This is a genomic window from Psychrobacillus soli, from assembly GCF_006861775.1.
In the GTDB taxonomy this organism is placed as follows: Bacteria; Bacillota; Bacilli; order Bacillales_A; family Planococcaceae; genus Psychrobacillus; species Psychrobacillus soli.
Window position 1 is genome coordinate 1 of the sequence record NZ_VDGG01000025.1, and the last position, 57,671, is coordinate 57,671.

At 37.3% G+C, this 57,671-nt stretch carries 55 protein-coding genes and 2 pseudogenes (1 of these 57 running past the window's edge); 48 read left to right on the plus strand and 9 right to left on the minus strand.

Annotation, left to right across the window (positions count from 1 at the left end; all coding sequences use genetic code 11):
* Window positions 1-515: 515 nt before the first annotated feature.
* The 4 genes from FG383_RS12610 to FG383_RS12625 all read right to left on the minus strand — a co-directional run bounded on the left by FG383_RS12610 (window position 516) and on the right by FG383_RS12625 (window position 4,242).
* Window positions 516-1,100 carry a DNA-3-methyladenine glycosylase gene (locus FG383_RS12610; protein WP_142607749.1) on the minus strand — a complete coding sequence of 195 codons (585 nt, stop codon included), beginning with the start codon at window positions 1,098-1,100 and terminating at the stop codon, window positions 516-518.
* Between the two features lies 1 nt (window position 1,101).
* A complete protein-coding gene (locus tag FG383_RS12615; protein ID WP_142607750.1) occupies window positions 1,102-2,373 on the minus strand; it encodes an acetyl-CoA hydrolase/transferase family protein in 1,272 nt (423 codons plus the stop codon).
* Between the two features lie 40 nt (window positions 2,374-2,413).
* Window positions 2,414-2,932 carry a DNA topology modulation protein gene (locus tag FG383_RS12620; RefSeq protein WP_142607751.1) on the minus strand — a complete coding sequence of 173 codons (519 nt, stop codon included), beginning with the start codon at window positions 2,930-2,932 and terminating at the stop codon, window positions 2,414-2,416.
* Between the two features lie 98 nt (window positions 2,933-3,030).
* Window positions 3,031-4,242 carry an MFS transporter gene (locus FG383_RS12625; protein WP_142607752.1) on the minus strand — a complete coding sequence of 404 codons (1,212 nt, stop codon included), beginning with the start codon at window positions 4,240-4,242 and terminating at the stop codon, window positions 3,031-3,033.
* A gap of 376 nt (window positions 4,243-4,618) precedes the next feature.
* Between FG383_RS12625 and thrC the strand changes: the two genes are divergently transcribed.
* Window positions 4,619-5,674 carry a threonine synthase gene (gene thrC, locus FG383_RS12630; RefSeq protein WP_142607753.1) on the plus strand — a complete coding sequence of 352 codons (1,056 nt, stop codon included), beginning with the start codon at window positions 4,619-4,621 and terminating at the stop codon, window positions 5,672-5,674.
* Complete coding sequence (thrB, locus tag FG383_RS12635; protein ID WP_142607754.1) at window positions 5,671-6,594, plus strand: homoserine kinase; 924 nt, start codon at window positions 5,671-5,673, stop codon at window positions 6,592-6,594. Before thrC ends, thrB begins: the two co-directional genes overlap by 4 nt.
* A gap of 18 nt (window positions 6,595-6,612) precedes the next feature.
* Here thrB and zupT read toward each other — a convergent pair whose 3' ends face one another.
* From zupT to FG383_RS12650, 3 genes are all read right to left on the minus strand, one after another.
* Entirely contained in the window at window positions 6,613-7,422 is an 810-nt protein-coding gene (gene zupT / locus FG383_RS12640; protein ID WP_142607755.1) for a zinc transporter ZupT, read from the minus strand.
* A 74-nt stretch (window positions 7,423-7,496) separates the two neighbouring features.
* Window positions 7,497-8,150, minus strand: coding sequence for a uracil-DNA glycosylase (locus FG383_RS12645; protein ID WP_142607756.1), 654 nt, complete (start codon window positions 8,148-8,150; stop codon window positions 7,497-7,499).
* A gap of 49 nt (window positions 8,151-8,199) precedes the next feature.
* Window positions 8,200-8,811: a phosphatase PAP2 family protein gene (locus tag FG383_RS12650; RefSeq protein ID WP_142607757.1), complete on the minus strand. Its 612-nt coding sequence runs from the start codon at window positions 8,809-8,811 to the stop codon at window positions 8,200-8,202.
* Between the two features lie 926 nt (window positions 8,812-9,737).
* Between FG383_RS12650 and FG383_RS12655 the strand changes: the two genes are divergently transcribed.
* The 40 genes and pseudogenes from FG383_RS12655 (at window position 9,738) to FG383_RS12845 (ending at window position 51,551) form a co-directional block, all read left to right on the plus strand.
* Entirely contained in the window at window positions 9,738-10,010 is a 273-nt protein-coding gene (locus FG383_RS12655) for a YlmC/YmxH family sporulation protein (protein ID WP_142607758.1), read from the plus strand.
* On the plus strand, window positions 10,007-10,825 hold the full coding sequence (locus tag FG383_RS12660) for an NAD(P)-dependent oxidoreductase (RefSeq protein WP_142607759.1): 819 nt from the start codon (window positions 10,007-10,009) through the stop codon (window positions 10,823-10,825). Before FG383_RS12655 ends, FG383_RS12660 begins: the two co-directional genes overlap by 4 nt.
* Window positions 10,809-11,396, plus strand: coding sequence for a dipicolinate synthase subunit B (locus FG383_RS12665; RefSeq protein ID WP_142607760.1), 588 nt, complete (start codon window positions 10,809-10,811; stop codon window positions 11,394-11,396). The genes FG383_RS12660 and FG383_RS12665 overlap by 17 nt, the downstream gene beginning before the upstream one ends.
* A 78-nt stretch (window positions 11,397-11,474) precedes the next feature.
* On the plus strand, window positions 11,475-12,521 hold the full coding sequence (locus tag FG383_RS12670) for an aspartate-semialdehyde dehydrogenase (protein ID WP_142607761.1): 1,047 nt from the start codon (window positions 11,475-11,477) through the stop codon (window positions 12,519-12,521).
* 4 nt (window positions 12,522-12,525) lie between these two features.
* On the plus strand, window positions 12,526-13,407 hold the full coding sequence (gene dapA / locus FG383_RS12675; protein ID WP_142607762.1) for a 4-hydroxy-tetrahydrodipicolinate synthase: 882 nt from the start codon (window positions 12,526-12,528) through the stop codon (window positions 13,405-13,407).
* Window positions 13,408-13,838: 431 nt separating this feature from the next.
* Complete coding sequence (locus FG383_RS12680; RefSeq protein WP_142607763.1) at window positions 13,839-15,506, plus strand: ribonuclease J; 1,668 nt, start codon at window positions 13,839-13,841, stop codon at window positions 15,504-15,506.
* A gap of 127 nt (window positions 15,507-15,633) precedes the next feature.
* On the plus strand, window positions 15,634-17,877 hold the full coding sequence (locus FG383_RS12685) for a DNA translocase FtsK (RefSeq protein ID WP_142607807.1): 2,244 nt from the start codon (window positions 15,634-15,636) through the stop codon (window positions 17,875-17,877).
* A 154-nt stretch (window positions 17,878-18,031) separates the two neighbouring features.
* A pseudogene (locus tag FG383_RS12690) lies at window positions 18,032-18,669 on the plus strand (GntR family transcriptional regulator).
* Window positions 18,670-18,716: 47 nt separating this feature from the next.
* On the plus strand, window positions 18,717-19,799 hold the full coding sequence (locus tag FG383_RS12695; RefSeq protein ID WP_142607764.1) for a BMP family lipoprotein: 1,083 nt from the start codon (window positions 18,717-18,719) through the stop codon (window positions 19,797-19,799).
* Between the two features lie 186 nt (window positions 19,800-19,985).
* A complete protein-coding gene (locus FG383_RS21535) occupies window positions 19,986-20,144 on the plus strand; it encodes a hypothetical protein (RefSeq protein ID WP_185907934.1) in 159 nt (52 codons plus the stop codon).
* Window positions 20,145-20,453: 309 nt separating this feature from the next.
* Window positions 20,454-21,181 (plus strand): annotated as a pseudogene (locus FG383_RS12700) (GntR family transcriptional regulator).
* A 47-nt stretch (window positions 21,182-21,228) separates the two neighbouring features.
* A complete protein-coding gene (locus FG383_RS12705) occupies window positions 21,229-22,308 on the plus strand; it encodes a BMP family lipoprotein (protein ID WP_142607765.1) in 1,080 nt (359 codons plus the stop codon).
* A gap of 132 nt (window positions 22,309-22,440) precedes the next feature.
* Window positions 22,441-23,991: an ABC transporter ATP-binding protein gene (locus FG383_RS12710; RefSeq protein WP_142607766.1), complete on the plus strand. Its 1,551-nt coding sequence runs from the start codon at window positions 22,441-22,443 to the stop codon at window positions 23,989-23,991.
* Entirely contained in the window at window positions 23,981-25,027 is a 1,047-nt protein-coding gene (locus FG383_RS12715; RefSeq protein ID WP_142607767.1) for an ABC transporter permease, read from the plus strand. Before FG383_RS12710 ends, FG383_RS12715 begins: the two co-directional genes overlap by 11 nt.
* A 1-nt stretch (window position 25,028) precedes the next feature.
* Window positions 25,029-25,988, plus strand: coding sequence for an ABC transporter permease (locus tag FG383_RS12720; RefSeq protein WP_142607768.1), 960 nt, complete (start codon window positions 25,029-25,031; stop codon window positions 25,986-25,988).
* Between the two features lie 554 nt (window positions 25,989-26,542).
* On the plus strand, window positions 26,543-27,820 hold the full coding sequence (yfmF, locus tag FG383_RS12725; protein WP_142607769.1) for an EF-P 5-aminopentanol modification-associated protein YfmF: 1,278 nt from the start codon (window positions 26,543-26,545) through the stop codon (window positions 27,818-27,820).
* Window positions 27,813-29,117: an EF-P 5-aminopentanol modification-associated protein YfmH gene (gene yfmH, locus FG383_RS12730; protein WP_142607770.1), complete on the plus strand. Its 1,305-nt coding sequence runs from the start codon at window positions 27,813-27,815 to the stop codon at window positions 29,115-29,117. The genes yfmF and yfmH overlap by 8 nt, the downstream gene beginning before the upstream one ends.
* Complete coding sequence (gene ymfI / locus FG383_RS12735; protein ID WP_246096993.1) at window positions 29,059-29,841, plus strand: elongation factor P 5-aminopentanone reductase; 783 nt, start codon at window positions 29,059-29,061, stop codon at window positions 29,839-29,841. Before yfmH ends, ymfI begins: the two co-directional genes overlap by 59 nt.
* A 126-nt stretch (window positions 29,842-29,967) precedes the next feature.
* The gene (locus FG383_RS12740; protein ID WP_142607771.1) at window positions 29,968-30,774 is read left to right on the plus strand and encodes a DUF3388 domain-containing protein; all 807 of its coding nucleotides are present in this window, start codon (window positions 29,968-29,970) and stop codon (window positions 30,772-30,774) included.
* Window positions 30,775-30,790: 16 nt separating this feature from the next.
* The gene (locus tag FG383_RS12745; RefSeq protein WP_142607772.1) at window positions 30,791-31,645 is read left to right on the plus strand and encodes a helix-turn-helix domain-containing protein; all 855 of its coding nucleotides are present in this window, start codon (window positions 30,791-30,793) and stop codon (window positions 31,643-31,645) included.
* Between the two features lie 50 nt (window positions 31,646-31,695).
* Window positions 31,696-32,274 carry a CDP-diacylglycerol--glycerol-3-phosphate 3-phosphatidyltransferase gene (gene pgsA / locus FG383_RS12750; protein WP_142607773.1) on the plus strand — a complete coding sequence of 193 codons (579 nt, stop codon included), beginning with the start codon at window positions 31,696-31,698 and terminating at the stop codon, window positions 32,272-32,274.
* Window positions 32,275-32,289: 15 nt separating this feature from the next.
* Window positions 32,290-33,537, plus strand: coding sequence for a competence/damage-inducible protein A (locus FG383_RS12755; RefSeq protein ID WP_142607774.1), 1,248 nt, complete (start codon window positions 32,290-32,292; stop codon window positions 33,535-33,537).
* Between the two features lie 213 nt (window positions 33,538-33,750).
* Entirely contained in the window at window positions 33,751-34,785 is a 1,035-nt protein-coding gene (gene recA, locus FG383_RS12760; protein WP_142607809.1) for a recombinase RecA, read from the plus strand.
* Between the two features lie 638 nt (window positions 34,786-35,423).
* Complete coding sequence (gene rny / locus FG383_RS12765; RefSeq protein ID WP_142607775.1) at window positions 35,424-36,983, plus strand: ribonuclease Y; 1,560 nt, start codon at window positions 35,424-35,426, stop codon at window positions 36,981-36,983.
* Between the two features lie 51 nt (window positions 36,984-37,034).
* Window positions 37,035-37,832, plus strand: coding sequence for a TIGR00282 family metallophosphoesterase (locus FG383_RS12770; protein WP_142607776.1), 798 nt, complete (start codon window positions 37,035-37,037; stop codon window positions 37,830-37,832).
* A gap of 85 nt (window positions 37,833-37,917) precedes the next feature.
* On the plus strand, window positions 37,918-38,184 hold the full coding sequence (locus FG383_RS12775) for a stage V sporulation protein S (RefSeq protein WP_142607777.1): 267 nt from the start codon (window positions 37,918-37,920) through the stop codon (window positions 38,182-38,184).
* Between the two features lie 328 nt (window positions 38,185-38,512).
* On the plus strand, window positions 38,513-40,255 hold the full coding sequence (locus FG383_RS12780) for a 2-oxoacid:acceptor oxidoreductase subunit alpha (RefSeq protein WP_142607778.1): 1,743 nt from the start codon (window positions 38,513-38,515) through the stop codon (window positions 40,253-40,255).
* Window positions 40,255-41,121 carry a 2-oxoacid:ferredoxin oxidoreductase subunit beta gene (locus FG383_RS12785; RefSeq protein WP_142607779.1) on the plus strand — a complete coding sequence of 289 codons (867 nt, stop codon included), beginning with the start codon at window positions 40,255-40,257 and terminating at the stop codon, window positions 41,119-41,121. The genes FG383_RS12780 and FG383_RS12785 overlap by 1 nt, the downstream gene beginning before the upstream one ends.
* Window positions 41,122-41,739: 618 nt before the next feature.
* Window positions 41,740-43,287: a tRNA (N6-isopentenyl adenosine(37)-C2)-methylthiotransferase MiaB gene (miaB, locus tag FG383_RS12790; protein WP_142607780.1), complete on the plus strand. Its 1,548-nt coding sequence runs from the start codon at window positions 41,740-41,742 to the stop codon at window positions 43,285-43,287.
* On the plus strand, window positions 43,287-43,721 hold the full coding sequence (locus FG383_RS12795; protein ID WP_142607781.1) for a YlbF/YmcA family competence regulator: 435 nt from the start codon (window positions 43,287-43,289) through the stop codon (window positions 43,719-43,721). The genes miaB and FG383_RS12795 overlap by 1 nt, the downstream gene beginning before the upstream one ends.
* A 153-nt stretch (window positions 43,722-43,874) precedes the next feature.
* Entirely contained in the window at window positions 43,875-44,858 is a 984-nt protein-coding gene (locus FG383_RS12800; protein ID WP_142607782.1) for a TAXI family TRAP transporter solute-binding subunit, read from the plus strand.
* A gap of 85 nt (window positions 44,859-44,943) precedes the next feature.
* Window positions 44,944-45,483, plus strand: coding sequence for a DUF1850 domain-containing protein (locus tag FG383_RS12805; protein ID WP_142607783.1), 540 nt, complete (start codon window positions 44,944-44,946; stop codon window positions 45,481-45,483).
* Window positions 45,452-47,473 (plus strand): TRAP transporter permease, encoded by a 2,022-nt coding sequence (locus FG383_RS12810; RefSeq protein WP_142607784.1) that lies wholly within the window; start codon window positions 45,452-45,454, stop codon window positions 47,471-47,473. Before FG383_RS12805 ends, FG383_RS12810 begins: the two co-directional genes overlap by 32 nt.
* Window positions 47,474-48,003: 530 nt before the next feature.
* Window positions 48,004-48,183 (plus strand): hypothetical protein, encoded by a 180-nt coding sequence (locus FG383_RS12815; protein ID WP_142607785.1) that lies wholly within the window; start codon window positions 48,004-48,006, stop codon window positions 48,181-48,183.
* Window positions 48,184-48,185: 2 nt separating this feature from the next.
* Entirely contained in the window at window positions 48,186-48,497 is a 312-nt protein-coding gene (locus FG383_RS12820; RefSeq protein WP_142607786.1) for an MFS transporter, read from the plus strand.
* Between the two features lie 213 nt (window positions 48,498-48,710).
* On the plus strand, window positions 48,711-49,538 hold the full coding sequence (locus FG383_RS12825) for an alpha/beta fold hydrolase (RefSeq protein ID WP_142607787.1): 828 nt from the start codon (window positions 48,711-48,713) through the stop codon (window positions 49,536-49,538).
* A 324-nt stretch (window positions 49,539-49,862) separates the two neighbouring features.
* Entirely contained in the window at window positions 49,863-50,360 is a 498-nt protein-coding gene (locus tag FG383_RS12830) for a kinase (protein WP_142607788.1), read from the plus strand.
* Window positions 50,361-50,412: 52 nt separating this feature from the next.
* Window positions 50,413-50,781, plus strand: coding sequence for a DnaD domain protein (locus FG383_RS12835; RefSeq protein WP_185907935.1), 369 nt, complete (start codon window positions 50,413-50,415; stop codon window positions 50,779-50,781).
* Window positions 50,762-51,046, plus strand: coding sequence for a hypothetical protein (locus FG383_RS12840; protein ID WP_142607790.1), 285 nt, complete (start codon window positions 50,762-50,764; stop codon window positions 51,044-51,046). The genes FG383_RS12835 and FG383_RS12840 overlap by 20 nt, the downstream gene beginning before the upstream one ends.
* A 112-nt stretch (window positions 51,047-51,158) precedes the next feature.
* Window positions 51,159-51,551, plus strand: coding sequence for a hypothetical protein (locus tag FG383_RS12845; RefSeq protein WP_142607791.1), 393 nt, complete (start codon window positions 51,159-51,161; stop codon window positions 51,549-51,551).
* Window positions 51,552-51,598: 47 nt separating this feature from the next.
* On the opposite strand, the gene FG383_RS21355 is transcribed toward FG383_RS12845, so the two are convergent.
* Window positions 51,599-52,522, minus strand: coding sequence for a hypothetical protein (locus FG383_RS21355; protein WP_246096994.1), 924 nt, complete (start codon window positions 52,520-52,522; stop codon window positions 51,599-51,601).
* 218 nt (window positions 52,523-52,740) lie between these two features.
* Here FG383_RS21355 and FG383_RS12855 point away from each other — a divergent pair, with 218 nt between their 5' ends.
* From FG383_RS12855 to FG383_RS12875, 5 genes are all read left to right on the plus strand, one after another.
* Window positions 52,741-53,358: a trimeric intracellular cation channel family protein gene (locus FG383_RS12855; protein ID WP_142607792.1), complete on the plus strand. Its 618-nt coding sequence runs from the start codon at window positions 52,741-52,743 to the stop codon at window positions 53,356-53,358.
* A 362-nt stretch (window positions 53,359-53,720) separates the two neighbouring features.
* The gene (locus FG383_RS12860; RefSeq protein WP_142607793.1) at window positions 53,721-54,173 is read left to right on the plus strand and encodes a MarR family winged helix-turn-helix transcriptional regulator; all 453 of its coding nucleotides are present in this window, start codon (window positions 53,721-53,723) and stop codon (window positions 54,171-54,173) included.
* A 25-nt stretch (window positions 54,174-54,198) separates the two neighbouring features.
* Window positions 54,199-54,717: a spermidine/spermine N(1)-acetyltransferase gene (gene paiA, locus FG383_RS12865; protein ID WP_142607794.1), complete on the plus strand. Its 519-nt coding sequence runs from the start codon at window positions 54,199-54,201 to the stop codon at window positions 54,715-54,717.
* A gap of 296 nt (window positions 54,718-55,013) precedes the next feature.
* A complete protein-coding gene (locus FG383_RS12870; protein WP_142607795.1) occupies window positions 55,014-55,982 on the plus strand; it encodes an MBL fold metallo-hydrolase in 969 nt (322 codons plus the stop codon).
* A 28-nt stretch (window positions 55,983-56,010) separates the two neighbouring features.
* Complete coding sequence (locus FG383_RS12875) at window positions 56,011-56,394, plus strand: FAS1-like dehydratase domain-containing protein (RefSeq protein WP_142607796.1); 384 nt, start codon at window positions 56,011-56,013, stop codon at window positions 56,392-56,394.
* 301 nt (window positions 56,395-56,695) lie between these two features.
* Here FG383_RS12875 and FG383_RS12880 read toward each other — a convergent pair whose 3' ends face one another.
* Entirely contained in the window at window positions 56,696-57,184 is a 489-nt protein-coding gene (locus FG383_RS12880; protein WP_142607797.1) for an Lrp/AsnC family transcriptional regulator, read from the minus strand.
* A 235-nt stretch (window positions 57,185-57,419) separates the two neighbouring features.
* Between FG383_RS12880 and FG383_RS12885 the strand changes: the two genes are divergently transcribed.
* Window positions 57,420-57,671, plus strand: partial view of a DMT family transporter gene (locus tag FG383_RS12885; RefSeq protein ID WP_142607798.1) — the 5' end (the start) only. Its footprint extends 666 nt past the window's final position; 252 of the gene's 918 nt are visible here — the first part of the coding sequence; its start codon is at window positions 57,420-57,422; its stop codon lies beyond the right edge, outside the window.

Below are 57,671 nucleotides of genomic sequence, written 5' to 3' on the forward strand. Positions count from 1 at the left end.
TCATTGAAAGCAATCAAATCAAGCACGAGAGCAACCAAATTGCCAGTGAAAGCAACCAATCCTCCAAATAGCAAGTTTACTTGTAGTGAGACGATGATGTTTTTTACATATTATAGGAATAATATATCTTAAAGCTTGCCGAACTCGTAAGTCTAGTATTTGTTAGACCGGTTTGTCGCGTTCAACCAATTATTTTTAATGTTAGATTCTGATAAGTTAGTCTTTACCATAGATTTTCGCTACAGGCGGCGACTCCTGCCGGATGAGTGGGCTAATGAGACATCCCAACGTCCGCCTAAGCGGCGGGGATGGCTCATCGCTCACCCGGCGGAAAGCGTCCGCCTGCAGCGAAAATCTCAGCGAACACTTTATTCAACTCATTACGTCGCAGTATCTCTATATCACGTACAATTAAAAAATGCCATACCTTATGTTATTTAGAAAAATTTATTAATTCATCCAAGTCCATATATTTATCTAAGCAAAAAAGCACAGGGAAATAAATCTTCCCCATGCTATCGCATTTTGGATACAAATGGATTATCTGTTTCCCAAAACCTATATGGATAATGCACGGCATCCCCGCTGTTTTCAATACCGATTCTTGGACCTATAGAAACGGAAGTTACTTTCTCCCCTTCCGCCAAGTATAGCGGTTTTTCGGTCCAATGCTTACCATAGTATTCCATTGTAATACCTAATGCTTTCGTCAACTTACCAGGTCCATTCGTCCATTGTTTCATTGGTTGGTTTTTTCGAAATTCCTGCATTTGCTCTAAACCTTCGATTGGTTCTACGGCACGTATTAATATCGCATTCGGGGTATCAACGGGAGCTGCGACTACATTGATCAGTGTATGCGTGTGCATTTGATACGTATAAATTAGTCCGGGTTCTCCGAACATTACCTCGGTTCGCTTTGTTCTTCTGTTACCAAAGCTATGCGCGGCTTTATCGTCTGCTCCCATATACGCTTCTGTTTCCACGATTTTGCCTATGAGTAATCCACTGCTATGCTCATGTACAATGTATTTACCTAATAAGTCTTTTGCTAATTCTAATGTCGGTTGATAAAAGAATTCCCGTTCCACTATCTTCAATTTAAATAAACCCCATTTTCTTCGCTTCAAAAGTTAATTCTTCTCTGAATTTCGGGTGTGCTATCGAAATAAGCTGTTTTGCTCGCTCCGAAATAGGTTTTCCATACATTCTTGCAATGCCATATTCTGTTACGATGGCATCTACGTCATTTTTAGAAGTTGTTACAACAGATCCTGGTGCAAGGCTAAGCTTAATACGGGAAATTTCATCATTTTTTGCAGTAGATGTCATACATACAAATCCTTTTCCTTCTTTAGCAAAGCGAACTCCTCGAGCAAAGTCAGCTTGCCCTCCAGTAGAGGAATAATACTTACCAGCAACCGTTTCAGATGCGCATTGTCCGTATAAATCCACTTCCGTCGTCGCATTAATCGAAACGATGCGTTCTTCTTTGGCAATTTCTCGTGGATCGTTAACAATACTCACAGGTAAGAATTGCACGGCAGGATTGTTGTGTAAAAAGTGGTAGAGTTTATTGGACCCATGAGCGAATGTTGCAATGATTTTTCCTTTATTCGTAAATTTTTGTGTACCATCAATTGCACCAGCTTCTACTAAATCGACAATTCCATCCACGAACATTTCCGTGTGGATGCCTAAATGTCGATGCCCCTTTAATAAACTTACAACGGCGTTTGGAATAGAACCTATCCCGATTTGCAAAGTGTCTCCATTATTGATGTTTTCTGCAACAAAAGAGGCAATCTGCATATCTTTTTCCCCAATGGGAGGTGCAACATCTTCAAATAGAGGGCGATCATTTTCTATAAAGCCTGCAATTTGACTAATGTGAATTTGGTTTTCACCGAAAGTACGAGGCATATGCTTATTCACCTCTAATATAAACGGAACCGTCCCGATAAATTCACTAACAATATCTGCTTGCGTGCCTAAAGAAAAATAGCCGAATTCGTCCATTGGCGAAGCAACTGCCATAATCATCGACATATTTGTAGATTGTCTTAATATTCTTGGCATCTCATGAAAATGGTTCGGAACGAGATCCACCATTCCTTGGTGGAACATTTTTCTAGTCGCTCCACTTAAGAAATAAGATACATGCTTGAGCTTTCCTGGAAACGCCCCTTCCATATAAGGTCGTGACTTCAGTGAAAGTAGTTGGTGTATTTTTACGTTCGTTAGTTCATTTGCATTTGCTTCTAAAATATCGAGTAATTTATGTGGTTCTCCATTTGTTAACGGAAAAATAATATCTGCATCTTTTTCAATTAAATCGATTACTTGCCTATCTGTTAATTGTTTAGTTTTCATTTCATTTTCTCCTACTATCATCAGATTCAATTTGGCGTGTTTATGGTGCGCTTTCTAAAAAACCTGTTACTTCCTTTGGACTTCGTAATATGCATATATCTACATTCTTTACTTCTCTCAATACATTTATTATCCCAGGTCTTGCGTCTCTCGGAAAACGCCAAACCCATTTCGCAAATTTTATATCTATTTTTTCGGGACAACCTGGTCCCATGTCAGGTCGAGTTTTTCCTCGGTATATCCATGCTCTTTTTAAAACTCTATACGTACAAAGTGTTTTTGGAAAGTCTAAGAAGATTATTAAGTCCGCATATTTTGCTCTAAATGCTAAAGTAGAGTCAAAATTGCCATCCATAATCCATTCCTTTTCTTCTAATTTCTCTTGAACTTTTTCCCTAAATTCTAACTTTGGAGTAGGAACCCATCCTTCGTTCCAAAATAAGCTGTCTAAATGGATAAGAGGTAAATTCCACTTTTTCGCTAGTTCTCTCGATAACGTCGATTTCCCAGCACCACTTGAGCCGATAATGAGTATCCGCTTATACCGAAATTTCTCCAAAGTACTACACCCCCTAGCATTGCTCTTTTTCATTTTACTATGTTTCATCAAGCAAACAAAATAAAACCTGCTTCCTCTAAAGGAAACAGGTTTTCAGACTATTCGAGTTCCGTTTGTTTAGTTTCTGTGCCAAGAAATAGAACTGATAAAACCCCAACTACAATTGCGATACAGAAGATACCGAAAATATAACCGATCTCATATCCTGCAGTTACAAGCGTACCAACTAAAAGCGGTCCAAGAATCCCTCCGATACGTCCTGCAGAAGCGGCCATTCCCGACCCAGTTGCACGTATAACGGTTGGGTATTGCTCTGGTGAATATGCATATAAAGCTCCCCAAGCACCTAAGTTAAAGAAGGAAAGTAGCATACCAGAAACGATTAATAACGTCGTCGTTTCTGCAGAACCAAATACAAATGCACTAGCTGCAGTCCCAAGTAAGTACGTAACTAACACAAACTTACGACCAGCTTTCTCGATTAACCACGCTGCTGAGAAATATCCTGGTAATTGCGCAAGAGTCATGATTAGCACATATTCAAAACTCTTAATAAGTGTAAATCCTTTCATCACCATTACGCTTGGTAACCATAGGAACATTCCATAGTAAGAAAATACGACCATAAACCAGACAATCCAAAGCATAAGCGTCCGCTTTGCATATTTTTTTGACCAAACTTCCTTCATATTTTGCATAATCGATCTAGATTCTGTTTTATGCGCTGTATATTGTGGTGAATCTGGTAATTTAATTCTTAGATAAATAGCGTAAAATGCTGGTAGCGCAGTTATTAATAACGCAATTCTCCAACCATAATTAGGAATGATAAAATATGCAATGAGCGCTGAGACAATCCAACCTGCAGCCCAAAAGCTTTCGAGTAATACAACAACTCGTCCTCTTTCTTTTGCTTCCACACTTTCTGAAACTAGCGTAGAGGCAACCGGTAGTTCCCCACCAAGACCCATTCCTACTAGAAATCGGAAAAACATAAATATAGCTAGCCCTGTAGCTAGCGCAGATAATCCACTTGCAACAGAAAACAGTAATAGCGTTAGCATGAATATTTTTTTTCGTCCTACTTTATCTGCAAATACCCCAAATACGAGCGCTCCTACTGCCATCCCTATCGAGTTAATACTACCGATCCATCCCATTTCTCCTGGGGTAAGATTCCATTCAACCGCAAGTGCTGCAATAATAAAAGATAGAATACCTACATCCATTGCATCAAACATCCAAGCAAGTCCTGCTATGCCTAGTAATTTATTTTTAGATAGTGGTTTTTGTTGTTTTTTTGACTTCATATTTTACTCCTGTCTTTACACATGTAATGTTTTTAGTTTACATGATTAGTATACTTATTGGATCCGAAACTTGCAATAGAAAATTTGGCGATTTACAAAGGTTGATTTCATTTATCTATTCCACATATCCTCCATCATGTTGCGAGAAGTTCGTTCTATATTGCGAGTATGCTCTATAACGTTGTAAGAAATGCGCGAAATGTTGCAAACAAAGTATTTTATATTACACATAATTTCCAAAAGGAAATAGTTCGATGGATTAATACATGTTATATATAGATAAAATTAATCTTGTTTTTTATGCTTTATTAAGGTAAAATGTCCATTATAGAAATACATATGTTTATTCAAGAAGAACAGAGAGGCGGATTACATCATGGCTTGGCAAGGACTAATCGAACAATACAAAGAATTTTTACCAGTAACGGAGAAAACACCTAAACTATCATTACTGGAGGGAAATACACCTCTTATTCCACTAAATAATTTATCTAAAGAATTAGGCATTGAACTATTTGCAAAAGTAGAAGGAGCAAATCCAACCGGATCATTTAAAGATAGAGGGATGGTATTTGCTGTAGCGAAAGCAATTGAAGAAGGAAGCGAGTGTGTTATTTGTGCTTCTACTGGAAATACATCCGCTGCTGCTGCTGCTTACGCTGCTCGCGCAGGGATAAAATCGATTGTTGTAATTCCAAAAGGGAAAGTAGCCCTTGGGAAATTAGCACAAGCATGTATGTATGGTGCAAAAATTATTGAAATTGACGGAAATTTTGATGATGCATTACATATTGTTCGCCAAATTAGTGAAACTTCACCCGTTGCACTCGTTAACTCTGTTAATCCATATCGTTTAGAAGGGCAAAAAACAGCTGCCTTTGAAATTGTGGACGTTCTAGGCTCTGCTCCAGATTATTTATGCATCCCAGTTGGAAATGCCGGGAATATTAGTGCGTATTGGAAAGGATTCAAGGAGTATAACGAAGTAAAGCAATCCGGTTTACCGAAAATTTTTGGTTTTGAAGCAGAAGGCTCTGCTGCCATTGTACAAGGTGCTCCGATCCCTAACCCAGAAACGGTTGCAACGGCTATTCGTATCGGCAATCCAGCAAGCTGGGCTTTAGCAGAAGCTGCTCGTGACGAATCCGGTGGAATTATTGACTCTGTTACAGATGAAGAAATTTTACAAGCCTATCAATTGATTGCTAGTCGCGAAGGTATATTTGTCGAGCCTGGTTCTGCTGCTTCTTTAGCAGGAGTTATTAAATCAGTAAAAAGTGGAAAAGTTCCAGCAGGAAGCAAAGTTGTCACTGTCTTTACTGGTAATGGATTGAAAGATCCGGATACTGCAATGGACGTGTCAACGGTTGACTTAGTGTCTTTAAAAAATGATGAAGAAGAAATTCGCGGGTATATTGAGGGAGTGCTATGAGTAAAAAATGGGCTATTTCCATTCCAGCAAGTACAGCGAACTTAGGACCTGGTTTTGATTCGATTGGCATTGCTCTAGATAAATACTTAGAGTTAGAAGTAGAATTAGCTTCTGTTTGGAAAATTGATAACTTATCGGAGAATTTACCGGACGTTCCAAATCCGCAAGATCATTTAATCGTCCAAGCTGCCGAGAAAACAGCGAGATTACACGGATTAACCCTGCCTCCCTGCCATTTATCTGTGAGAAGTGAAATCCCACTCGCTCGCGGTATGGGAAGCAGTGCATCTGCCATTGTTGCGGGAGTAGAACTTGCCAACCAAGTGCTAGAACTTGGGCTAACTGCGCAGGACAAGTTAAAAGTGGCAACCTTGATGGAGGGCCACCCTGATAATGCGGCGGCTTCTATATTTGGCGGATTCACTATTTCATCGAGTGCAGATAACGGGGAAATTCATGTTTTTCATGCGTACCATATTGATGCTTCTTTTGTTTTATTCATTCCTAATTTTGAACTTAAAACGGAAGCGGCAAGAAATGTGTTACCTGATAGTTATACACGCCAAGTTTCCGCACAAGCAAGCGCAACTGCTAGTTTACTTACTGCTGCCTTTCTTTCTCAATCATTTGAACAAGCAGGTGTTTACATGGAGCAGGATCTGTTTCACGAGCCGTATCGACTTGATCTGATCCCTGAAAGTAGAGAGATTAAAATAGCGGCAAAAAAAGCAGGAGCATTTGGTACTTGTATAAGTGGTGCTGGTCCTACCCTTCTTTCGCTTGTACAAAAAGGCACGGAGCGGGAGTTCATTTCTAAGCTTGCTGGGATTTTCCCTAACTTCCAACTTGTACCTGTGGAGATGAACCGAACAGGGATTGTCGTAAAAACTAAAAATGGCAGTGCGGTTTTCTCTAATTGAGAACTGCACTGCCCTTTTCTATGCCATTAATACTAAACTTAGTGCCATCACTAACATCCCAGCTACTACACCGTACATAGAAGAATGTGTTTCATCGTACTTTTTAGCTGCAGGCAGTAGTTCATCTAAGGAAATGAAGACCATAATACCTGCAACCGCTGCAAACACAACTCCGAATACAACTCCATTCAAGAATGGCATTAATATTAAATAAGCAACAAGCGCTCCAAGCGGTTCTGCAAGACCTGAAAGAAAGGATAATTTAAATGCCTTTTTCCGATTACCCGTTGCATAATAAATCGGGACTGCAACAGCGATACCTTCTGGAATATTGTGAATAGCAACCGCAATCGCAATCGCAATTCCTAAATTAGGATCTTGTAATGCGGATGCAAATGTAGCAATACCTTCTGGAAAATTGTGAATCCCTATAGCGAGCGCAGTAAAAACACCCATTTTCATCAACTTCGTATATTCTGCATTGGTTGGTTCAGCGTCCATATCCTCTACGCTTTTTACCTCATGTGGATTTCCCAACTTTGGTAATATCCGATCGACCAGCGCGATAAAGATCATCCCACCAAAAAATCCAACAATCGTCATCCAATATCCATTTGTAGTACCAAGCTCCGCAGTTAATGAATCTTTTGCTTTCACAAATATTTCAACTAACGATATATAAATCATTACCCCTGCAGAAAATCCCAATGCGACAGATAAAAACTTCGTATTTGTGCGTTTAGTTAACAACGATAGTAAACTCCCTATCCCTGTTGCTAGACCTGCAAATAACGTAAGTAAAAGTGCAAAAGCAACATTTCCATCCATTGAATCAACTTCTTTCTAATTATCGATTTTCATTTATTATACGCAATGAGTTTCCTTCGCACAACATTATTCGTTTAACGAAAGTTAGAAGTAGCAATATAATCCCCAATTTTCAACCAATCCTCTTCCAGAATGGTGCGGTTAGAAGGACGATAAAAAACAGCCGCTGGGTGATACGTCGGAATAATTATATATTTTTCATCCGACCATACAAATTTATCTGCTTCAAGTGAAGCTAAATGTCTTACTTCATGTTCAATTAGTTGCCCATGTAAAGCTGACACTTTTGCATCCTTACCTAGCAAACGTTGCAAGCCTACATTTCCTAACGTTACAATGACGACTGGTGCTAGATGCTTTAGTTCATAGTCGAGCACTGGTGCATGTGCAATAATTTCTTGCCCTGTAGGGGGGCGATTATACTTTCTTTTACCCATTTCACCGTTTCTTTCTTTTTTGTCTCTCCATACATATGGTCTGCTTCTCACCGCGCTCGTCATGTAAACGTCATCCCTTGTTAAGCCAATAGTTGCTAGAGATTTAACTAGTTCATCACCTGCCCTACCAACGAACGGTATACCTTGGATTGCCTCATTCTCCCCAGGGGCTTCTCCTATTAACATAATGATAGGTTTTTTCGGCCCCTTCCCTTTCACGAAGCCTTCCACAGGAAATCCTTCTATTCTTTTCATACCAAGTGTAACTAATTCATCTGGCAATTCAAACATATCGCTTACACTCCTTTATAAAAAATCCTTTCCAAGGGAGGAAAGGATTTTAGCGTATATTCTTTTTAAAGACGTTCTTCCGAAACTCATACCATACAGCAACGAGGATAAACCATGTATACCCCGCCATCCATCCTGCAAACACATCCGTGGCATAGTGGCGACTTTCTGCAATTCTCGATAGTCCAGTCAGTATCGTAAGAAGAAGTGCACCTATCCATATTAGTACCCGAATCTTTTTGTTGGATTGATGCTCTGCTAGAAAATAAGCAATCGTGAACATATACAGTAACCCAACCATCGCATGCCCAGATGGAAAACTGAAGCTTTCTAACTGATTCGGAATGTCTGGCCGCTCTCTTTCTACCCACTTTTTCATTAATTGGTTGAGCACGTTTCCTACACCTACAGTAAACAAACCAAACAACATGCCGCGATAATTTTTTGAACGAATCCATAAGTATGCGAACAAGATTAACATCATAATGACGATAAACTTTTGTTCTCCTATATAATGAAATAGCGTAATAAATTGATTGCCATGTAAAAGTTCACTCATTTTACGATCCAGCTGAACCATTTCTTCTGATGTAAAAGTTATATATAATGCAGCAAATCCAAGTAAAGTTACAAGTCCAAGTGGATAAAACCATTTTTTCATTTTGCCCGACTCCTTTCAAACTTATGCATGACAAAAGTATAGACTACATTATTACTATGTACAATTGAAAGAAGTATTCATGATGAGCCCGCCATATAGGGATACCGCGTGTTACAGTATCCGCTGTGATTTTCGCTGCAGAGCGAACGCTTTCCGCCGGGTGAGCGATGAGCCATCCGGCAGGATTCGTCGACTGTAGCGAAAATCCACATAAATGGCTTACTTATCCGCGTCGACTCGTAAAAAACAAAATTTTTACAGTTTTTTCGAACGTGTAAATCCAATAAATGGTTTAGAGCAACTAATTGGTCATTGAAAGCAACCGGTTCTAGTCGGAAAGCAATCAAATCAAATCCGAGAGCAACCAAATTGCTAGTGAAAGNGCCAGTTTTTCTATTGCGTGATCCATTAATTGGTTTCCCTAAGCCATTTACTGGATCACGCAATAGAAAAACTGGCCAATATTTTGTTTGTTAGCGGATCCGCCCTGATAAGTATGCATCTCCGAATTTGTCGTCTCAATCCAAGTAAACTTGTTATTTTAAGATTTGGTTGCTTTCAATGATAAATTGGTTTCCCTAAGCCATTTACTGGATTCAACCAGTCGAAAAAAGGAGGAAATTTTGTTTTTTAGTGAGTTGATACTGAATAAGTAAGCAATTTCCATTGATTTTCACTGCAGGGCGGCGACTCCAGTGGGATCAAGTGAGCAAAATGAGACTTCTCAGGCGTATGCGCAAGCGGCGGTGAAGGCTCATCGCTCGCCCCACGGAAAGCGTCCGCCCTGCAGCGAAAATCCCAGCGGACACCTCATTCAACTCTCTACCACGCAGTATCCCCATAAAGCACGATTGCTTTATTTTTTAATTCACTTTGCTTAATAAAATGGCATATACATAAATAGAAAGAAATAAGGAGGGAAATGATTGTTACTTTCGGAACTGGCAGAAAAAGAATTAATACAGGTAAAAGACGGTGCGAGATACGGGAAGCTAGCAGATACAGAACTACTCTTCAACCCAAAAACAGGTAAAATAGAAGGCTTTGAAGTATTTCAAAAGGCGACATCTTTTTTTCAAGCAAACAAAGCGAATAAGAAAAAAGAGTTTATTGCTTGGGAAGAAATCATCCTTATTGGAAAAGATCGTATTTTGTTCAATGAAACAGATTCTTCCAGTGAAGCAAGTGAATATTCATGAAAAAAAAATGTGTCATTATCGGAACTGACCTACGCTTGTCGTACTTCCACACAGCAATTAGTAGTGACTTAGAAACGAAATTAATTGCAACAATGACGTGGGATGATGAATTACAAGCCTCGATTGATCAATTGGAGCCGCATATTCTATTTTTGCCGATTCACCCTCTTAAAATGGAATGTCCTTTTATCCTACCGAAATCATGCGAAGTGCTATTTGTAGGTAAACAAAATGAAGAGATAAAGCAAGAAATAGCAGTGAAGGACATTCAAGTTTTTTCTTATTTAGAAGATGAGCAATACATTTGGGATAATGCGAATCTTACTGCGGAAGGTTTTATCAATTATTTTTATACACATGAAAAGCAAGCCATTTATAATAAACAATTTATCATTACAGGTTATGGGAGAGTAGGGAAAAGACTTGCTCATGCTTTGCATCACTTAGGGGCCAAAGTAGTCATTTCTGTACGATCAGAACATCAGTTGTTTGAAGCAAAAAGTTACGGCTATGATATAGAAACGTTGGATAATGTATTAGTTAAACAAAAAAGTAAATCTGCCTATTTGATCAATACAATACCATCAAGATGGTTAGAAAATACACATGCGGCTTGTTTTAAATATGTTTTCGATCTTGCTTCCAATCCAGGATGTTTACTTGATTCAGATGAAAATATTCCTACAAATTATGCACTCGCGACTAGTTTACCTGGCATGTATTTTCCGCGAGATGCAGGTTTACTTATCGCCCAATCGGTTCAAAATCATTTGTCTTTATTGAAGGGGGAAAAATCTAGTGTTGAAAGATCTTAGAATAGGTCTTGGCATTACGGCATCTCATTGTACGTATGAGGAAGTAATACCGATGATTAAACAATTTACGGATTTAGGTGCGATCGTGGTACCAATTATTACGTATTCCGTGTTAACAGCAGCAACCCGGTTTGGAACGGGAGAGGAATGGATTGAAAAAATCGAAGCAGCAAGTGGCAGTAAAGTAATTTCCAAAATTGTAGAAGCAGAGCCTTTTGGACCGACTAATCCACTCGACTGTATGGTCATTGCACCGATGACTGGAAATTCGATTAGTAAACTGGCGAATGCGCAAACAGATTCTCCGGTTTTAATGGCGGCAAAAGCGACATTAAGAAATGGAAAACCAGTAGTACTAGGTATTTCTACAAATGATGCATTAGGATTAAATGGCATGAATATCATGAAACTTTTATCGACAAAAAATATTTATTTTATTCCCTTTGGTCAAGACAATCCTCACACCAAACCAAACTCGCTAATCGCTGATTTCACAAGGATTGTACCTACTGTGGAGCATGCTATTCAGAAAAAACAATTACAACCTCTGCTCATAATACATTCATTATAAATATAAATAGAGATGTATTTTCATGTATAATATGATACAATATCGCCAATATGTTTTGATTTTAGGAGGAGAGCTTGTATGTCACAAGGTTACACAGTAGCAGTAGTAGGAGCGACAGGTGCTGTCGGTCAAAAAATTATCGAAAAGTTAGTAGAAAGAAACTTTCCATATTCAAAGTTAAAGCTTTTAGCTTCCAAACGATCAGCAGGTAAAGAAGTGGAAGTCAATGGCTTAACATATAAGCTAGAGGAAGCAACACCAGAATCATTCGAAGGAGTAGACATCGCATTTTTCTCAGCAGGTGGCGCTATTTCAAAGCTACTCGCAAAAGAAGCGGTAAGTCGAGGAGCAATCGTCGTCGACAACACAAGTGCTTTTCGAATGGATAAAGACACGCCACTTGTCGTTCCAGAAGTAAATAAACAAGCGTTACATGCGCATCAAGGGATTATTGCTAACCCGAATTGTTCCACTATTCAGATGGTTGCGGCGTTAGAACCTATTCGCAAAGCATATGGTTTAAGTAAAGTCATTGTCTCCACTTACCAAGCAGTTTCAGGTGCTGGTGCAGCGGCTATAGAAGAGTTAACAACACAAAGTGAAGCGATTAATGAAAAAAATCCAAATCCGTCAATTTTACCAGTAAAAAGCGCTGAAAAACATTATCCAATCGCTGGTAACGTAATTCCACAAATTGATGTATTCGATGAAGATGGCTTTACATTGGAAGAGCATAAAATGATGAATGAAACGAAGAAAATTATGACACTCCCACAACTTTCTATTGCGGCAACATGTGTTCGCGTACCTGTTGTAACGGGACATTCGGAATCTGTTTATATCGAGATAGATAAAGAGGATGTAACAGTAGATGAATTGAAACAATTGCTTTCGAATACAAAAGGGATCACTTTGCAAGACGCTCCGGAACAACAACTTTATCCAATGCCGTATTTTGTAGAAGATGAAGATGATGTTTTTGTTGGTCGTATTAGAAAGGATCCTTCAAATAATAATGGCTTCCACATGTGGATTGTATCTGATAATCTATTAAAAGGTGCAGCACTGAACTCCATACAAATTGCGGAAGCACTAATAGAGGAACGTATTTTAAAAGAGGTGTAATCAAATGAATATAGGTCATATTTCGACAGCGATGGTTACTCCGTTTGGGGAAGACGGATCCATTGATTTTATTGCAACAGAAAAGTTAATTGAACATTTAATAGCTACTGGAACGGAATCACTCGTTGTTTGTGGAACAACTGGAGAGTCTCCAACATTATCTACGGATGAGAAGTTAGAGCTCTTACGGTTTACTGTAGAAAAAGTGAATAACAGAGTTCCAGTCATTGCAGGAACTGGGAGCAATAATACAGCGGCATCGATCGACTTGTCACAAAAAGCAGAAGCGCTTGGTGTAGATGCATTGATGATTGTTGTACCGTATTACAATAAACCAAATCAGCGTGGAATGGTTGCACATTTTGAAGCAATTGCAAATGCGACAACATTACCGATTGTAGTCTATAATATTCCAGGGCGTTCGGTCGTCAATTTAGAAGCGGATACGATGATTGCTTTAAGTAAAATTCCATCCATTCAAATCGCAAAAGAAGCGAGTGGCAATTTGGAGCAAATGACGAAAATTTTAGCTGGTGCAGATGACGACTTCCGAGTATATAGCGGAGATGATGCATTAACATTACCGCTACTTGCACTAGGGGGTTCTGGGGTCATTTCTGTTGCTTCTCATGTAATTGGGAACGATATGCAAGAAATGATACAAGCATTTCATGCAGGAGACCACCAAAAGAGCGCGAAAATCCATCAAGCTATTTTACCAGTGATAAACGGATTGTTTGCACATCCTAATCCAGTAGTCGTGAAATATGCACTTTCTAAAGTGGGAGTTGAAGTAGGCTCACTACGATTACCACTCGTAGAAATGACGGAGGATGAGAAAAAAGCATTCGATCTAATTTGGGATGAATACTTGAAAAATAAATAATTTTTACCAAAAAGACTGAGGAAAATTAAAATGTACCCTCCGCTCGGGGCATTTTATTTTTCTTTCTGTCTTTTTTTATTTGTGCGAATCGTCGTCCTTCGATATAATAAAATCTAGTGGATGTTGGTCGGGTTAACTTCTTCAGCAAAATTCAACAAGCTAATGTAAGCTTATATATCTCCCACTTTTGAAGAAAGAGGCGAGATGGATAGCAGTGAGTAATAACAATTCAGTGAGGACAAGCACTTGCTGAAAAGTTAAGCCTCTGGCGGAGGTCACAGATTTTGAAAGAAACCTTAGAATGATGGTAGCCTAAAATCGTTGCGTCTATGCGACGACGGCTAATTGACCTGCATTACGCAGGTCTAAGCACAATTCAAAGTCTGGACGCAATTACGCCGAGGCGTAATTGATTAATAGGAGGAAAAGATTTGGTAAAAGTAAAAAATGAACTTATTCGCATTATCCCACTCGGTGGAGTTGGGGAAATCGGAAAAGCAATGTATGTAGTAGAAATAGATGAAGAAATATTTGTTGTAGACAGTGGGCTTATGTTCCCTGAAAATGAAATGCTTGGAATTGATATCGTTATTCCTGATATTACGTATTTAGAAGAAAACAAGGATCGGGTAAAAGGGATCTTTTTAACGCACGGACATGAAGATGCAATTGGATCCATTTCGTATTTATTACAAAAAGTACAAGCACCAGTCTATGGGTCTAAATTGACGATTGCTTTAGCAAAAACGCATTTAAAAGCATTACCTACAAAACATGCGGTGAAATACTTTGAAGTAACAAACAAAAGTCGCATGAATTTCCAAAGTACGCATGTAACATTCTTCCACACAACACATAGTATTCCAGATTCACTGGGAATTATTTTCCATACATCGGAAGGTGCAATCGTACACACGGGTGAATTTAAATTTGACCAATCAGCAAAAGGAAAGTATCGTCCGGATATTGCTAAAATCGCTGGTTTAGGAGAAGAAGGAGTATTCATTCTTTTATCCGATTCGACAGAAGCAGAAAGACCAGGTTATACAACTTCGGAAGCTGTCATTGAAAACCAACTATCCGAAACATTCCACGCTGCACGTGGTCGTATTTTAGTAGCTTTATATGCATCTAATTTCATCCGTATTCAACAAGTGTTAGATAAAGCAGCGGAAACCGGAAAAAAGGTAGCGATTGCTGGGAAAACATTAGAAAATACATTCCAAATTGGATTGGATCTTGGTTATTTCACGGTGCAAGAAGATACACTTATTTCTATAAAAGAAATTGCGAAGCATGAAGATGAAAATGTTGTTGTCATTGTTTCGGGTAATCAAGGAGAACCGTTAGAAGCACTTGAAAAAATGATTCGAAAACACCACAAAGATATTAAAATTAAAGATACAGATACTGTGCTAATCACTTTTACTCCATCGCCTGGAATGGAAGTTGGCATGTACCAAACGATGAATCAAATCGCAAAAGTTGGCGCAAAAGTATTAACGTCTAGCAAAAATGTCCACGTATCCGGGCATGGTAGCCAAGAAGACTTGAAAATGATGCTAAACTTAACGAAGCCAAAATATTTCATCCCTATTCAAGGGGAGTATCGTATGTTAATGGCTCACTCAAAAGTAGCGCAAGATGTTGGTATGGCAAAATCGGAAATATTTATCGCCGATAAAGGTGATATTGTCGAATACAAAAACGGTAAAATGCGCATGAGCGGAAGAGTACAAGCTGGTAACGTACTAATTGATGGAATTGGTGTAGGAGATGTTGGAAATATTGTTTTACGTGACCGTAAGCTTCTTTCCCAAGATGGTATTTTTATCGTAGTCGTTACATTGAATCGCGCTCAAAAGAAAATAGCGTCTGGTCCTGAGATTCTTTCGAGAGGTTTCGTCTATGTACGAGAGTCAGAGGAACTTATGGAGGAATCGGCGCAATTAGTTCGAACTATTGTTGAAAAATATGTGAATAAAGAAACGTTTGAATGGACAAACATAAAACAAGAAATCCGTGATACGCTAAATTCATATTTATTCCAACAAACTAAACGCCGTCCAATGATCATCCCGATTATTATGGAATATTAATTTGAATAATAGAGGGATTTCCTTTCCGACCACGGAGGGAAATCCCTTTTTATAAGGAAAGCAGGTGATATTGTTGGCACAACTGAAGAGAAAACCAGCTAAAAAAGCAGCACCCAAAAAACAAACGATGCATCCGCTAATGTTTGAAATTATCGGATTGCTCATTATCGGATTAGCCATCATTTCCTTTTTTGAATACGGCCTAGTCGGTCGGGGACTCGCTTATATGGGTTATTTCCTATTTGGAAACTGGCATATCGCCATTCCTTTTATGTTTATCGTATATGCACTCATCATTATGATTAAGCAAACTTATCCTGCATGGAATCATCGTCTCTTATTAGGATGTGGGTTTGTATTAAGTAGTTTATTGCTATTTAGTCATTTAGCTCTTTTTGAACAGCTATTTGCAGGAAAAGGATTAATGACCAATTCGGTCTTAAGGGAAAGTTATCGTGTGTTAGTGGAAAGTGGCGGTATTACAAACAGAACAAGTTCCCTTGGCGGAGGCATAATAGGGGCTATCTTATTTGCTTCGTTTCACGTATTGTTTGATTCTGCTGGAGCGAAGATTGCGGGATGGCTTTTATTATTAATCGGAATTGTGTTATTGACTGGAAAAGCGATTGTACCATTAATAATTGAAGTAGCACCAAAACTAAGAGAAAAATTAGTAAATCGAAAGAAAAAGAAAAAACCAGAGCCAACTAAAAAGACAGCGAGACGTTCTAAGAAAGAAACGCTACAGGAAGAAGCAGTAACTGTCCACGATGAGGTTTTAACGATTAGAGAACAAGAGGTAGAGCAAGTTTCAGCACCAATTATTTCCGCCTTTACGGAACGAATCGTGAAAAAAGAAGAAAAGGTAGAAGTAGAACCAGAAGAAATAACCGAACCAATCGAGATCAATATGGATGCAGCAGAAGAAATGGAAAATGAAGATTATCAATTACCTCCAATTACACTATTAGATGCACCCGCACATAGTGACCAGAGTGGTGAGTTAAATGCACTTCAAGCAAATGCACAAAAATTAGAGAAAACTTTTTTAAGCTTTGGCGTCAAAGCAAAAGTAACGCAAGTACATTTAGGTCCGGCTGTAACAAAATACGAAGTGCTTCCCGACGTTGGGGTAAAAGTAAGCCGCATTGTCAGTTTACATGATGATTTAGCGCTGGCGCTTGCTGCAAGAGATATTCGTATTGAAGCACCTATTCCTGGTAAATCGGCTATTGGGATAGAAGTGCCAAACACAGAAGTGGCAATCGTTAGCTTGCGAGAAGTATTAGAATCGGAAGAAAATGATAAACCAAATTTAAAACTACTCATTGGATTTGGTCGAGATGTAACAGGACAAGCAGTGCTCGCGCAATTAAACAAAATGCCGCATTTGCTAGTAGCAGGATCGACTGGTAGCGGAAAAAGTGTTTGTATCAACGGAATCATCACGAGTATCATGATGCGAGCGAAACCACATGAAGTGAAAATGATGATGATCGATCCGAAAATGGTGGAGTTAAATGTTTATAATGGCATACCGCATTTACTAGCACCAGTAGTTACGGATCCTCGAAAAGCATCACAAGCATTGAAAAAAATCGTTTCGGAAATGGAGCGACGATATGAATTGTTCTCCCATACCGGCACACGAAATATGGAAGGCTATAATGAGTACATTGACAAATGGAACGACGAAAATGATGAAAAACATCCGAAGCTTCCATACATTGTTGTCATAGTTGACGAGTTAGCCGATTTAATGATGGTTGCATCCAGTGATGTAGAAGATTCCATCACACGTTTAGCACAGATGGCACGTGCTGCTGGTATTCATTTGATTATCGCAACACAAAGACCGAGCGTAGACGTTATTACTGGAATTATTAAAGCGAATATTCCTTCTCGTATTGCGTTTGCTGTATCTTCTGCGATCGATTCGCGGACCATACTGGATATGGGTGGAGCAGAAAAGCTTTTAGGTCGAGGAGATATGTTATTTTTACCTGCTGGAAGCTCGAAACCGGTTCGTGTACAAGGCGCTTTCTTGTCGGATGCAGAGGTGGAACGTATGGTAGACTTTGTCATTGAACAGCAAAAAGCAAATTATCAGGACGAGATGATTCCAGATGAAGTGGAAGAATCGCAAGAACAAGTAGATAGGGACGAACTTTATGATGATGCTGCTCAATTAGTAACAGATATGCAAACTGCGTCTGTTTCACTTATCCAACGACGTTTTCGAGTAGGCTATTCTAGAGCTGCCCGAATCATCGATCAACTCGAATTGGGTGGAATAGTAGGGCCTTATGAAGGAAGTAAACCACGTCAAGTACTCGTTTCAAAAAATGCTTCAGACTCTGATTCTATATGACAAAACGATTACAATTAGATGAATTTTGTGTAAATTTAATAGTTAATAAATTAATAAAAGTATTTATTTCGAACATTAAAAGTGTTATAGTATGACTGATTAGTAGGAATGTTTTACATCAGAGGTCCGATCTTTTAAATGGTGGTGTTTTTATATGACAATAAAAGTAGATCATCGTCCTTTATATCTTCAAGTGATTGATCGTATCAAAGAAGACATTGAAAATGGCATATTCAAGGAAAAGGAAAAACTTCCTTCTGAGTTTGAATTAGCAAAATCACTAGGTGTCAGTCGTGCAACTTTAAGAGAAGCCTTACGTCTTTTGGAAGAAGAAAATGTAATTGTCAGACGACATGGAGTCGGGACTTTTGTTAATTCAAAACCCGTCTTCACGTCGGGTATTGAACAGCTTTCGAGCATTTCTTCTATGATTCGAAGTGCGGGTATGGAACCAGGTACAATTTATTTGAGTTCGATGCAAGCGCTTCCAGCTGAAGAAGACATTAAGCGCTTCCAATGTAAAGAAGAGCAATTGATTATTTCAATGGAACGAGTCCGTACTGCAAATGGAGAACCAGTTGTGTATTGTGTCGATAAAGTTCCAAAGAATTACTTGCCTAATGATTTTCTCATTAGAGAAGAAGGTTCCATTTTTACTGCATTGGAGGAATCTGGGGACATACGTGTATCTCATGCGGTCGCGTTTATAGACCCTGTTGGATACCATGAAGTTGCTTCACCGACTTNCGAGCGGATAAATTTAGCTTTCATGTTGTTCGGAAAAGGGTGTAAAATGCTTTAAATTCCTGCTAATAAGAAAATTAACGGAGGTTTTCATTTTGACAAAACGTAAATTTGGTTTAGGTCTATCATTTGTATTAGCTGCCGGTACTATCCTTGGAGCTTGTGGTACAAAAGACGAAGAAACAAACACTTCAACAGGTTCAGAAGGCACAGATACTGAAACTACAGAAACAAAAGATTTCTCTATTGCTATGGTAACGGACGTTGGTGGAGTAGATGATAAATCATTCAACCAATTAGCATGGGAAGGTGTTGAAGCATTCGGTAAAGAAAATGGCCTTGAAAAAGGTGATGGTGGCTATGATTACCTTCAATCTAAAGGCGATGCTGATTATATGACAAACTTAAACAGCTTAGTACGTCGTGATTTCGATGTAGTTTATGGAATCGGTTTCTTAATGGAAGAACCAATTGGTACTATTGCAGACCAACAACCGGAAGCACAACTTGCTATCATCGACGGTATTGTTGATAAACCAAATGTTGCTTCTGTAATGTTTAAAGAGCAAGAAGGTTCTTTCTTAGCGGGTGTTGCAGCTGCATTGATGTCTGAATCGAAACATGTTGGTTTCGTTGGTGGAATGGAAATTCCAGTTATCGAACGTTTCCATGCAGGTTTCGTTGAAGGTGTAAAAGCTGTAGATCCAAGCATCAAGGTAGATGTTCAATATACAGGTAAATTTGATGATGCAGCTCTTGGTAAAACAACTGCTAACCGTATGTATTCTTCAGGCGTTGATATTATTTTCCACGCAGCTGGTGGTACTGGTAACGGTGTATTCGCGGAAGCTAAAGAACGTAAAACAAAAGATGCTAATGCAAACGTATGGGTAATCGGAGTTGACTCTGACCAATACGAAGAAGGTGCTGTTGGTGATACTAACATTACACTTACTTCTATGCAAAAACGTGTAGACGTTGCAGTACAAACAATTGCAAAAGAAGCAATGGCTGGAAACTTCCCTGGTGGGAAAACAGTAACTTATGGTTTAGCAGAAAAAGGGGTACAGCTTGCTGACTCTCGCGGAGCTATCCCACAAGATATTCTAGACCAAATCGAAGAATACTCTAAAAAAATCACTGATGGCGAAATCACTGTACCTGAAACAGTAGAATAATTTGTTTTTCTAATATCATAAAGGCCGATGCTTATCGGTCTTTATGATATTTTAATTAATAGAAGAAAGATTTTAAAATTTTAAAGTATTCATTCAAATTTATAGAACTTTAACTTACAAAATTTAAGGTCTTTCCTGTATTAATTTTGTACTATAGTAGGGAGAATTCATTTACAAGGAGCTTATTTGTCGGACGCAGAAGTAGAATTTGTCATCGAACGGCAAAAGGCCAACTATCAGGAAGAAATGATTCCAGATGAAGTGGAAGAATCACAAGAACAAGGAAATAGGGATGAACTATATGATGAGGCTGCACAATTAGTAACAGATATGCAAACTACATAAGTGTCACTAATCCAAAGACGCTTTAGAGTGGCTATCGGCGAACTGCCAGAATTATTGATCAACTCGAATTGGGCGAAATAGTATGACCTTATGAAGAATTAAGCCACGTCAAGTACTAGTCTCTAAAAACGCTGTAGATCCTGATTCTATATGACAAAACGATTACAATTAGATGAAGTTTACGTAAATTCATTATTTAAAATAATAATAAAAGTATTTATTTCAACGATTAAAGATGTTATAGTATGACTGATTAGTAGGAAGGTTTTACATCAGAGGTCTGATCTCTAAAAATGGTGGTGTTTTTATATGACAATAAAAGTAGATCATCGTCATTTATATCTTCAAGTGATTGATCGTATCAAAGAAGACATTGAAAATGGTATATTCAAGGAAAAGGAAAAACTTCCTTCTGAGTTTGAATTAGCAAAATCACTAGGTGTTAGTCGTGCAACCTTAAGAGAAGCTTTACGCCTTTTGGAAGAAGAGAATGTAATCGTCAGACGACATGGAGTTGGGACATTTGTTAATGCAAAGCCCGTCTTTACGTCGGGTATTGAACACCTTTCGAGTATTTCTTCTATGATTCGAAGTGCGGGTATGGAACCAGGTACAATTTATTTAAGTTCGATGCAATCGCTTCCAACCGAAGAAGATATGAATCGCTTTGAATGTAAGGACGAGCAATCGATTATTTCGATGGAACGGGTCCGTACTGCAAATGGCGAACCGGTAGTGTATTGTGTGGATAAAGTTCCAAAAAACTATTTGCCAGGTGATTTTCTCATTAGAGAAGAAGGTTCTATTTTTTCAGCGCTAGAGGAATCTGGAGAAATTCATGTATCCCATGCGGTTGCATACATCGATCCTGTTGGATATCATGAAGTTGCTTCTCCTACACTAAATTGTGCACCGGAGACGTCTTTGCTTGTATTAAAACAACTGCATTATGACGAGAATGATCGTGTGGTGTTGTATTCAAAAAATTATTNCGAGCGGATAAATTTAGCTTTCATGTCGTTCGGAAAAGGGTGTAAAATGTTTCAAATTCCTGCTAATAAGAAAATAAATGGAGGTTTTCATTTTGACAAAACGTAAATTTGGTTTAGGTCTTTCACTTGTCCTAGCTGCTGGTACTATTCTTGGCGCTTGTGGTACAAAAAACGATGAAAAAGCATCAACTGGTTCAGAAGGTACAGATAAAGGTACTACAGAATCAACAGACTTCTCTATTGCAATGATCACTGACGTTGGTGGAGTAGACGACAAATCTTTCAACCAATCAGCTTGGGAAGGTTTTAAAGCGTGGGGTGCAGAACATGGTCTTGAAAAAGGCGATGGTGGTTTTGACTATCTTCAATCAGCAGGAGATGCTGATTACGTAACAAACTTAAATAACTTAGTACGTCGTGATTTCGACATCGTTTATGGTATTGGTTTCTTATTAGAAGAGCCGATTGGAACAATTGCGGACCAAAAACCGGATAATAAATTCGTAATTCTTGATGGTGTTGCGGATAAACCAAATGTTGTTTCTGTATTGTTTAAAGAACAAGAGGTAGCATACCTTGCTGGTGTTGCAGCTGCGCTTATGTCAGAAACGAAACAAGTTGGTTTCGTTGGAGGAATGGAAATTCCAGTTATCGAACGTTTCGAAGCAGGATTCGTTGAAGGTGTTAAAGCAGTAGATCCAAGTATTAAAGTAGATGTACAATACACTGGTAAATTTGATGATGCTGCACTTGGTAAAACAACTGCTAACCGTATGTATTCTTCAGGTGTAGATATTATTGCACACGCTGCTGGTGGTACTGGTAACGGTGTATTCGCAGAAGCAAAAGAACGTAAAACAAAAGATGCAAATGCAAATGTATGGGTAATCGGAGTTGACTCTGACCAATACGAAGAAGGTGCTGTTGGCGATACTAATGTAACACTAACTTCAATGTTGAAAAAAGTAGGAACTGCGGTACAAGACGTTGCGGATGCTGCAATGGCTGGAGACTTCCCAGGTGGAACTACATTAACTTATGGTTTAGCTGAAGAAGGCGTTGAACTTGCTGATTCACGTGGGAATATCCCACAAGACGTTTTAGACCAAATCCAAGAGTACGCAGATAAAGTTGCTTCTGGAGAAATTACTGTTCCTGAAACATTGGAATAGTTTGTTAAACGAAAATCATAAAGACCGAGTTATTTCGGTCTTTATGATATTTTAATTAATAGAAGAAAGATTTTAAAAATTTAAAGTCTTTCCTGTATTAATTTTGTACTAGAATAGTAGGGAGTGAATTCATTGGAATATGTAATAGAGATGCTAGGCATTCGAAAAGAGTTTGGATCATTTGTTGCGAATGATAATATTACTCTCCAATTAAAAAAAGGAGAGATTCATGCTCTTTTAGGAGAAAATGGAGCTGGAAAGTCCACTCTCATGAATGTACTATTTGGCCTATATCAACCGGAAGCCGGAGAGATAAAAGTAAATGGGAAGACTGTGAATATAACAGATCCGAACGTAGCGAATGATCTTGGTATCGGGATGGTTCATCAGCATTTTATGCTTGTGGAAAATTTCACAGTGACAGAAAACATTATTTTAGGGAACGAATTAACAAAGGGCGGCGTGATCGATATTAAAGATGCTGCCAAAAAAATTCATTCTTTATCAGAAATGTACGGTTTGGCAGTGGATCCATACGCTAAAATTGAAGATATATCTGTTGGTATGCAACAACGTGTAGAAATTTTAAAAACACTATACCGAGGAGCAGAAATACTAATATTCGACGAACCGACCGCATCTCTTACTCCTCAAGAAATAGTGGAGCTTATCCAAATTATGAAGCGGCTCATTCAAGAAGGAAAGTCAATCATTTTAATCACACATAAATTAAAAGAGATTATGGACGTTTCAGACAGAGTGACTGTTATTCGAAAAGGAGAAGGAATTGGTACAGTTATCACTTCTGAAACAAATCCCAATGAACTTGCTTCTTTAATGGTTGGTAGACAAGTTGATTTTACAACGGTGAAAGACGAAGCAAATCCTACTGATGATGCGCTAGTTGTTAAAAATCTAGTTGTTACTGATTATCGTGGCGTTGAAAAAGTTAAAAATTTAAATTTAACAGTACGTAAAGGTGAGATTTTAGGAATTGCAGGAATTGACGGAAATGGTCAATCGGAGTTAATCGAAGCTATTACTGGACTTAGAAAAACAAAGAGTGGATCTATTTCGATAAATGGACAAGATATTACGAACAAAAAGCCTCGTAAGGTGACGGAAACAGGGGTTGGGCATATCCCACAAGACCGTCATAAGCACGGGTTAGTACTGGATTTCCCAATCGGGCATAATATTGCATTACAAACGTACTACGTAGATCCTATTTCCAAAAATGGTATTATGAACTACGGAAAAGTTTCGGACTTAGCACAAAAAATAATTCGTGAATATGATGTTCGAACACAAGGAGAACATACTCCAGCACGTGCTTTATCTGGTGGTAATCAGCAAAAAGCGATTATTGGACGAGAGATCGAACGTAATCCTGAATTATTAATCGCTGCACTTCCAACTAGGGGATTAGATGTTGGTGCAATCGAATTTATTCACCAAAGATTGATCGAACAACGTGATAAAGGCAAAGCAGTACTTCTACTATCGTTTGAACTAGATGAAGTGATGAACGTTTCAGACCGAATCGCGGTTATTTATGATGGGCAAATTGTGGATACATTATTGCCAAAAGAAACAACAGAGCAAGAGCTAGGATTGTTAATGGCAGGTCAAAATACCAGAGAAAATGTTGTAAAACAGGGGGATAAAGAAAATGCCGAATAGAGTAGTTAATATACTTGTCCCTGTTATTTCCGTTATATTAGGTCTACTTGTTGGAGCAGTAGTAATGTTAGCAAGTGGATACGATCCAGTAGCAGGTTATGCCGCATTATGGAACGGTATTTTTGGAGATTCCTATACAATAGGAGAAACCATTCGTACAATAACTCCTTATTTGTTATCCGGTTTAGCAGTTGCGTTTGCTTTCCGTACAGGGTTATTTAATATCGGTGTAGAAGGACAATTACTAGTTGGCTGGTTCGCAGCTGCATATGTAGGAATTGCGTTCGATCTACCAATGTATATTCATTTACCACTTGCCATTATCGCAGCTGCTGTAGCAGGAGGGTTATGGGCATTTATACCTGGTCTTTTAAAAGCAAAATTACAAGTACATGAAGTAATTGTAACGATTATGATGAACTATATTGCACTTCATACGACGAATGTGCTTATACGTATGGTTGCAAATGGGAAAGAAACAACAGCACCAATCAAAGAAACGGCTTCTTTGAAGTCTGCTTTTTTTGAAAGTATGACAGATTTTTCTAGATTACATTATGGTATTTTTATAGCGCTCGCTATGGTGTTAGTAATGTGGTTTATTTTAGAAAAAACGACGACTGGTTTTGAATTGAAGGCAGTTGGATTTAATAAGCATGCTTCTGAGTATGCTGGTATGAATGTAAACAAAAATATTATTCTTTCTATGGTTATTTCTGGAGCATTTGCGGGTCTTGCAGGTGCGATGGAAGCATTAGGTACATTCCAATATGCAAGTGTAAAAGGTGGCTTCACAGGAATTGGATTTGACGGGATAGCAGTAGCACTTTTAGGAGCAAATACTCCTTTAGGGGTCGTGTTCGGTGCAGTCTTATTCGGTGCCCTTAAATTCGGTGCATTAAATATGCCGAATGCGGCGGATATACCGGTTGAAATTGTTTCAATCGTTATTGCCCTTATAATTTTCTTTGTAGCATGTGGATACATTATTCGCTATTTCCTTGAAAAGTTGAACAAGAAAAAGGAGGCGAAATAACATGAGCTTTTTAGAAGTTCTATATTTCATTATTCCGTCGGCCATATTTTATGCCGCTCCGTTAATCTTTACAGCGATTGGTGGAGTTTTCTCTGAACGTTCTGGTGTTGTTAACATTGGACTAGAAGGTTTAATGGTAATGGGAGCATTTATCGGGATCGTTTTCAACTTGACGTTTGTTGGTACTTTTGGTGCGATGACTCCTTGGGTTTCGATAATAGCTGCAATGATTGTCTCTGGTATATTTGCGATTATGCATGCTGTAGCTACGATTTCATTCCGTGCAGATCAAACGATTTCCGGGGTAGCGATCAATATGCTAGGTGTCGCGATTGCATTGTTTTCTGTTAAAATGATTTACGGGAAAGGACAAACAGATTATATTCAAGAAAGATTTATCCGTTTTGATATTCCTTTTTTAAGTGATATTCCGGTTCTAGGACCTATGCTTTTTAAAGATGTTTATTCGACATCGATTTTAGCTTTCATCGTAGCAATCGGTGCGTGGTTTGTTATTTATAAAACACCATTTGGCTTACGTCTCCGTGCAGTAGGGGAACACCCGATGGCAGCAGATACGATGGGGGTCAATGTAACGAAAATGCGCTATATTGCCGTTATTTTATCTGGTATGCTTGCAGGTGTCGGTGGGGCTGTTTATGCACAATCTATTTCAGCTGAATTTAGCCATTCGACGATTAATGGACAAGGGTTTATGGCGCTTGCAGCTATGATTTTCGGTAAATGGCATCCACTTGGAGCGCTTGGTGCTGCATTATTCTTTGGTTTTGCACAGGCACTAAGTATTGTTGGTGGGCAAATTCCGATTATCAATCAAGTACCAAGCTATTACTTGCATATATTACCGTATGTATTGACAATTTTAGCGGTAGCTGGATTTATTGGAAAAGCACATGCACCAAAAGCTAGTGGTGTACCATATATTAAAGGGAAACGATAAAATGTGAGGGACCAATTAAATTTGGTCCCTTTTTGTTGTGTAGGAAACTATATGTGATTGACTTTTTTCAAGTATCATAAAGTATTGCATTTTTTTATAGTACGGACCGACGAAATCGCCAGCTAGCATTTGCTAGACAGGTTTGTCGTGTTCAACGATGTCATTGTCTCATTAGAGGTGTGTATTGTCGTGTTCAGTGGCGAGCTTGTCGCGTTCAATCATTTATTATTAATACCGGACCCCGATAAGCTAGTTTTTTCATTGGTTTTCGCTGCAGACGGCGACTCCAGTGGGATCAAGTGAGTAAGATGAGACTTCACAACGTACGCGCAAGCGGCGGTGAAGGCTCATCACTCACCCCACGGAAAGCGTCCGTCCTGCAGCGAAAATCACAGTGGTCACTTAATAGAACTCTCTACGACGCATTCTCTGTATTATCTACGATATTCCATTCATCGTTTCCATTTGCTATAGTTGTTTGAATATGTACAATGAATACATGTATAGTAAAATGGTATAAGAGATAAACTAGAAAGAAAAAGGGGGATAACAACATGTTTCAACAATTCGAACTTGCCCGAGGAGTTAAACTTTACGTAAGACCGACAGAACAATTTAAAACGATTAATATTTCGTTTAAATGGAAACAACAGCTAACCGAAGAACAAGCAGCAATTCGTGCTGTTTTAGCGAATGTATTGCAATATAGTAATGCTGAATATCAAACAAACGCGGAATTCCGCAAACGTTTAGATGACTTATATGGTGCTGTTTTATATTTTGATACGGGGAAAAAAGGGAATCATCATATTTTTTCGTTGAATGCAGAAACAGTAAACGATGCTTATTTATCCAATGAAAAAGTGGTAGATGAAGTATTCACCTTACTACATACAGTCTTATTTAAACCAAAATTAGTAGATGGAAAATTTGTTGAAACGATTGTCAAGAGAGAAAAAGAACAAGTCATTGAACGAATTCAATCGATGTATGATGATAAAACGAGATACGCGCAACAACGTTTACTTGAAAATATTCGACCAAATCACGCGGCTTCTATTTCGGCTAACGGTACAGTTCCAGCAGTGAAAGCGGTAACGAACGAACAATTAGTAGAGATGCATAATACACTTCTCACAAAAGACAATTTGTCTATTTATATTGTCGGGGATGTAAATGTGCAAGAAATAAAAGAAAAAATAGAGCGCCATTTTCCTTTCGCAAATAGATCGGAGGAACTTGTGCATGAAGTAGAAGTGACAAAAACTTCGAATGAAAAAGGATTTTTACATGAAATACAAGATATGAAACAAGGAAAACTGCATATAGCTTATCGTACACCTGTCACTTTTTTCTCGGAGGAATTCCCAATTATGCAAATAACTAATGGTATATTTGGTGGGTTTGCTCATTCTAAAATATTTATGAACGTGCGAGAAAAAGAAAGTATGGCCTATTATGCCTCAAGTAGCTACTCTTCTTTATATGGATTAATATTCGTCTTAGCAGGAATTGATGCAAATTTACAGGAAAAGGCTGTAAAGTTAATAGATGAACAGTTAAAAGCGATGCAAGAAGGGGACATTTCGGATTTAGAAATAAATCAAACAAAATCGATGCTAACGAATCAATTAAAAGAGGCATTGGATTCTGCCCGCGCACAAATTGAAATTTATGATCAGTATAAAGAAATAAACGAGTCATTTACAGTGGAAAACTGGGTTGCCAAATGGTCCAATGTAACGAAGGAACAAATCGGACAAATGGCACAAAAAATAGAGAAGGAATTCGTCTATTTCCTATCTGGTAAGGAAGGTGCAGCCAATGAATGAAACATATTTTAAACAATTAGAAGAAACTTTATATTACGAGAAATTACCGAATGGGTTACAAGTGTATATTTTGCCGAAAAAAGGATTTTCTAAAACATTTGTTACTTTTTCTACGAAGTATGGATCAATTGATCGAGAATTTATACCACTTGGTAAAAAGGACGCGGTCGTTGTTCCTGACGGTATTGCCCATTTTTTAGAGCATAAAATGTTTGAGAAAGAAGAAGGAGATGTTTTTCAACAGTTTAGTGAAAAAGGTGCTTCTGCGAATGCATTCACTTCGTTTACAAAAACGACTTACTTATTCTCATCAACTGATCATGTATTAGAAAATACGAAGACATTGCTTGATTTTGTGCAACAGCCTTATTTCACGGAAGAAACCGTAGAAAAAGAAAAGGGTATCATTGCCCAGGAAATAACGATGTACGATGATCAGCCTGATTGGCGTTTATACTTTGGTGCAATTGAGAATATGTATAAAGAGCATCCGGTGAAAATTGATATTGCAGGAACGGTAGAATCCATTGATAAAATTACTGCGGATCATTTGTATGAGTGTTATAACACATTCTATCACCCATCTAATATGACTGTATTTGTTGTTGGTGCGGTGAATCCACAGGAAATGATGGCTTTTATAAAACAAGATCAAGCTTCTAAAACATTCGAAGCACCACAAGAAATTCAACGATTCTTCCCGACCGAACAACAAAATGTTGCTTTTTCAGAACGTTCTTTACAAATGGATGTGCAAAAACCAAAAATTATTTATGGCATTAAAGCAAATAACACGAATATTTCAGGCAAAGAGATGTTGAATTATGAGCTATCGATGCAAGTAGCAATTGAACTCTTATTTGGCAGAACATCTACATTTTATCAGGATGTTTATGAAAATGGATTAATCGATGAATCGTATTCAGCAGACTTTTCCATGGAGCAAGGGTATGGATTTACAATGATCGGCTCCGATACTGTAAATGCAAAAGAACTTACCGAAAAAATTAAACAATCGATTATAGAGCATGGAAAAGCGTGGCAGTTTACGGATGCTGATTTGAAGCGGGTTACACGCAAAAAGATTGGTTTTTTCTTAAGAGCTTTGAATTCAATCGAATATATTGCAAACCAATTCACAAGATATTCATTTAATGATATGAATTTATTTGATGTTGTCCCTGCACTCGAAAATTTAACAATGGAACAAGTGAAACAAGCATTTGAATCTTTGAAGGATGAGCAAACGCATACTGTATTTACGATCGTTCCATTCGATAAAAACAGTGATGGGTAAAAAGTTTGCATTAATTGTAGGTGCTTCTGGAGAAATAGGAAATACCATTTGTCGTGAATTAGCAGACAATGGCTGGTCTCTATACCTACACTATTCAAGCAATAAAGCACGTGTAAGCTCGCTTATGAATGAGTTGGAACATTCGTACCCTACACAAGAGTTTATGCTTATACAAGCAGATATGAGGGAAGCAAGCTCTATCGAAAAATTAGCAAATTCAATTTTTTCCCTTCATTCGATTATTTTTGCTCATGGACATAGCTTGTATAAAGGGCTAGAAGATACAACAGTGGAAGATATACGCCACTTGTTTCAAGTACATGTGGAGCATCCAATGTTCCTTTTAGGAAAAGTGACCTCGAAGCTTCGAAAGCATTTGCATAGTTCGATTATTTTCGTTGGATCTATTTGGGGTGAAACGGGGGCTTCTTATGAAGCGGCTTACTCTGCTGCTAAAGGAGCTCAACATGCATTTGTGAAAGCTTATGCAAAAGAGGTTGCGCACGCAAGAATTACTGTAAATGCGGTAGCTCCAGGATTCATCGATACGAAAATGAATATCCATGTGGAAGATGAAGCACGTACACTTATTTTAGAAGAAATACCTGCAGGTGTTTTCGGCACGACGCAAGACGTAGCAAATGCGGTCGTCTTTTTGACTAGTGAAAAAGCAAATTATATAACGGGTCAAATTATTCGTGTAAACGGCGGATGGTATATTTAACAGAAGTAAAAGAAAAGAGAGAAGTTCATGCTCTTTTCTTTTTTTCTTTTATTCGACCCGGAATTCATATATGATAGAACTTATAATGGGTAAATAACGTCATCTAACAAGAGAGGATAGATACGTATGGCATGTGAGTGGTTTTTTGAGTACGAAATTCAAATAAATCGTCCCGGACTTTTAGGGGATATTTCTTCTTTACTTGGTATGCTTCGAGTAAATATTGTTACGATTAATGGCGTAGATGAAGGTCGTCGTGGTATGCTTATAAAAGCAGAAAAAAAGGAAAATGTGGAGCGTTTTGAGCATATCGCTTCTACGATGGAAACCATTCATTTAACTAAATTTAGAGAACCGAAGCTTCGAGATCGTTTGGCAGTGCGTCATGGTCGGTATATCCAACGTGATGCGGATGATAAAAAAACATTTCGATTTGTTCGTGCAGAGTTAGGAATTCTTGTGGACTTTATGGCGGAAATCTTTAAACAAGAAGGTCATAAGCTTATTGGGATAAGAGGAATGCCTCGTGTCGGAAAAACCGAATCGGTCGTTGCTGCGAGCGTTTGTGCAAATAAAAAATGGATTTTTCTTTCTTCTACAATGATTAAACAAACTATTAGAAGCCAACTTATTGGGGACGAGTTTAGCGACCATAATATTTTTATTCTTGATGGCATTGTGACGAGAAATTCAAATGATGAAAAACATCAAATGTTAGTAAGAGAAATGATGAGAATGCCTACGATTAAAGTAGTAGAGCATCCTGATATGTTCATTCAACACTCCGAGTACTCCATTGACGATTTTGACTATATTATTGAGCTTCGTCATAATCCCGAAGAAGAAATTTCGTATGAAATGATGGAGAAAAACCACACAATGTCGGACAAAGGAATGAGTGGCTTTGGTGGGTTTGGTGGATTTAATTTTTAATGGGCAGGTGTTTTAGTTGACTGAACTTGGCGCTCGCTTAAAAGAAGCGAGATTAGCAAAAGGGTATAGTATTGAGGATTTACAAGAAATAACGAAGATTCAAAAAAGGTATTTGACGGGTATTGAAGAAGGAAATTATGCCACAATGCCAGGTGCATTTTATGTGCGTGCATTTATTAAACAATATGCAGAGGCTGTTGGTTTAAACGGAGACGAACTTTTGGAAACGTATAAAACCGATATCCCTTCTCCAGCGAACGACGAACTGTCTAAAAGTATTCCCGCTACACCATCTAGAAGAACTTTAGGTGGACGCTCGTCGAACAAATTTATGGAAGTTTTCCCGATGATTGTCGCTGTATTATTTGTTATTGCAATTATTGTGATGTTTTGGTTCTTATACCAGAACAAACCGGGAGGGTCATCTGAATCATTTGAACCTAAAGATGAGCTTGTGATTGAACAACAGCCACAAACAGAGCAAGACATAAAGGATCCAGTAGTGGAGGAAGAAGAACCGGAAGAACCTGTTGAGGAAGAAGTAGAAGAGCCGGAACCTGCGCAACAGCTGACTTTTGTGGAAACGCAAGGGGAAACGTCTACGTATGATTTAACTGGTGCAGAAAGTTATGTAGTGAAATTGGTCGCAACGAATAATACTTGGTTAAACATTAGAGACCAAGATAACAAAATTTTAGTTGATAAAGCAATCGTAGCTGGCGAGACTTTCGAATTAGATGTGGCTAGTTCATCCAGAGTTCGCGTACGTATTGGTTCAACTCCAGGTAATACAGTTTATATGAATGACCAAGTAGTTGAATTCCCAACCGATAGACCTACGCAAAATTTAGTTATACAGTTTCAAAAATAGTCATCTTTTAGATGGCTATTTTGTTTGAAAATGAAAGGAGTTACATATAAATGAATATACCGAATCAAATTTCGATGTTCCGTATTTTTTTAATACCAGTATTTATGTTTTTTATGCTTGTAAACTTTAACTGGGGAGATGTCAGTTTTCTTGGTGCGACGATTCCGGTAGGGCATTTAATTGGAGCAATTATTTTTATTATCGCATCGATTACGGACTTCATTGATGGTTACTATGCGAGAAAATATAATTTAGTAACGAATATGGGGAAATTTTTGGACCCACTAGCAGATAAACTACTAGTGTCTGCTGCGCTTATTATTTTAGTACAATTGGGAGTAGCCCCAGCTTGGGTAGTCATTTTAATCATTAGCCGTGAGTTTGCAGTAACTGGACTACGTTTAATCCTTGCAAACGAAGGAGAAGTGGTTGCAGCTAACCAACTAGGTAAAATTAAAATGTGGACGCAAATTATAGCCATCTCTTCTTTACTATTAGGAAATGTATTTTTTGAAATGTTCCATATTCCTTTTGATATAATTATGTTGTATGTTTGTTTATTCTTTACATTATGGTCCGGCTTTGATTATTTTTATATAAATCGTAAAGTGTTACTGGATTCTAAGTAGGAAGGATGTTTTTTTGTGAAAGCTGAAATTATTGCAGTTGGTTCTGAATTATTATTAGGTCAAATTTCTAATACAAATGCACGATTCATTTCTTCACAGTTAGCAGAGTTAGGAATTGATGTTTACTATCATACAGTCGTTGGTGATAATCCTAATCGTTTAGTAGACTCTATTAAAATTGCGGAGAATCGAGCAGACTTAATCATTTTTTCAGGTGGATTAGGACCTACCAAAGATGATTTAACGAAAGAGACGATCTCGAAACATTTAAACAAAAATCTTGTATTAGATCATCATGCATTAATCTATATTGAAGATTTCTTCAAACGCATGAATCGAAAGATGACAGAAAATAACAAAAAACAAGCACTTGTTTTAGAAGGTTGTACTGTTTTAGAAAACAAGCATGGGATGGCACCTGGAATGTTTTTATCGACCAAAACGCATTCGTATATTCTACTTCCAGGTCCACCAAAAGAAATGGAGCCAATGTTCCAATTCGAAGCGAAACCTATTCTTTCTAAGCTACTACATAATGAATCCATCATTAAGTCCCATGTTATTCGATTTTACGGGATTGGAGAAGCAGAACTAGAAACGGAAGTACAAGATTTATTGCACAATCAAACGAATCCAACGCTTGCTCCACTTGCGTCTGATGGAGAAGTCACCTTACGATTAACGGCTAAAAGCGATACAGAAGAAGAAGCTTGGAAACTAATTGATGCTATGCAAACGGAGATTTTCAATCGATTAGGAAAATTTGTGTATGGCTATAATAATGATTCTCTTGCATCGAAGCTGCGAGATATACTAGTTGAAAATAATTTAACGATCTCCGCTGCCGAAAGTATGACAGCCGGTTTATTTCAATCAGAACTTGCTGCGGTTTCGGGTATGGGGCAGGCTTTAGTTGGTGGGATGATTACGTACACCGAAGACATTAAAATAAAGCAACTAGGTGTCAAGGAAACGACGATCAAAGAATTTAGTGTAGTTTCTAGTCCATGTGCAGAAGAAATGGCCGTGCGGGTGAAAGAGAAGTTTGGTACTAATATTGGTGTCGGTATTACAGGTGCAGCTGGACCAGATGGGCACGGAGGACAACCGGCGGGAACGGTTTGGATTGGCATTGCAATCGACGATTCCGCACCAGTTTCTTACAAGTTAAACCTATCCGGTATGCGGAATACAAACAGACTAAGAGCGGTGAAATTTACGATCCATTATTTAATACGCTTACTTCATGACCAAGGATTGTAGAAAATTAATTTTGAACATAAAAAACAGCCTAAAATTGAATTTTGGGCTGTTTTTAGCGACCAAAATGAAATAGTCGCAAAAATTAACGAATAAACGTTCGCTTTTTTCTTGTGTATTTCTCAAAAACCTAGTATAGTAAACATAGAAATAAAAATCAGAGAATCTTCTAAGGAGGAAATATAGTTGGCTAATGATCGTAAAGCAGCGCTTGAGATGGCGTTAAAACAAATAGAGAAGCAATTCGGTAAAGGTTCTGTTATGAAACTAGGAGAAAAAACAGACCGTGAAATATCAACTTCTTCAAGTGGTTCTTTAGCACTTGATGCAGCACTAGGAATAGGCGGTTATCCAAGAGGGCGTATTATTGAAATATACGGTCCTGAAAGCTCAGGTAAAACAACTGTTGCCCTTCATGCGATTGCAGAAATACAAAAAACTGGTGGTCAAGCAGCGTTTATTGATGCGGAGCACGCATTAGATCCAGTATATGCACAAAAACTAGGTGTTAATATTGATGAATTATTATTATCTCAGCCAGATACAGGTGAGCAAGCACTTGAAATAGCAGAAGCACTTGTACGTAGTGGTGCAATTGAGATTTTAGTAATTGACTCGGTTGCAGCTTTAGTACCTAAAGCTGAAATTGAAGGAGAAATGGGAGATTCACATATGGGTCTTCAAGCTCGACTAATGTCTCAAGCATTACGTAAACTTTCAGGTGTTATTAATAAATCGAACACAATCGCCATCTTCATCAACCAAGTTCGTGAAAAAATTGGCGTAATGTTTGGAAATCCGGAAACTACGCCAGGTGGTCGTGCACTTAAATTCTATAGTTCAGTACGTTTAGAAGTAAGACGTGCAGAAGCGATTAAACAAGGCACAGATATTATGGGGAACAAAACGAAAATAAAAGTTGTTAAAAACAAAGTAGCACCACCATTTAAAACTGCTGAAGTAGATATTATGTACGGTGAAGGGATTTCTCAAGAAGGAGAAATTGTCGACATTGGTTCAGAGTTTGATATTATCCAAAAAAGTGGTTCTTGGTATGCTTACAATGAAGAACGAATTGGGCAAGGAAGAGAAAATGTAAAACAATTCTTAAAAGAAAACCCAGCTATTAAAAATGAGATTTCTTTAAAGATTCGTGAGTCTCTTGGAATGGCAGCAAGCGCCTTAACAATCGGTGGTCATGAAGTAGGGGAAGACGACGCAGAATTTGAATTAATGTTAGATGAAGAATAAGATAATCAAAGTCTCTCAACTTGAGAGGCTTTTTTTTGAACTAGAAAGCATGTAGTATCAACTCGCTAAAAACAAAATTTTATACAGGTATTTCGAATATGTGAATCCAGTAAATGGCTTAGGGCAACCAATCGGTCATTGAAAGCAACCAGTTCTACTCAGAAAGCAATCAAATCAATCCGAGAGCAACCAAATTGCTATTGAAAGCAACCAATTCATAAAATAACAAGTTTACTTGTAGTGTGACGACTATTACTGTGACTCGTTTTTTATAAATGTTGCGCGTTTGGAGGGAAATGTTGTGCCAAGGCTCTTCTCAACGTTGCGAATTTATATATTGACATTCTTCTCCAAGTAAAGATTTTGTAGATACTTTGCTTAATACGCATTATTCCTATTTTAAGAAGTAAAGTATTAAGAATACAGCTATAATTCATTAGAAAACTTGCAATTTTTTCATAAAAAAACCTTGTAAAATCAATAATATTCCTATCGTTTCCTTGACAGAGTATTTCTACATCTATACAATTAAAATTGTATAATTTCTTTATTAAATGATGAAAAAAGGCAATTCATTTATGCACTTGCATTTATGTGCCGACTGAAACTTAAAAAGAATAGCAATAGGGGGTGTTCGAATGCCATATGAAATTATCATCTCCGCTTTGCTTGGTCTGTTTGTCGGTGCCGTTGTTGGTTATAATTATCTGAAAAAAGTGAACGATTCAAAAGTGACTGGTGCAAAACAATCTTCTGCACTCATCCTAGATGAAGCAAAGCGAGAAGCAGAAGCATTAAAGAAAGAAGCACTATTAGAAGCCAAAGATGAAACTCACCAATTACGAAATGAAGCAGAATCTGACATCCGTGAACGCCGTATGGAACTGCAAAAACAGGAAAATCGGTTATTACAAAGAGAAGAGAACCTTGATCGTAAGGATGATGCTCTAAACAAGAGAGAAGTAGGTCTTGAGCGTAAAGAAGATGCTCTAACCGAAAGACAACAGCATATCGAACGGAAAGAAAGTAAAGTGGACGAGCTAGTTGATAAACAACAAAGTGAACTAGAACGAATTTCTACATTAACACGTGAAGAAGCAAGAGCGGTTATTCTTCAAGAAGTAGAAAATGAACTAGCTACTGATATAGCTGTTATGACAAAAGAATCGGAGACAAGAGCGAAAGAAGAGGCAGATAAGAAGTCTCGTGAAATTCTTTCACTTGCTTTACAACGATTTGCAGCCGATCATGTAGCAGAAACAACTGTTTCCGTTGTTAATCTACCGAATGACGAAATGAAAGGTCGTATCATTGGTCGTGAAGGTAGGAACATTCGTACGCTTGAAACTTTAACTGGAATCGATTTAATTATTGATGATACACCAGAAGCTGTTATACTATCAGGATTTGATCCGATACGAAGAGAAACTGCTCGTCTAGCACTAGAAAAATTAGTGCAAGACGGACGAATTCATCCAGCACGTATTGAGGAAATGGTAGAAAAATCAAGAAGAGAAGTAGATGAACAGATTCGAGAAATCGGAGAACAAACTACATTTGATGTAGGCGTTCATAATCTACATCCTGACTTGATCAAGATTCTTGGTAGATTACGTTATCGTACAAGCTATGGGCAAAACGTATTGAAACATTCAACAGAAGTAGCAGTTTTAGCTGGTTTACTTGCTGCTGAACTTGGAGAAGACGTAACCCTTGCAAGACGTGCAGGATTACTTCACGATATTGGGAAAGCGATTGACCATGAAGTAGAAGGAAGCCACGTAGAAATTGGCGTCGAGCTTGCGACGAAATATAAAGAACATCCAGTCGTTATTAATAGTATTGCTTCTCACCACGGAGATACAGAGGCCACTTCCGTTATTGCGGTATTAGTAGCAGCTGCTGACGCTTTATCGGCAGCACGACCTGGTGCAAGAAGTGAAACATTAGAAAACTACATTCGTCGTTTAGAAAAACTGGAAGAAATTTCGGAATCCTATGATGGTGTGGAAAAATCGTTTGCCATTCAAGCAGGGAGAGAGATTCGCATTATGGTTCGTCCAGATCAAATTGATGATATTTCTGCTCATCGTTTGGCACGGGATATTCGTAAGCGAATCGAAGAAGAACTCGATTACCCAGGTCATATTAAAGTGACAGTAATTAGAGAGACTAGAGCTGTAGAATACGCAAAATAGAAGGAAGGCTTCGAAGTGAAGCCTTTTTTTCGTTAAGGAAGTGGATGAATTATGAAGATTTTATTTATAGGTGATATTGTTGGTTCAATTGGTAGAGAGACATTAGAAAGTTATTTACCAAGATTAAAGAGAAAGTATAATGTGGATGTCGTTATTGCAAACGGTGAAAATGCTGCGGCTGGTCGTGGAATTACAAAGAATATTTTTCAAGACCTGCTACATATGGGTGTAGACGTCGTAACGATGGGGAACCACACATGGGATCAAAAAGAAATTATGGATTTTATTGATGATACGGATTATTTAATTCGTCCTGCCAATTTTTCGGAAGAAGCGCCAGGCAAAGGAATGACGTCAGTTTCCAAAAATGGGCATACTATTTCGGTTATTAATATGCACGGACGAACGTTTTTGCCGCCTCATGATGATCCTTTTAAAAAAGCGACGGAGTTAGTAGAAGAAGCGAAGAAATTATCGCCAATTGTTTTCGTTGATTTTCATGCGGAAGCAACGAGTGAAAAAATTGCTTTTGGATGGCATCTAGATGGTAAAGCTTCCGTTGTCGTAGGGACGCATACGCATGTACAAACAGCGGATTCTCGTATTTTACCAGGCGGTACAGCATATATTACAGACGTTGGTATGACTGGGCCTTATGACGAAGTTTTAGGGATGAAAAAAGAAGACGTCTTATACCGTTTTCAAACGAATATGCCAACTCGTTTTGAAGTACCGAAAAGTGGTCGTTCCGTATTAAGTGGATTCTTTATAGAAGTAGATAATTCTACCGGAAAAGCTATTCATCAAGAACGTGTCTATATTAATGATGACTACCCATTTCAAGGCTAAAAAAGTCTAAATATTTCTTCCGAAGCATAAGGTAGGTTATGGACGAAAGCAAGTTCATAATCTAGCTATAAAAGGAGAAATGATAGTGGATTCATTAAAAGTATCTTCTCGTTCTAACCCCAATTCAGTTGCTGGAGCACTTGTTGCAGTAATTAGAGAACAAGGGTATGCAGAGATGCAAGCAGTAGGGGCAGGTGCACTAAATCAGGCGATTAAAGCGATTGCGATTGCTAGAGGATTTGTTGCACCTAGTGGTACAGATTTAACTTGTTCACCTGCTTTCACAGATATCGTTATTTCGGGTGAAGATCGAACTGCTTTGAAGTTATTAGTAGAGAAAAGGGTAAAATAACCGTGAAGTCGCTACTGATCGTTGTAGCGACTTCATTTTGTATTTCGAATATATTGTGACGATTTCATTTCCGTCAAAGGTCTGATTTTGATGAAAAACATAGAGAATACATAGTGAATCGCACTACTTCATGGTAAACTAATGAAGGAAAAAAGCATTTAATGAACAATAAAAGCATTTTAGCAGGGTTCAAGTCCCTGCTAAATGAAGTTAAAGCCTCCGGCGGATGTTACAGATTTTGAAAGGAATTAATTGAGCAGGCTCAATTCAAAATCTGAACACAAATACGCCAAGGCATATTTGATAATGACAGTAAGGAGATGTTTATATGTTGCAACAACTTTCTTGGAAAGTAGGAGGGCAGCAAGGAGAGGGTATTGAAAGTACTGGGGAAATGTTCTCTATGGCGATGAACCGCCTTGGATATTACTTATACGGATACCGTCATTTCTCTTCTCGAATTAAAGGTGGCCACACAAACAATAAAATCTGTGTACGTCCTACGCAAGTACGTACAATTCCAGATAATTTAGATATTTTAGTAGCATTTGATCAAGAAACAATAGATGTAAATTACAAAGAACTAACAGAAAAAAGCGTTATTTTAGCGGATGCGAAATTTTCACCGGTAGCTCCGGAAGATTGCATTGCTCCAATGTATATCGTGCCATTTACAGAAGTTGCTGCAGAGCTAGGGACGTCACTGATGAAAAACATGGTAGCAATTGGAGCTACTTCTGCACTATTAAACTTAGATAAAGCAGTTTTCCAAGAAGTTGTAAATGAAATTTTCGGTAAAAAAGGACAAGAAGTCGTTGAAAAGAATATGCAAGCCATTCAACAAGGCTTCGATACGATGGCGGAACAATTAGGAGACCGTCTAGGCGAGTGGGAACTTGTTCCAGCAGACGGGCAACACCGGATGTTCATGATTGGAAATGATGCAATTGCACTTGGAGCTTTAGCGGCAGGTGTTCGATTTATGGCAGCATATCCAATTACGCCAGCTTCCGAAATTATGGAATACATGATTAAAAAGCTGCCTTTATTTGGTGGAGCAGTTATCCAAACAGAAGACGAAATTGCTGCAGCTACAATGGCGATTGGATCTAACTACGGTGGTGTTCGTGCATTCACGGCTTCAGCGGGTCCTGGTTTATCGCTTATGATGGAAGCAATCGGTCTATCTGGCATGACAGAACAACCACTTGTTATTGTGGATACGCAGCGTGGTGGCCCATCCACTGGACTTCCAACGAAGCAAGAGCAATCCGATTTAATGCAAATGATTTACGGTACACATGGGGAAATTCCGAAAGTAGTTATTGCTCCAAGTACAGGAGAAGAAGCGTTCTTCGATACGATTCAAGCATTTAATATTGCGGAAGAATTACAACTTCCAGTAATTATTTTATCCGATTTACAACTTTCACTCGGTAAACAAACGGTAGAACCATTTGATTATTCGAAAATTGAAATTCGTCGCGGTAAATTAGTGCAAAATGAGGAAATTCCAGAAGCAGTAGATAAATCTTATTTCAAACGCTTTGAAGTAACAGACGACGGCGTATCGCCACGCGTATTACCAGGAACAGAGCATGCCATTCACCATGTTACAGGTGTAGAACATGATGAGACTGGTAAGCCTTCAGAAGCTGCTTCTAATCGTATAGCGCAAATGGATAAGCGTATGAAAAAATTACAACATGTAAACTTTAATGAGCCTGTTTATGTAAATGCACCTTATGAAGAAGCAGATATTTTATTCGTCGGATTCAACTCGACTAGAGGTGTGTTAGAAGAGTTACAACAAACACTTATAGCGCAAGGAATGAAAGTGAATCATGCACATATCCGATTGATCCACCCATTCCCGTCTGGGGAAATGCAACCACTTGTAGCAAATGCGAAAAAAGTAGTCGTTGTAGAAAATAATGCAACAGGTCAGCTAGCGAACATTTTAAAAATGAATGTCGGCGGACATGATAAAGTGATCAATGTATTGAAATATGATGGAACACCATTCTTACCATTGCAGCTAGAAAAACAAGTAAAGGAGTTGCTTAACTGATGGTAACATTTAAAGATTTTCGTAATAATGTAAAACCAAACTGGTGCCCAGGATGTGGTGACTTCTCTGTTCAAGCAGCTATTCAGCGTGCAGCAGCCAATGTTGGCATACAGCCTCACGATCTAGCGGTAATCTCTGGTATCGGTTGTTCAGGACGTATTTCAGGCTATATCCATTCATACGGATTCCACGGAATTCACGGTCGTGCTTTACCAATAGCACAAGGATTGAAAATGGCAAACAAAGATCTACACGTCATCGCTTCTGGTGGAGACGGAGATGGATTTGCAATCGGTATCGGCCATACTATTCATTCGATTCGTCGTAATATCGATATGACATATGTCGTAATGGATAACCAAATTTACGGATTAACAAAAGGGCAAACTTCTCCACGTTCAGCGGAAGGATTTAAAACGAAATCGACGCCAGGTGGAGCAATAGAGCCTTCTCTTAAACCACTTGAACTAGCACTTACATCAGGAGCAACTTTTGTAGCTCAAGGATTCTCTTCTGATATTAAAGAGTTAACTGCAATCATTGAAGCTGGTATTAACCATAAAGGTTTTGCTTTCATCAATGTATTCAGTCCTTGCGTAACATACAATAAAGTAAATACGTACGACTGGTTCAAAGAAAACTTAACGAAGCTTTCCAATGTGGAAGGGTATGACCATACAAATCGTGAAGAAGCAATGCGAGTTGTGATGGAAAATGAAGGATTAGTGACTGGAATCATTTATCAAAATGAAAATGCGCCGTCTTACCAAGAACAAGTTCCTGGCTACGCACCAACGCCACTCGTAGACCAAAACTTAAAGATGAGTGAAAAAGAATTTAATACATTATTACAAGACTTTATGTAATGACAAAGAGGCTACCTACGTTTATGGGTAGCTTTTTTGTTGGTTAGAAAATGATGAAGCGGGCATTTCCCATCGCGAGGTGGGGGTGTCTAAATCGCAAGATCCTAAGCCCGAATCGCAAGATAGAGTACTTAAATCGCAAGATCCCAAGCCCAAATCACAAGATAGGGACTCCAAACCGCAAGATACACTCTCCAAATTGCGAATCGCAAGATATATACCTCGAATCGCAAGATAGAATGTCTAAATCGCAAGATCCCAAGCCCAAATCACAAGATAGGGACTCCAAACCGCAAGATATACTCTCCAAATTGCGAATCGCAAGATATATACCTCGAATCGCAAGATAGAGTATCCAAATCGCAAAATTCCTAGCCAGAATGGCAAGATAGATACCTCAAATCGCAAGATCTCTAGCCAAAACCGCAAGTTTCACTCACCCAAATATCCAAACCCAAAATCAAGAGTGTAAAATGTAATATTCCCTCTCCAAAAATACTTTCTTATGTCCAATTAAGTACTTTTAAGCTTTATACCTTGTGGCTATAGTGCAGTATTCAGTATAATAGGTTGATGGATGTTCGTGTTAGTTACGAATGAAAGAAAGGAGCGTCTTCTATGAACGAAGAATCGCGTTTACAAAGTACACAGGTGAAAGAACCTAATTCTCCGGACAAAAAATCCGAAAAGGATTATAGCCAATATTTTCAAACAGTTTATACTCCACCATCCTTAAAAGAAGCAAAAAAACGAGGAAAAGAAGAAGTAGCCTACCATAATGACTTTGCAATCCCTGAGCAATTTAAAGGTATGGGGCAAAATCGTAAATTTTTTATTCGTACGTATGGCTGCCAAATGAATGAGCATGACACAGAAGTCATGGCAGGTATTTTCATGCAGCTTGGATATGAACCTACGGATACGGTAGAGGATGCAAATGTTGTTCTCCTCAATACATGTGCTATTCGTGAAAATGCGGAGAACAAAGTATTTGGGGAACTTGGCCATTTAAAACATTTAAAACAAAATAATCCAGACGTATTAATCGGTGTTTGTGGATGTATGTCCCAAGAAGAATCCGTTGTCAATAAAATATTAAAAACATATAACCAAGTAGATATGATTTTCGGAACGCATAATATTCACCGCCTACCTAATATTCTAAACGAAGCGTATCTTTCGAAAGAAATGGTCGTTGAAGTTTGGTCTAAAGAAGGAGATGTTATTGAAAACTTGCCACGAGTGAGAAAAGGTTCGATCAAAGCTTGGGTAAATATTATGTATGGTTGCGATAAATTCTGTACATATTGTATCGTTCCTTACACGAGAGGAAAAGAACGTAGCCGTCGCCCAGAAGACATTATTCAAGAAATAAGACATTTAGCAGCGCAAGGCTATAAAGAAGTAACATTACTTGGTCAAAACGTAAACGCTTACGGTAAAGACTTTGATGATTTAGATTACCGTTTTGGTGATTTAATGGATGATCTTCGCAAAATCGATGTAGCTCGTATTCGTTTTATGACGAGTCACCCTAGAGACTTTGATGATCATTTAATCGAAGTACTTGCAAAAGGCGGAAATTTAGTCGATCATATTCATTTACCAGTTCAATCTGGATCTTCCGATATTTTAAAAATAATGGCTCGTAAATATTCAAGAGACCATTATTTAGAATTAGTTCGTAAGATTAAAGCGGCTATTCCAAATGTCTCGTTAACAACAGATATTATTGTCGGATTCCCGAACGAAACGGATGAGCAATTTGAGGAAACGATGTCTTTATATAAAGAAGTAGGATTTGAAATTGCTTATACGTATATTTATTCGCCGCGTGAAGGTACTCCAGCTGCCAAAATGGTCGATAATGTACCGATGGAAGTGAAAAAAGAGCGCCTACAACGGTTAAATAAATTAGTAAATGATATGTCTGCAGAAGCAATGAAAAAATACGAAGGTCAAGTGGTGGAAGTGCTAGTAGAAGGGGAAAGTAAAAATAACCCGGATGTACTCGCAGGATATACACCGAAAAGCAAGCTAGTAAACTTCGTTGGACCAAAAGATATTATTGGTAAGCTTGTGCAAGTGAAAATTACAGATGCCAAAACATGGTCGCTTACTGGAGAACTAATAGAAGTACCAAATGAGCAAAAGGTGGGAATATAATGTCTACTAAATATACAAGAGACGATATTATTGAAAAAGCAAAAGAAATCGCAACAATGATTGCAAATACGGAAGAAGTAGATTTCTTTAAACGTGCAGAAGCACAAATTAACGAAAACCAAACCGTACGTGAAAAAATTGCTAGTCTGAAAAGCTTACAAAAACAAGCGGTTAACTTTCAACATTTAGGGAAAGAAAAAGCGCTGAAAATGATTGAAGGAAAAATTGAAGCGATTGAAGCAGAAATTGATGACTTGCCAATCGTACAAGAGTTCAAACAATCACAAGGTGACGTGAATAGCCTTCTACAATTAGTAGCAAACTCGATTTCCAATAATGTAACGAACCAAATTATCGAAGCAACAGAAGGCGATTTATTAAGAGGTGAAACTGGCTCAAAAGTAAAAAATACGACGTATGATAGTTGTTCATAAATAAAGGAACAAAAACATACATTAATCTAAAAGATTAATGTATGTTTTTTTGTTAAAAATAGAGAAAAGGCTAAATAGATCGACAACTGGAAGCGTTTTTATGTTAATATTATTATGAACAAGGGGAATATATATAAAAAGGGAGGAAATGGAATGAGAAAGAAACAATTTAAATGGATTTCTATTATAAGTATCATTGCTTTGTTCATATTATCGGCATGTGGTTCAGATGATAATAGTACTAGTGGGGATTCTGGTAAAAAGAAAGAAGATTACAAGTTTTTAAGTATTTTAACAGGTGGGGTACAAGGAACTTATTATCCGCTTGGTGGTACGTTTGCAGATTTAATTAGTAAAGAAACTGGTATTAAAACGACTGCAGAAGTTTCGCAAGCATCTGCGGCTAATATGACTGCTCTTCAAGAAGGTACACAAGAAATCGCTTTCGTTCAAACAGATATTGCCTACTATGCAACGGAAGGAAAATTCATGTTTGAAGACAACAAAATTGACACAATCTCAGCACTTGGATCATTATATCCAGAGACGGTTCAATTAGTTACTACCGATAAAACGGGAATTAAATCATTCGCAGATTTAAAAGGAAAGAAAATATCGGTAGGTGCTCCAGGTTCAGGAACATATGCGAATGCTGAACAATTGCTTGAAATCCATGGTATAACAATGGATGATATTGAGCCTCAAAATTTAGATTTTGGTGAATCTCAAGATAGTTTACAAGCAGGACAAATTGATGCGGCGTTTATTACTGCTGGTACGCCAACTGGTGCCGTTGAAGCGTTAAACGCTGTAGCAAACGTGCTAATTATCCCTGTGGAAGATGCGAAAGCAGATGAATTAATTGGAAAATATCCATATTATGCAAAAGACGTGGTGCCTTCAGGTACTTATGGTTTAACAGAAGATGTTCCAACGGTTTCTGTAGGAGCGATGCTTGCAGTGGCGAACGAACTTCCAGAAGATTTAGTGTATGAAATGACAAAAGCTATTTATGAAAATGCAGCTAGTATTACACATCCAAAAGGGCAATTTATTAAAGCAGAAACAGGGCTAGACGGTATTGGTATACCAGTTCATCCTGGTGCTCAAAAATACTTCGATGAAGTAAACAAATAACCCAAAATATGAAGGGGCTATGTTGCGCATGCTTCAGGCCCCTTTTTTAACTTTCTCAGATTTTGAAGTGAATGGAGGAGCGAGTATGCGATTTCTCCAAAGGCTTGTTATTTTCTCTATTATTTGCGGTTTAGTGCTACTTATATTTTATCCAACTCAGCTCGCATTTGTCTTTACAGAAACAAGAACAGCTCATCCAACAGTTCATTATATTCCTGTGCAAGAGGACCGCACCTTTCAAATCCGGTATACGCATTCCATTCACAAATCGGATGTAATAGAGTCGTATAAAATTAGAAACAACGCAAGCATACAATTATTAACAATGGAATATACAGATTTAGCCATCGGATTGCCAGGATATGCAGAAGAAGGTCAACTATTTGAAGAGCTAGATGGTAAATACATGCTTACATACAAAAGTGAAGTAATTGATACGTTTACGATATTCATAGCCAATATAGATATGGACTTAGCTTTCCGATATGGTGGCGAAGAATTGGATTTGAAAAAGACATTGAATCGTGGTAAATCATATGAAGTAAACGTAAAAAAACTATCACGTTATCAACAAATGAAAGGAGAAAAAATGCATGAAGGAAAAAAATACAACTACTCAAAATGAAGAAGAATTTAAGCAATTATCGGAAGAAGAGCAGCAAGAGATTTTAAAAAAATATGATCCTGAGTCCAATACTAGATCCGTTGATGGAATCATGAAAAAGGTTATTTTTATAGGATTGCTTGCATTTTCTCTTTTCCAACTGTACACAGCAATTTGGGGACAATATACAGCATACCTACAACGCTCCATCCATTTAGGTTTTGCCTTATCGCTTATTTTCTTATTATTTCCTGCTCGTAGAAAGTTCCTGAGAAAAGGAACGATCCCGTTCTATGATTACATTTTGTCACTTCTAGCAATTGGGATTGGATTGTACTGGCCTCTGCAATATCAAGAATTAGTTTTTAGAGTAGGAAAGTTAACACAATTAGATTTTATTGTCGGGTTATTAGCAGTGCTTTTAACGTTAGAAGCAGCTCGTCGGGCGGTAGGAATGCCAATTACGATTATTGCAACTGCCTTTTTAGCTTATGGGATTTTTGGTCCGTATTTCCCCGGATTCCTTGCGCATAGAGGGCAAGATTTAAGCAGCCTGATTCATCTGATGTTCTTCACAACGGATGGTATATTAGGAACACCGATTAGTGTATCTGCTACGTTTATATTTGTGTTCTTATTATTTGGGGCATTCCTTGTAAAAACAGGGGTTGGCCAATATTTTAATGATTTAGCAGTAACACTAGCAGGACGTTTAGTAGGTGGCCCTGCAAAAGTTGCTATCTTTTCAAGTGCACTTCAAGGAACGATTTCAGGTAGCTCGGTTGCAAACGTCGTTACTTCCGGTTCTTATACAATTCCAATGATGAAAAAGCTTGGTTACCGAAAGGAATTTGCAGGTGGAGTGGAGGCAGCAGCATCCACAGGAGGACAGTTGATGCCACCAATTATGGGAGCAGCAGCATTCTTAATGGTCGAATTTATCGGTGGTATTACCTATTGGGAGATTGCAAAAGCAGCGGCAATTCCAGCGGTTTTGTACTTTACCGGAATTTGGATTATGACGCATTTTGAAGCAAAACGAGTAGGTTTAAAAGGCATGTCCAAAGAGGAAATGCCAGATCGTAAAGAAGTTCTAAAAAAACTGTATCTTCTCATCCCAATTATTGCAATTATCGTGTTGATGTTTATCGGGGTTCCAACGATGCAAGCAGCATTATGGGGAATAGTGGCAGCAGTTGTATTTAGTGCGATCGATAAACAAACAAGAATGAACTTTAAAGATATTATTGAAGCATTAGTTGATGGTGCAAGGACAGCTCTAGCAGTAGCAGCAGCGACTGCAGCAGCTGGTATTATCGTTGGAGTTGTTGTGAAAACTGGGCTAGGTTTAAGCTTGGCTAATGGGCTTATTTCAGCATCCGGTGGAAATATTTTCTTGACGCTTATTTTTACAATGCTAGCCTCAATCGTGCTAGGAATGGGATCACCAACGACGGCAAACTATGTTATTACTAGTACAATTGCTGCTCCAGCGATTATTACATTACTGATGATTGATATGCCAGCAGGTTCAACCATTCCGTTAGTAGTTGCATTGTCAGCGCATTTATTTGTTTTCTATTTTGGGATTATTGCCGATATCACACCACCAGTAGCACTTGCTGCATTTGCTGCTTCAGGCGTATCAGGTGGAGATCCGATTAAAACAGGGGTAGTAGCAGCAAAATTAGCGATTGCTGCGTTTATCATTCCATATATGATTATTTTCTCGCCTGCTTTATTAATGATGGACACGACTTTCCTAGAAATTGTCTGGGTAGTCTTTACTGCCATTACGGGTATGGTAGCTATTGGTGCAGGTATGATTGGATACTGGTATCGTAAAGTTACATGGATTGAAAGAATTTTCGCGGTTGGGGCTGGATTATTACTAATCTATCCTGAGAGTTTTTCAGATATCACAGGATTAGTAATTTTCGCAATACTGTTAGCCATCCAATTCTTCACACGTGAAAAAGAGGATCCTGCTAAAAAAGCAGCGGTAGCTTAATGTAAATTAGAAATAGCAATCTAATTAGAGACACGATTCGAATGCGAATTGTGTCTCTTTTATAATGTTCATTTATTCAGTAATTGGTATAATAAGAAAATTAAGAATAATAGAAATGAGGATATAACAATGTCTTTAAATTTTTTGCAAGCCGAAAAACATATACATGATACAATCGTTTTTCCGGCTTTCGATTTAACTATACATACTGGGGAAGTTGCTGCAATTTGTTGAAATGTGAATGTACGGGAGCAGCTGATTGATATTTTATTAGGAAAAAAATTATTATCGGATGGGGAGATACGATATACTGATTCAAAAAAATAGCATTCTTTTTCTTGAATGAGGCAAGTTACAATCATTTCGTTAAAAAAGTATAGAATACTTTGCGAGTCAGTAAAGAAATTTTTAAATCCCCCGAAGTTTCTTCTGCTTGCTACATGATAAAGGAGATTTTGAATGAATCGTCCAATTTAACCCCATAAAATTACTTCAACTAAATAAGTGATTTTAAACATGGGGGGATAATGATGAAAGTTAATAAAAATTTTCTTTTTCTACTGCTCGGTCAGTCTACAGCTAATTTAGGTGATGTATTTTATATCGTTAGCACGATTAGTATTTTATATAAGTTAACTGGTTCGGCAACTATATCGGCATTTGTGCCGTTTACTTTTACTTCTGCGGTGCGTTGCTTTCCGGTTTACTGACTATGGTTTTTGGTATGACTAGCCAGCCTATAATAGCATTGATGCTGTCGGCGATTATTGGTCTATGTTCACAACTAAAAAATATACCGCAGCAAACGATAGTGCAACGAAGTGTTTCAACTGACAAGCTAGTAACTGTTTATACATCGATGGGCACAGTAGCAACTGGAGTATTTGGAGTTTCTTCTTTACTTATGGGGATATTAGTGGATTTACTTGGTGTACGGATCGTATTTGTATTTTCAGGTTTGCTATTATTAGTCATCAGTTTGATAGCTTTTAAAAATAAACGATTATTTGTATTAAAAAGCTAAATTCTACATGGATGGTTGAGATGAATAAATGAAAAAAGTGTCTTCGGCTACAAATTTTGTAGAAAGAAGACACTTTTTACTTTGGATTGTTTTTGTCTCAACTAACCATCCATTAATAAAAATTTCTACCATATAAATCTATCATTTTTAACGGTTCAAAAAATTGTATTTGAGAATTTGGAATACTACAATAAATAAAAGGGAGGAATAGAAATGGCGTTTTTTGAAACAAGTGATGGAGTGAAATTGTATTATCAACAACAAGGGGAAGGCAATTCAATCGTTTTAGTCCATGGTTGGTCAGCAGATCACACGGCATTCGATCTATCGTTTGATGATTTGAGTAAAAATTATCAAGTAATCTCCTTTGATTTAAGAGGGCATGGTAGTTCCGACCGTCCGGAAAAAGGGTTATCACTCAAACGATTTGCGACAGATTTGGAGGAATTAATGGAATACTTAAATCTTCAAGATGTCACATTAGTTGGGCATTCAATGGGAGGGGCCACTACATTCGAATATGTAAGAAACTTTGGCGTACATAGATTGAAATCTGTTTCCATTTTCGATATGACGCCAAAGTTGGTGAATGAAGGAGAGTGGAATCTTGGACTTTATCATGGGAAATATACAAGAGAAGATTCGCTAAATGATTTGACAGTCATAAATGAGGATTTTAGTGAATTTGCGAAGCCATTTTTCAAAATTGTTGTGCCATATTTAACAGAAGACCTTTTGAATGAGCAGCTCGATTTAGTGGTTGATAACAATACTCCACATGTTCTATCTGCAATGTGGCATGCGATGGCGGTTTCAGATTTCCGAGATGTGCTACCAAATATCACAGTTCCTACACAAATAGTGTACGGAGAGAAGAGCACATTATATTCAAAAGAGACTGCTGCCTATTTAGCATCACAAATTCCTCATGCCAAAGTAGTCCCTTTTGAAAACTGCACGCATCTTTTAGTTGTAGAAAACCCTGCAAAAACAACAGAGGTAATTGAAGAAATGGTTAAACTAACTTACAACCGAAAATAAAAGAGCTGTTCCAAAAGGGGAATCAATGGTCTGATAGGGCTAGATATCCTAATGACTGGAAAGTTTATCATTGATATAGAGATTTTAGAGTTAGTCCAAAATCATTATTCAAATGATGAATCCTATAGTAATTTAGTTATAGCGTATCTCCCAGCTAAGGGACAGGCTTATTTTTGTTTAGATCCATTTTCTGGAATTGTAATTTGTCCCCGTGTTAGAAATAACTTGGAAACTATTCAGTATTGTATCTAATATATCGATAGTAAAGAGATGGCGGAAAGTGAAAAAGATTGCGTTAATTGGATCAGGTAGAGGGGGAGAAATATGGAATCTAAGCTAATTATCATAAGAGGAAACTCTGGAAGTGGAAAAACAACGACTGCAAAAAGTCTTCAAAATCATTTGGGGCGTGGAACACTCTTGGTTTCTCAGGATGTCGTCCGACGTGAAATGTTAAAGGTTCACGACAGAGAAGGGAATCTTTCAATTGATTTGATTCGCCAAATCGCAGAATATGGTAAAGATAAATGTGAGTTTGTTATTGTGGAAGGAATTTTGAATAAAAGTCGGTATGGTGAAATGTTGAATAACTTGATCCAGTTTTATAACGAAAAAACATATACTTTTTATTTCGATTTATCCTTTGAAGAAACAATCATACGGCACAACTCTAGATCGAAAAAGATGGATTTCGGAGAAGATTCTTTACGTGCCTGGTGGAATCCAAGTGATTATCTTGGAGTGGATGGAGAAAAAATATTGACTGATGATATGTCGCATAACGATGTTTTAAATCTTATTGTAAATCAACTTCAAAAGTAATCATTTAGAGTGGTCTGAAATACAAATGGTAGAGTTGTATAGAAGAGAAAAAATGACAACTGATGAATTGAATGCAAAACATGAGATTCAATTTAATAACAAAACAGGAATGACAATCGATGAGTGGTTACTTAACAAATATAAAACGATCACACCATTTGAATTGATGAAAGCATATGAAGTGGTAGCTAAAGATGAAGAAACACTTGTGAAGGATTTGCACGATTTGGGACTTCATAATGAAGTGATAAATGCGTTGTTGGAATATGTTTTTGTTTGTAATGGAAAAGGGTTTGTGGAATCATTCGTAATGAAAATCGGAATGAATTGGGTGGAAAATGATATATTAACAATTAAAAAAGCGATTGAATTTATGAAGGATCAAGATAGAAAGAAGTTTAATGAGTCGTCTGAAAGATAGTACAAAAGATAATGTAGGTGAAAAAATGATTTTATTATTGCAGCTTTCATTGTTCTTAACAATTGCCACTTTATTCGTGGGTGTTTTTAGAATGTCTTGGGTATTCTTACTAATTAGTACGTTCATGTCGATACCGATATCCTATTATTTATCAGGGGCAAATAATGCTTTGAAATATGCTAGTTTGTCTCCAATCATACTACTATTTCTAACGATATTCATGTGGTTCATAAGTAAGAAAATAAAGAAACCGATTAAAGGATAAATCAGAAGCGATTGTTTCAAAGGGAACAGCAAGGACAAGTTTGTGAAATAATGAACTTCAACTATCTTGTACTTTATAGATATCTATTACGTGGACAGAGAGTGGAGTGAATATGGTTAGTCGAAAATTATTTGCAGCATTTTTAACTACAATAATTGGATATTTTATTGTGCCAGTATTTTTCCATGATGTTGCAGATTCCTATTTTATTATAGGTTTGGCAGTGAGTATTGTAACGGTTCCTATACTTTTCATAGTGGGTATACTTTCCTCGATAGCGATTGAATCATGGAGCTTTAGTAAAAACATTGGTTTGTCCTATTTAACACATTTAGGATGTGCCATACTTTGTGCATTAATTTTTTCCTTAACAGCTTCCGGTGTTTTAATTGCTGCAATACTCGTTTCATTTGTTTACACAACAATTTTTTTCACTATAGATAGACTAAGTAAGTATTTTGAAGAGAGAAATCAAAAAGCGTCCCTATGTAAGAAAAAAACTTGAATGTTTCTTACATAGGGACACTATTAAATAGTCTACTGAATTTATCTTTAATCCACTTGCTTATTATCCTTACTTCTTATAATCACTTCATATGGCAATTCTTCTACCGATAATTCTTCCCTTTTTAGTTCGATTATTTCATCGACATATTTTACAATCTGCTCGGCTTTTTTATTCGAATTCCAAGCCCACTTAGATTCGCGTAAGTCCGTTTTTATAATAATTTGCAATGGTTCGGGATGGAATGAGTATGCAAATCCTCTATATTCGTCAAATTTTTTATCGGTTTCTTCTCTTATTGCACTAAAAATCGGTTGCCATTTTTCGTCTCTTATATCATTCTCACTTTTTCTTGTTATTTTAACTTGAAAGTTAATTTTTGTATTTGAAAAAACAACATTGGATACAAGTTGTTGGATATCATTCTTCACATCATCATAATATTCTTTTGTTCCGTCTATTCTTATCTCCATATATGGGTTAGGGGTACTTGGATCAATCATCATTGCTTTTATGTAAATTCCTTTTTCCTGCAACGAATCAGATGTGATTTTTGAAACTTCATTGATTAAATCATTTAATTTTTTGTCTTCTTCGCTCAGAGTACTGTGCGTATCAAAGGCTTCCAATTGAATGTTAATAGTATCCATCTTTTTTTCTTTCACGATATCATTAATAAGCGTCTTTATTTTCTTTTCGTTTTGATCTAAAAATGCTTGATCTTTAACTTGTACGGTAAGTAAACGTTCTTCAAAAGAAAAGAACAATTCTATTTCACCGTAATTTTCATGCTCGAATGTTTGCTGTATTTTTGTTAAGAGTGCTTCCACTTTCTGCTGTTCCTTTTTAGTTTCTGCCATACTTTCAGCCAATGTCAATTCATTGTTTTGAGTTTGAACATATAAAAAAGAAAGTATAATAATCCAAGCTATTACAATTCCTAACAATGTAAGGGATTTCTTCTTCATCATCTTCCACCTCCAGTTAATTGGGACGTTAATTTATTACTAAACTTAGAAAAATGAAATGCTTCTTACAGCCCATTATACATTGGAATTAGTTTAACAGAACTATTTTTGGGTATTATAAATATATTATGCAAGAATAAAACAGTAGAGTCGTTCAAAGTTTTCTATTTGAACGACTCTTTTGCGATTAAATCAGGAGATGGAAAAAGGAGGAATCACCTATGACCTGGGATATTCTTAACATCATTGGTACTATCGCTTTTGCTATAAGTGGTGTGCTTATCGCTATAGAAGAGGATTATGATCTATTCGGTATGTACGTATTAGGATTTACGACCGCATTCGGAGGGGGACTAATTCGTAATCTATTAATGGGAATTACAATTGAAAACTTTTGGTTACAGGATCATTTATTTGAAATAGCATTTTTGGCTATTACGGTCTTTTATCTATTGCCGAAGAAATGGAGAAGTAAATGGAAAAATCGTGTGGTGTTTTTTGATGCCATTGGTTTAGCAGCATTCGCCATTCAAGGGGCAAATTATGCTGTATCTATAGATGCTCCTTTAATCGTAGTAATCATAGCAGCTTGCATGACAGGTGCAGGTGGTGGGATGCTAAGAGATTTGTTTGCTGGACGAAAACCAATGATTCTTTCATCTGGAATTTATGCCTTTTGGGCAGTATTAGTAGGTATTGCCATTGGTTTAGATTGGATACATGGCCCTTATTCTACATTTTCCCTTTTACTATCAATCGTCATATTAAGAATATTATCCGTCTATTTCAACTGGAATTTACCTTACTTCATTTATAATAGAAGACGTATGGACAACTAAAAATGAAGGAATAACAAAGATGTTTTGAAATAAATCTGAGCGATGATTCTAGAAGAGATTCACGCTTTTTTGTTGCTCTGCCATGAAAATATAAAAAAGCACAATAAAAAGAGACTGAGAAAATGCTTCTTTAAAAAGGTCGGAATGTTAAAAGAACTAGTCAGTCTATTCTGAAATCAGGTCAGATTGTAGAGGAAACAGAAAGTGTAATAATACTGAATGTAGATCAATCATATGAAGAATTTCACTTTACCCAATCTCTTTATTGTCATTTTTGTTGTAAATGCAACAAAAAATAGTTATATTTAATGTATGCCATTTTTATTGCAGTTGCAACAAAAATATGTACTAAGGAGTTTATTATGAAGGAAATTCTTCGTGAAATTGGAATGATTGCCAGGGCATTAGATTCCATTAGCAATATAGAGTTTAAGGAATTTGACCTCACAAAAGGGCAGTATTTGTACCTTGTTCGAATATGTGAAAATCCAGGAATCATTCAAGAAAAGTTAGCTGAGATGATAAAAGTAGACCGAACAACAGCAGCTCGTGCTATAAAAAAGCTTGAAATGAAAGGCTTTATCGAAAAGGAAGACGATCAACATAACAAAAAAATAAAGAAGCTTTTTCCTACAGAGAAAGGGAAAAAGACTTATCCTTTTATAAAAATAGAAAATGATTATTCTAATTTCATTGCATTAGAGGGATTTTCCGAGAATGAAGCAGAAATCATTTTTAATCTTCTTCAAAGGGTAAGAAAAAATGTAGAAAAAGACTGGGAATTTGTAAAAAAGGGAAATAAAAGAAATTATTGATTATAAAAAGGAGAGGCATATTTAAATGACTATAAATATAAAAAAGTGTACTGTTGGAGATTTACAAAAACTTCAAGAAATTAGTTATGAAACATTTAATGAGACATTTAAACATCAGAATTCACCAGAAAATATGAATATCTATTTGGAAAAGGCATTTAATTTAAATCAATTAGAAAAAGAATTATCCAATATTTCATCGGAATTCATTTTCGTTTATTTTAATGATGAAGTTTCTGGATATTTAAAAGTCAATATTGATGATGCTCAGTCTGAAGAAATGGGTGATGATTCCCTAGAAATCGAGAGGATCTATATCAAGAATAAATATCAAAAACATGGGCTTGGTAAATATTTATTCAATAAAGCGATAGAAATTGCAATGGAACGAAATAAAAAGAATATCTGGTTAGGCGTATGGGAAAAAAATGAAAATGCAATTGCTTTTTATAAGAAATTGGGATTTATTCAAACTGGAACGCACTCTTTTTATATGGGAGATGAAGAACAAATAGACTTTATCATGACTAAAACAATTTTATGATTTTTGAGAGGTCGGATTAAATAACGATCCTATTTGTTACAGTAGAGTGCCCATAAAAATTTCATTTGAATGAAATGAACTTGTATCGAATTACGACGTTTTGATTATTTTTCCATACTTTACTTACCCCTATCTAAAACAGGATAGGGGTATTCGTGTTGAAAGCAGGGGTTATGCTACCACCTTCAAAACAATTATAATCAATCTATTTAAAATAATCAGAAATAATGTATAATTGATATTGAGTGAACGCTCAGTCATACTCGTTTAATTATTGAATTGAAGGGGAATTGCTTATGAAAAAGTCTGAGATTATTTTCTTTGAACGAAAATTTCCAAGTGCAAATATGATCCTTATAAAAGATGAACTCCCGATTCTGATTGATACTGGTTTTGGTAGTGACGTGCAAGATACAGTGCTATTAATGAAAGAAGCTGGCGTCTCACCAGAACAATTACATCTTATCGTGAACACGCATTATCATAGTGACCATGTAGGAGGCAATTTTCATTTTCAAGAAAAGTATGGTCTTCCGATTGCTGCCCATAAATGGGAGGCAGAATTAATTAATGCTCGTGACCCAGAAGCTTGTAGTGCAGAGTGGCTAGATCAGCCTGTAGGACCTTATCGAGTCGATAGAAAACTATCAGATAATGATGAGATTCATACAGGAAGTAGAACATTGCAAGTCTTGCACACACCAGGGCATACGTTAGGACATATTTCTTTATATGACCCGGAAGAAGAGCTTTTAATTTGCGGGGATCTCTTCCACAATAACGACATCGGATGGTTAAATATTTTTCGCGAAGGTGTTTCATCGATTCAACGATCTTTAGAAAGTTTGGAGCGGTTGTCTATGCTAAGAATCGGAAGGGCTTATTCAGGGCATGGACCTCAAATAGAGAATCCTAAAGCTTCCATTGATACGGCAAGGAAACGGTTTGAAAAGTGGATCGAGCAACCTGAGAAAATTTCATGGCATGCTTGCAAACGAATTTTTTCGTTCACATTAATAATGAAAAATGGATTGGCTAAAGAAGAAATCGATCATTATCTATTGCAGTGTGGCTGGTTCCAGGATTTTGCACGCTACTCTTTCCACGTTCAGCCGGAGGAATTTATTCCAATTCTACTCGATGAAATGATTCGTTCCGGAGCAGCAAGCTGGCATGACAATTATTTAGTCGCAACCGCTCCGTACAAAGCACCAGCAAAGGAATGGATGGAAAAGAATATAAAGCAGAGACAATGGAAGGTTTAGTCAAGAGCATTTTAAAGGGGAGAATTTTATGTCACTAAAAGTAGGAGATATCATTACGTTTGAACGAGCTTTTTCAAGGAGAGATGTGGAATTATTTACAGAAATTTCGGGTGACGAAGGGATTCATCATCTAACCCCAGATGAACAAGGAAGACTTATTGTCCAAGGGTTACTAACGGCAACTCTACCAACAAAGGTAGGGGGAGATAATAATGTTCTAGCTCGTACGATGAATTTTGAGTTTTTAAGACCTGTGTTTACGGGAGATACAATCATCTGTGAAGTGAAAATTGAAAAATATGAAAGGCAAGAAAATAAAAATAATAGAACAGCTATTACTGCATCGTTTTTATGTATAAATCAACGCGAAAAAGAAGTATTAAAAGGGAATTTTGCAGGCGTAATACTTTAGATTCTAATACTTCAACATAATGATCATCTAATAGATACCGTAAATAAGGAAGCTGCCATAAATAATGTGTAGCTTCCTACTTGTATTGTACTATCTTTTAAGTTACCCTGTTTTTTATTACTCGGATTGAGCCATTCTACATTATTCGTATAAAGACTTGGCTAAAAAATATTACTTAACATCATAAAACATCTAACCCGAAAAGTTGTTAAACCAACAGTTCGGTTTTTTTTATTGTTTTATATGAATGATATGCTGAGCAAGTATTAAAGTATTTAATGGTCCTTTCTACAAATATCATCTAAAGGTTTTTGTCTTCCCGTATAGGTAAAACAGTGGAATGCTTAATTTCCCTTAATGCTAAGCTAGTTTGTATGCGTGTAATACCAAGCTTATTTAATTTTCTAATAAACTTCTCCAATTCCCTGCGATCTTTGTTTGCTACCTTTAGAAGATAATCATATTCACCCGTTAAGCAATGACACTCTAAAACTTCTGGCATAGACTTTAATGCATTCTCCAAAGCTTCCAGCTGCTCAGATTGATGAATATTCGTACTCATAAAAATAAAAGATAATAAATCAAATCCAAGCTTTTCTTGATTTAAAATAACGACATGTCGATTTATATATCCTTCATTTTCCAATCTTTTTATGCGTGTGTGAGTAGCAGGTGGAGACAGATTAACTCGTTTAGCAATTTCAGAATTGCTTATCTGTGCTCCATTTTGCAAGATATCTAATATTTGAAGATCCAAATCATCAAGTATTTTACTAACTATGGATTCCACTAAATTCTACTCCTTTATAATTCTTTTTATATACGCACAAAACATGAATAGAAATTTAATATTATTTTGTAAATGCAGTTACTAACTTACAATTATTTTGAATTTATTCAATTATACAGAAAGAAATGCTGTTTTGGAATAGAAATGTTAAAATTATTTAAAGTGAGCGAATCACGCCGCTGGAAAAAGGCTAAAGGTATAGCACTTAGAACGGTGATAAAAGGGGATAGAAGAAATGTCGATTAAGTATTATGTATTGCTGCTTTTAACCTGTTTATTTTGGGCAGGGAATTTTGTTGTTAGTAAATCTCTTGTTGAAGATGCTTCTCCAATCACCCTGACAACCCTAAGGTGGATTATTGCGGTCGTTTGCCTCGTACCTCTTGTATGGTGGAAGGAAAAAAAGATTCTTCCACCGCGAAATGCAATACTTCCTTTGTTTTTAATGGGATTAACAGGCGTTGTTCTATTTAACCTTTTGCAATTA

What these genes read in the sequence shown, in the direction of transcription:
- FG383_RS12815 (WP_142607785.1), top strand. Translation starts at nt 48,004, where the DNA reads ATGAAAGTTAATAAAAATTTTCTTTTTCTACTGCTCGGTCAGTCTACA.
- FG383_RS12670 (WP_142607761.1), top strand. Translation starts at nt 11,475, where the DNA reads ATGTCACAAGGTTACACAGTAGCAGTAGTAGGAGCGACAGGTGCTGTC.
- FG383_RS12795 (WP_142607781.1), top strand. Translation starts at nt 43,287, where the DNA reads ATGTCTACTAAATATACAAGAGACGATATTATTGAAAAAGCAAAAGAA.
- FG383_RS12660 (WP_142607759.1), top strand. Translation starts at nt 10,007, where the DNA reads ATGAAAAAAAAATGTGTCATTATCGGAACTGACCTACGCTTGTCGTAC.
- FG383_RS12825 (WP_142607787.1), top strand. Translation starts at nt 48,711, where the DNA reads ATGGCGTTTTTTGAAACAAGTGATGGAGTGAAATTGTATTATCAACAA.
- FG383_RS12685 (WP_142607807.1), top strand. Translation starts at nt 15,634, where the DNA reads ATGCATCCGCTAATGTTTGAAATTATCGGATTGCTCATTATCGGATTA.
- FG383_RS12810 (WP_142607784.1), top strand. Translation starts at nt 45,452, where the DNA reads ATGAAGGAAAAAAATACAACTACTCAAAATGAAGAAGAATTTAAGCAA.
- FG383_RS12840 (WP_142607790.1), top strand. Translation starts at nt 50,762, where the DNA reads ATGAGTCGTCTGAAAGATAGTACAAAAGATAATGTAGGTGAAAAAATG.
- FG383_RS12870 (WP_142607795.1), top strand. Translation starts at nt 55,014, where the DNA reads ATGAAAAAGTCTGAGATTATTTTCTTTGAACGAAAATTTCCAAGTGCA.
- thrB (WP_142607754.1), top strand. Translation starts at nt 5,671, where the DNA reads ATGAGTAAAAAATGGGCTATTTCCATTCCAGCAAGTACAGCGAACTTA.
- FG383_RS12780 (WP_142607778.1), top strand. Translation starts at nt 38,513, where the DNA reads ATGTTGCAACAACTTTCTTGGAAAGTAGGAGGGCAGCAAGGAGAGGGT.
- miaB (WP_142607780.1), top strand. Translation starts at nt 41,740, where the DNA reads ATGAACGAAGAATCGCGTTTACAAAGTACACAGGTGAAAGAACCTAAT.
- FG383_RS12770 (WP_142607776.1), top strand. Translation starts at nt 37,035, where the DNA reads ATGAAGATTTTATTTATAGGTGATATTGTTGGTTCAATTGGTAGAGAG.
- FG383_RS12830 (WP_142607788.1), top strand. Translation starts at nt 49,863, where the DNA reads ATGGAATCTAAGCTAATTATCATAAGAGGAAACTCTGGAAGTGGAAAA.
- FG383_RS12800 (WP_142607782.1), top strand. Translation starts at nt 43,875, where the DNA reads ATGAGAAAGAAACAATTTAAATGGATTTCTATTATAAGTATCATTGCT.
- FG383_RS12835 (WP_185907935.1), top strand. Translation starts at nt 50,413, where the DNA reads ATGACAACTGATGAATTGAATGCAAAACATGAGATTCAATTTAATAAC.
- zupT (WP_142607755.1), bottom strand. Translation starts at nt 7,422, where the DNA reads ATGGATGGAAATGTTGCTTTTGCACTTTTACTTACGTTATTTGCAGGT.
- FG383_RS12855 (WP_142607792.1), top strand. Translation starts at nt 52,741, where the DNA reads ATGACCTGGGATATTCTTAACATCATTGGTACTATCGCTTTTGCTATA.
- FG383_RS12740 (WP_142607771.1), top strand. Translation starts at nt 29,968, where the DNA reads ATGGCATGTGAGTGGTTTTTTGAGTACGAAATTCAAATAAATCGTCCC.
- FG383_RS12805 (WP_142607783.1), top strand. Translation starts at nt 44,944, where the DNA reads ATGCGATTTCTCCAAAGGCTTGTTATTTTCTCTATTATTTGCGGTTTA.
- yfmF (WP_142607769.1), top strand. Translation starts at nt 26,543, where the DNA reads ATGTTTCAACAATTCGAACTTGCCCGAGGAGTTAAACTTTACGTAAGA.
- recA (WP_142607809.1), top strand. Translation starts at nt 33,751, where the DNA reads ATGGCGTTAAAACAAATAGAGAAGCAATTCGGTAAAGGTTCTGTTATG.
- paiA (WP_142607794.1), top strand. Translation starts at nt 54,199, where the DNA reads ATGACTATAAATATAAAAAAGTGTACTGTTGGAGATTTACAAAAACTT.
- FG383_RS12785 (WP_142607779.1), top strand. Translation starts at nt 40,255, where the DNA reads ATGGTAACATTTAAAGATTTTCGTAATAATGTAAAACCAAACTGGTGC.
- ymfI (WP_246096993.1), top strand. Translation starts at nt 29,059, where the DNA reads ATGAGCAAACGCATACTGTATTTACGATCGTTCCATTCGATAAAAACA.
- FG383_RS12720 (WP_142607768.1), top strand. Translation starts at nt 25,029, where the DNA reads ATGAGCTTTTTAGAAGTTCTATATTTCATTATTCCGTCGGCCATATTT.
- rny (WP_142607775.1), top strand. Translation starts at nt 35,424, where the DNA reads ATGCCATATGAAATTATCATCTCCGCTTTGCTTGGTCTGTTTGTCGGT.
- thrC (WP_142607753.1), top strand. Translation starts at nt 4,619, where the DNA reads ATGGCTTGGCAAGGACTAATCGAACAATACAAAGAATTTTTACCAGTA.
- FG383_RS12615 (WP_142607750.1), bottom strand. Translation starts at nt 2,373, where the DNA reads ATGAAAACTAAACAATTAACAGATAGGCAAGTAATCGATTTAATTGAA.
- dapA (WP_142607762.1), top strand. Translation starts at nt 12,526, where the DNA reads ATGAATATAGGTCATATTTCGACAGCGATGGTTACTCCGTTTGGGGAA.
- FG383_RS21355 (WP_246096994.1), bottom strand. Translation starts at nt 52,522, where the DNA reads ATGATGAAGAAGAAATCCCTTACATTGTTAGGAATTGTAATAGCTTGG.
- FG383_RS12625 (WP_142607752.1), bottom strand. Translation starts at nt 4,242, where the DNA reads ATGAAGTCAAAAAAACAACAAAAACCACTATCTAAAAATAAATTACTA.
- FG383_RS12820 (WP_142607786.1), top strand. Translation starts at nt 48,186, where the DNA reads ATGGTTTTTGGTATGACTAGCCAGCCTATAATAGCATTGATGCTGTCG.
- pgsA (WP_142607773.1), top strand. Translation starts at nt 31,696, where the DNA reads ATGAATATACCGAATCAAATTTCGATGTTCCGTATTTTTTTAATACCA.
- FG383_RS12650 (WP_142607757.1), bottom strand. Translation starts at nt 8,811, where the DNA reads ATGAAAAAATGGTTTTATCCACTTGGACTTGTAACTTTACTTGGATTT.
- FG383_RS12860 (WP_142607793.1), top strand. Translation starts at nt 53,721, where the DNA reads ATGAAGGAAATTCTTCGTGAAATTGGAATGATTGCCAGGGCATTAGAT.
- FG383_RS12645 (WP_142607756.1), bottom strand. Translation starts at nt 8,150, where the DNA reads ATGTTTGAATTGCCAGATGAATTAGTTACACTTGGTATGAAAAGAATA.
- FG383_RS12845 (WP_142607791.1), top strand. Translation starts at nt 51,159, where the DNA reads ATGGTTAGTCGAAAATTATTTGCAGCATTTTTAACTACAATAATTGGA.
- yfmH (WP_142607770.1), top strand. Translation starts at nt 27,813, where the DNA reads ATGAATGAAACATATTTTAAACAATTAGAAGAAACTTTATATTACGAG.
- FG383_RS12875 (WP_142607796.1), top strand. Translation starts at nt 56,011, where the DNA reads ATGTCACTAAAAGTAGGAGATATCATTACGTTTGAACGAGCTTTTTCA.
- FG383_RS12715 (WP_142607767.1), top strand. Translation starts at nt 23,981, where the DNA reads ATGCCGAATAGAGTAGTTAATATACTTGTCCCTGTTATTTCCGTTATA.